We start from the raw sequence: 56303 nt of genomic DNA on the forward strand, positions 1-56303 counted from the left end.
CCTTGTCGGTGGTGCCGACCGTGACGGTGCTGCCGCCCTCGCCTTCGCCGTCGCCTCCGGTCGTGGAGGTGGAGCAGGCGGTGAGGACGAGTGCCGTCGCGCTGACGGCGGAGGCCAGCATGAGGCCGCGCGATTTCTTCATCGTGTTCCTTCGAACGAGTGATCCGCCACCGGGAGGCGCCTTGCCCCTCAATCGGGTCTCGACGAAGAGCCCGGAGTCCGGATGCTGATACGTGGGTTGCCTCACAGGGTAGACCTGTGTGTGAGTGAACACAAAGTGAACGCTCAACTGATGCACATCTGCGGGTGAGACGTGCGTCACTGGTACCGTCGCCGCATGCGTGAGATGCATATGCGTGAGATCTGGGGCGAGCAGTTCGCCGGAGCAGAGAAGTTCCTCGATTCCGCCACCTACGGCCTGCCCTCCCGACGACAGACGGATGCGCTTCGCACAGCGCTCGACGACTGGGAATCCGGCACACAGGACACGTCCGCCTTCGACGAGGCGGTCGATGCAGCACGTTCCGCCTTCGCCGAACTGGTGGGTGCGCCCACCGACTCCGTGACGATCGGTTCGACGACCTCGGCGCTGGTGGGGCTCATCGCGGCGGCGGTTCCGGACAGCGGTCGGGTCGCTGTCCAGCGTGGCGAGTTCACCAGTGTCACCGCACCATTCGCCACGCAGGCGGCCCGTGGAGTCACGGTCGAGCAGTTCGACCCGGGGACGCTGGAGGCTTCCGTGGAGGAAGCGGTTCAAGCATCCGCGAGGAGCCCGAAGAAGGCGTTCGACCTCGTCGCGGTGAGCCTCGTGCAGTCGGCCGACGGACGGGTGCTCGACACCGAGCGGCTGCGACGTGCGGTCGCCGGCACGCACACGCGCGTGGTCATCGACGTGACGCAGGCAGTCGGCTGGAAGACGATCGACCTAGGCTGGGCGGATGCGGTGGTGGCCTCCGGCTACAAGTGGCTGCTGGCGCCGCGCGGCACCGCGTGGATGGCACTGGCCGACTCACTCGCGAAGACCCTCATCCCCCACACTGCCGGGTGGTACTCCTCCGAGACCCCATGGGCGAACACGTACGAGCACCCGCCGCTGCTCGCAGCAGACGCCCGCCGGTTCGACGCCTCCCCCGCGTGGCACCCGATGCTGGGGTCGGGCATCTCCCTGCCGTGGCTGGCGTCGTTGGACATGCGGGAGGTCGAGGCGCACTGCGTGGGCCTGGCCAATCGCGTCCGGGAGGCGGCCGGGATGGAACCGGCCGATTCCGCGATCGCGGCGCTGGACGTCCCCGGAATCGAGGCCGCAGTCGCCGACGCCGGAATCCGCGCCGCCGTGCGCGCCGGCCGCGTCCGGGTCGGATTCCACCTGTACAACACGACCACCGACGCGGACGCCTTCATCGGGGCACTGCGCCGCGTGCGGTGAGACCGCCGCGGAACCCCACGCGAAAGGAGTGCTGACAACGTGGCAGGCACGATCGGAATCATCGGTGTAGGTGACATCGCGACAGCGATCGTCGAAGGTCTCGCCGGCGCCGAGGATCCTCCGGGATCGCTCGTCCTCTCACCACGCGGGCGGGACCACGTCGCTTCGCTGGTGCAGCGGTTCCCCGGCCTGGTCACCGTCGCCGAGGACAACCAGGCCGTCGCAGATGCGGCGGACACGGTCATCGTCGCCGTCCTGCCCGAGCAGATGGCGGAGGTGCTCGAGCCGCTCACCTTCCGCTCCTCGCACGTGGTGATCAGCGCCCTGGCGGGCGTCACCATCGCCGAGGTCCGGGCCGCCGTGGGCGTCGATGTCCCGGTCATCCGGGCCATCCCGATGCCGCCGGTCCGCAACCGGGCCGTCGCAACGGTGGTCACCCCGGAGCATCCGGCTGCGACGGAGATCTTCGACGTGCTCGGCGGGACGCTGCCGGTGGCGGACGAAGCAGCTCTGTCTGTGTTCTCATCCGTGACGGGAGCGGTGTCGGGCTACCTCCACTACCTCGCGGTCGTGTGCTCGTGGGCGGAGTCGAAGGGTGTGCCGCGGGACGACGCAGAGCGGTTCCTCCGCGGCCTCTTCGCAGGTCTCTCCCCCGCGATCACGGACACGGCCACCCCGATGGATCAGGTGGTCAGCGACCACGAGACTCCCGGTGGGCTCAATGCACAGCTGCGGAAGACGTTCTTCGACGTGGACGGCACGGCGTCGCTCGAGAAGGCGCTCGATGAGCTCCGCGCCCGTGTCACCGGATCCTGAGCCTCACGCGAGCGGTCAGCCGCGACCGAGCAGAGACGCCGCCGCGTCGTCTAGGTAGACGTCGACGTCGGCGTGCTCCTGCAGGGCGCTGGCCGGGATGTCCTCGGTGCACGATCCCTCGACCATCGCCCGGATGGCGGGGGCCTTGCCCTCACCGAACGCGAGGAGCAGCGCATGCCGGGATTCGAGGATCGTACCGATGCCCTGCGAGATCGCACGGATCGGCACGTCTGCTTCGCTGTCGAAGAAGCGGGAGTTCGCCTCGCGGGTGCTCGGCGTCAGGTCGACGACCCGTGTGCGCGAGGCGAAGGACGAACCTGGTTCGTTGAAGGCGATGTGGCCGTTCGGCCCCACGCCCAGGATCTGCAGGTCCACGCCGCCCAGGGCGAGGATGCGCTTCTCGAAGTCCGCTGCGGCGGCGTCCGGGTCATCGGCGTCGCCGGTCGGCAGAACCGCGGCGTCCGCGTCGATGCCCCACGGCTCCAGCACGTGCTCGGCGATGTAGTGGCGGTAGCTCTGCGGATGGCTGGCCGCCAGACCCACGTACTCGTCGAGGCAGGTGATCCGCAGACGGCTGAGGTCGAGTCCGTTCTGCACACGCGCGGTGATCTCTGCGTACAAGGGCTCCGGCGAGGATCCCGTGGCGATCCCCAGGACTGCGTCCGGGGTGTCGCGCACCAACTTTTCGATCGCGTCGGCTGCCTGTGCGATCAGGAACGTGGTGTCTTCGCCGGTGGTGATTCTCATGCGTGAAAGCGTACACACCGCGCGGCTTGCTCCGGAATTCATCGGACTGCTGGCCCCGTTGTGTCGGGCAGGTCACGTCCTCGCCCGGTGAAGGCGTCCATCGTGTCGTTCACGCCGAAGAGGTTCATGACGCGGTCGAACAGCTTCACCGGCAGCAGCCGCGCAGCGGGGATGACTCCCACCATGCGCGGCATCACGAGCTGCTGGCGCCCTTCAACGATCGCGGTGAGGATCCTGCCCGCGGCGTAGTCCTGGTCGAGGATCGGCAGCAGGCGCGGGACCTTCGTGCGCACGCCGGCGAACATCCCCGTGTCGATGTAGAACGGGCAGGCGACCAGCGAGTCGACGCCTGTCGCGTCCTTCGCGAGCTCCGCTCGAAGCGATTCCGCGAACCCGAACGCGGCGAACTTGCTGGCGGAGTAGTCGGTCTGCTTGGCGACCCCCACGAGCCCCGCTGCGCTCGACACGGTCATGACGGCCCCGTGCCGGCGCTCGATCATGCCTCCCAGGAACGCGCGGGTCGTCCAGTAGAGCGCCATGACATTCACGTCGAAGGTGCGCTCGATCTCCTCCTCCGTCGCATCCAGCAGTCTCTTGCCGGTCACGACCCCCGCGTTGTTCACCAGGATGTCGACGGGGCCCACGACCTCGGCAGCAGTCTTCACCGCCTCGCGATCGGTCACGTCGATCGCATAGGAATCAGCATGACCGCCGCGTGCTCGGATCTCATCGCGGACCGACTCGCCCGCGGAGGCGGAGAGGTCCCAGATGACGACGTGGGCGCCTTCGTCGGCCGCACGCAGCGAGAGCAGGCGTCCGATCCCGCTGCCGCCGCCGGTGACCAGGAAGGTGGCCCCGGGAAGAGGATGCCGCATGGAGAGTCCTTCGCGTCGTAGGTGAACCTGACTTGAGTGAACCGGTTTCAGTTGAACCGGCTGAGCACGCGGACCCCCGCGTGCATGATCGAAGCCCACCGTTCACGTGTCATCCCGGGTGGTCCGGACACGGGGACGAGGCGCTGCTGGGCGATGGTCTGCGACTCCGTGTATCCGAGGATGCCCTCTGTCCCGTGACGACGTCCCAGCCCGGAGTCCTTCACGCCGCCCATCGGAGCATCGTGAGAGGCCCACGTCGCCGCGTACCCCTCGTTGATATTCACACTCCCGGCCTGCAGGCGACGAGCGACCTGGGGGCCGCGGCTCTTCGACCAGACACTCGCGTTGAGCCCGTACGGGGTGTCATTCGCCGCAGCGATCGCTTCGTCGTCGCTGCTGACGCGGTAGAGGCTCACGACAGGTCCGAACGTCTCCCCACTGTGCGCCTCCATGCCAGCCTGCACATCAGTGAGCACGGTGGGCTCATAGAAATAGGGGCCGAGGTCCGGGCGGGCCCGTCCTCCCGCGAGGACGCGCGCACCCTGCGCAACTGCATCGTCGACGTGCCGGGTGACGGTCTCCAGCTGCTGTGCACTGATGAGCGACCCCATGTCCGCCTCCCAGGTCAGGCCCGCACGGACGTCCATCGCGCTCACGTGCTCGAGGAACCGATGCGTGAACGCGTCCCACTGGGAGTCGTGGACGTAGATGCGCTCCATGCTGATGCACAGCTGCCCGGAGTTCGAGAAGCACGCGGTCACCGCGCCGACGGCGGCCCGTTCGACATCCGCGTCTTCCAGCACGAGCAGCGGGTTCTTCCCACCCAGCTCTGCGGAGAATCCGATGAGCCGATCTGCGCAGCGGGTCGCGAGGGTCCGGCCCGTCGCCGTCGACCCTGTGAACACCATGTGGTCGGCGTGCTCGACGACCTCTCCCCCGACCTCGGGCCCGTCCCCCAGGACAATCTGGAGCAGACCGGGCGGCAGGCCCGCCTCCTCGAGCAGCGACAGCGCGTACAGCGCGGTGTGGGGTGTCTTGTCATCCGGCTTGAGGACCACTGCATTGCCCGCCAGCAGCGCGGGCAGGGAGTCCGTCACGGGAAGCGTGAACGGGTAGTTCCACGGCGTGATGACGCCGACGACCCCGTAGGGCACCCGCCGTTCGACCGTGCTGGTGAGGAGCGGGATCGCTCCAGATCGTCGACGGTCCTTCAGCGCTGCGGGGCCGCGGTGGGCCAGATACCCGGCCCACAGTGCCACGTCCGTCACCTCTTCGAACGCGCTGGCTCGGGACTTGCCGGTCTCCCGCTGGATCCAGGTGAGGAGTTCGGAGTTGTGGTCGAGCACCAGATCGCGGAAGCGCGTGAGGACAGCGACACGGTCACGCATCGGTGTGCGCTCCCAGCGCTCCTGCGCTCCACGGGCACGGTCGAACCCCGTTGCGACATCCTCTCGAGAGGACCGCGGGAGCGTGCCGATGGGTGTGCCGTCGAACGGGCAGCGCACGTCCACGGTGCCACCGTCACCTTCGGCGGTGACCAGTGCAGCGAGGTCGGGTTTCATCGCCAGCGAGCTCATGGCTACACGGTAGCGCGATCCGCGCGCCGGGCTGAGGCGTCCTCAGAGCTCCGGGCCTCCAGCGCGCCGCGAGGCGGAGTGTGACACAGGTCGCTAGTGTGGGGCCATGCGCTATCCGTATGAGGACATCGAGAACGTTCCTGACGACATCCGCGAGCAGATCCTCGCTGTGGCGGAGAAGACCGGGTTCGTCCCGAACGTCTTCCTGGGCCTGGCGCGGAGGCCGGCGGAGTTCCGCGCGTTCTTCGCGTACTACGACGCGCTCATGGAGAAGGAGACCGGCGGCCTCACGAAGGCGGACCGGGAGATGATCGTGACGACGACCTCGGCGGCCAACGGCTGTCTGTACTGCGTCGTCGCCCACGGCGCGGTGCTGCGGATCCTGTCGAAGGACCCGTACGTCGCAGATCAGGTCGCCGTCGACCATCGGCATGCGGACATCACCGACCGCCAGCGGGCGATGCTCGACTTCGCAATGAAGGTGACGGAAGAGCCGGCTGCCATCAGCGACGCGGACCACGAGGCTCTCGCGGCCCACGGGTTCGACGATGAGGACGCGTGGGACATCGCAGCGATCACCGCATTCTTCGGCCTGTCGAACCGGATGGCGCTGGTGGGCGGCATGCAGCCCAACCCCGAGTTCTACCTCATGGGCCGCGTGCCGCGGGAGAAGAAGGCGTAGGTCACCAGCGCAGACCGACACTGCTCACACCGATCGCCAAGGTCGTTCACATGAAACGATGAGGTAGGTAGACTACCGCAGTACCTCGCTTTGACAACGATCATGTCTGTGCAACGACGCAGCGACGAAAGGCACACCGGATGAGTCCCGTCCTCCTCATGGCGATCGGCCTCGCGATCCTGGCACTCGGGTACTTCGTGTACTCGAAGTACCTCGCGAATCGCGTGTATCAGCTGAACGACAGCTTCCGCACTCCCGCGCACGAACTGCGCGACGGGGTCGACTACGTTCCCACCAACAAGTTCGTCCTCTGGGGTCACCACTTCACCTCAGTCGCAGGCGCCGCCCCCATCGTGGGCCCGGCCGTCGCCCTCATCTGGGGTTGGGTCCCCGCATTCCTCTGGGTGACGATCGGCACGGTCTTCTTCGCAGGGATGCACGACTTCGGCGCCCTGTGGGCCTCCGTGCGGAACAAGGGACAGTCCATCGGCTCGCTGTCCGGCCGCTACATCGGCAAGCGCGGAGCGGGACTGTTCCTCATCGTCATCTTCATCCTCCTCCTCATGGTGATCGCCGCGTTCTCCGTGGTCATCACCAACCTCCTCATCTCCACCCCCTCCGCGGTCATCCCGACCTGGGGCGCGATCGGCGTCGCACTGCTGGTCGGCGTGGCGGTGTACCGCCTGCGCATGCCGCTGCTGCCCGTCACCATCGTGGGCGTCGTCGCCCTCTATGCGCTCATCGTGCTGGGCGACGCGGTGCCAGTCGTCATTCCAGAGAACTTCCTCGGCATGACGCCGACGGTCTTCTGGATCCTCATGCTGTTCATCTACGGCGCGTTCGCGTCGCTGCTGCCGGTGTGGGTGCTTCTGCAGCCGCGTGACTACATCAACGGCGTGCAGCTCTTCATCGGGCTCATCCTCCTCTACGGCGCTGTTGTCATCGGCATGTTCGTCTCCGACGGTGCGCACGAGATCGTGGCGCCCGCCTTCAACATGAATGTGCCGGACGGCACACCCAGCATCGTTCCGCTGCTGTTCGTCACGATCGCCTGCGGCGCGATCTCCGGCTTCCACGGCATGGTGTCCTCCGGCACCAGTTCGAAGCAGCTCGACAAGGAGACCGACTCGCGGTTCGTCGGCTACTTCGGTGCGGTGGGCGAAGGCCTGCTGGCACTCGGCACGATCATCGCGATCTCTGCGGGTCTGCGCACCGTCGCAGAGTGGGAAGAGCTCTACAGCGCCTTCGGTGACGCCGGCATCCAGTCGTTCGTCCAGGGCGGCGGCATGCTCATGGAGGCCGGTCTCGGCCTGCCTGCTTCGCTGAGCGCCACCGTCCTTGCGACGATGGCAGTGCTGTTCGCTGCGACATCGCTGGACACCGGGTTCCGCCTCATGCGGTTCGTCGTCCAGGAGATGGGCGAGCGCGTCAATCTCAAGGTCGGCAAGTACGCCGCGACCGGCGTCGTCCTGGTGCTCGGCATGGGCCTCACGTTCTCGCAGGGCCTGGGCGCTGAAGGCGGTCTGCGCATCTGGCCCCTCTTCGGCACGACCAATCAGCTGATGGCATCGCTCACGCTCATGATCCTGGCAGTCATGCTGATCCGGAAGCGGCGCAATCCGTGGCCGGCGCTCATCCCGCTGGCGCTCGTGTTCACCATGTCCTTCTGGGCGGCGATCGAGCAGCTCTTCAGCTTCGCCGCACCGGGAAGCCAGGACTGGCTGCTGTTCATCATCGACTGCGTCATCATCGTGAGCAGTGTGCTCGTGGCGATCGAAGGAATCAGAGCGATCATCCGTGCGACCAAGGAGCCGCCGGAGCACGCCGATGAAGACGAGAAGCTCGTCGCGGTGCGCGAAGAGGTCTGATCAGTGACCGACGGCACCGGTTCGAACGCGGCCCGGCCCTGGGCGATGGATCTCGCCCAGCGCTGGGCCGCGTTCCGTGACGGTCTGGAAGAGTTCTACAAGGGCCCGTACCGGCAGATGTTCGCCCGCGAGAAGCGCGATGAGGACGATTTCTTCACCCTCATCGTGCTGGGCGAGGCGCTGGGCGTCCCCGACCCTGCCGCCTACTACACGGCGGAGTTCCTCCCCAGCCTCTACCAGGACTTCCACGCATGGCACCGACGCATGGGCATGCCCGACTCACCTCTGGACCACATAGCATGCTGCTGACTGCGATCGGCGGACTCCGTGTCGTCTTCGTCGGAGGCAAGGGAGGGGTCGGCAAGACGACCGTCGCCTCGACTGTCGCCGTTGCCCGGGCACTCGAAGGCGCCCGAGTGCTCGTCGTCTCCACGGACCCCGCCCACAATCTGGGACACCTGTGGGATCGCGCGGTCGGCGATGAACCCGTGCGGCTGGCGACCTTCACAGAGGATGGGTCCGCCGGCGGCCTCGTCGATGGGATGGAGATCGACCCGCGAGCGACCCTGGATCGGCACCTCGCGTCCGTCGAGCGGACAATGCGACGGATGCTGCCTGAACGCATGCGTCCTCACGCCGAGCGTCACCTCGAGATGGCGCGCGAAGCTCCGGGCAGCTTCGAGGCCGCGGTCCTCGAACGAGTGGCCGACGCCGCCGCACTGGGCATGGACGAGTACGACCTGGTCGTCTTCGACACCGCGCCGTCCGGGCACACCCTCAGGCTCCTCTCGCTGCCGGGACAGCTCACCACGTGGACGGAATCGCTGCTGAAGAACCGTGATCGCTCCGAGCGGTACGCGTCAGCGATGCGCAGCATTGCGGGCACCTCCGGCGATGATCCTGCAACGGCGGCGGATGCAGAGCTGCGTCGCACCCTCATCCGGCGCAGGGACCGATTCGAGAACCTGCGCGCGGTCGTGACGGATCGTGCGCGCACGGGGTTCCTCATCGTCTTCACTCCGGAGCGGATGCCCGTGGCGGAGACGCTGGAGCTCGCCGATTCGCTGACGGATCTCCACGTCCCCCTCGCAGCGCTCGTCGCCAACCGCCGGTCGCCCGCGGACGCAGGTGAGCTGCTGAGCGCGCGCCGTGACGTCGAAGAGCCGCAGCTGCACCGGGTGAGGGCCGCGCTTCCCCACGTTCCGCTGACCGAGCTGCCGCTGGTCTCCGGCGAACTGGTGGGCCACGATGCGCTCGTCGACTTCGCCCGGAGCCTCACCTGATCAGCACCAGGGTCAGCGGCAGCGGCAGCCATAGCGATTGCGATAGCCCCGGCATCACCATCCGCGGAGCGGACGCTCCCAATTGCCGCACGGGTTCACCGCGCCCCGCCGCACACCCGCGCACGGGGGCATGACGTCCGGCGGACCGCCCTCGAGGCAGGTCGCCTCCCCCTGCGCGTCCTCGACCCACCGGTCCCTGGACCACAGCGCGAACGCCGGTTCGTAGGCGTTGAGGAAGATCTCGCAGTCGCAGCAGCATGCACCCAGCCGGGAGAGCCGTTTGACGATCGCGGTCGCGCGAGGCGCGGAGGCGTCCCGGTACTGCAGCGTGAAGCGGTGGGTGTTGTCGCAGCCGAAGCTGCGCAGCTGACGGTCGACGAAGCAGACGAGGCACTCCCCCATCTCTGGGGTCATGAGCGCCAGCGCTGCGTCCCGGACAATGCGTTCCGCCTCTGCGGATTTCGTGTTCGCTTTCATAACCGAACATTCGCATGAGCCACGGACACAACTCACCAGCCCGACCGATCACTCGCAACCAGTGATGCACAGCCGGCACCGCACAGCCGGCACCGCGCAGACCACGCCCCAACCCCCGCGGAATCCGCACGATCCAGCCCGCGCTCAGACAGGGCACGCGCGCCGGTCAGTCGGCTTCGGTACCGTCGAGGGTTGGCCAGCGAGCATCGCCCGCACGCTCGGGCGACCGCAGACGAACAGTCTTCAGTCAGGAGTACGCGTGCAGTTTCGAACGATGGGCATGGGAATCGGTGCGGTCGGCTTCGCACTGACGGTCGCGGCATGCGGCGGCTCCGGCGGCTCGGAGGCCGCCCCCGAAGGGCAGGAGACTCCCGCCGCGGAACAGGGGCAGGACCCCGCAGCCGGTGGCGCAGCGGCCGAAGGCGAGCAGCCCGCGGCACCGGAACCCGACCTCGAAGGCATTCCCGACGTCGTCGCAGACGTCAACGGCACGGAGATCACGAAGGACGAGTTCACCGGGGTCTACGAGAGCCAGTTCCAGCAGATGGCGATGCAGTCGCAGGCATCGGGCCAGGAAGTCGATCAGGACAAGCTGAAGAGCGACACGCTGGACAGCCTCATCGGCGTCGAGCTCCTCGAGCAGGAGGCCACCGACCGCGGCATCGAGGTCGACGATTCCCAGGTCGACGAGGCCCTCACGGAGACGGCCGAGACGAACCAGATGAGCGCCGACGACTTCCTCGCCGCCATGGAGCAGCAGGGCATGCCGGAGGAAGAGGTCCGCGAGCAGCTCACCTCGCAGGAGACCGTCGGCAAGCTCGTCGAGGACGAGAACGGCGGGTTCGAGGCGAGCGAGGAGGAGCTGCAGGAGGCCTACGACCAGGCGAAGTCGCAGCAGGAGCAGATGGCGCAGCAGCCCCAGCAGGGTCAGCAGGCCCAGCAGCCGCAGGAGATGCCCCCGTTCGAGGACATGAAGCCGCAGCTCGAGGATCAGGTGACGCAGCAGAAGGAGGCAGAGGCGACTGACGCCCTCGCCACAGAACTGCGCGAAGAAGCGGACGTGACCACCAATCTCTGAGGCATGACGGTCGGCCCGTGAACCGTGACCGTCGACCCCTGAACCGTGACCGTCAGCCCCTGACGCGCCGCACGCTGCTGACGACGAAGCCCACGGCCACCGCCAGCCACGCGCACACGGCGACGCCCAGGAAGACGGTGCCCACGGCCTCGAGCGCGGGGATGCGGTCGACCCGACCCAGCTGGAGCGACGCGACCGCGAACATCCCCAGCGGGAAGACCATCGACCACAGTGCGGGCGTGTAGCGCAGGGGCACCCGGTGGACGACGTGCCGCCAGATCCCGGCGCCCGCGAACATGGGGATGAGCCACGCGGCGAAGCACCAGAAGATGACGACCGTCGCACTGACGAGTGACCGCGAGGCATCGATCATCGGCGTCGACGGCATGTCTGCGATGCCGGCGCCTGCGACGACGGATATCGCCAGCGCTCCCATCGCGACCCAGTACGGCGCATCGAACTGCTCCGGAGTCACACCGTGGTGGACGAAGCGCAGCGTCACGAGCACGGCGATGCCGGCATAGAGCAGCGTGCCGACGGACCACGACATCACCGTGAGGATGCCGATGAGGTGCGAGTACTGCGGGACCAGCGGCAGGACTGCTGCGAGCGCGACGGCCACCGACTGCGAACCCACCGACCAGATGAACCACGTGCCGTTGGTGCGGGCGAGGATCGGCTCCCCATCGCGCGCCATGAGGACCTGCCACGGCAGCACGTATCCGAGCACCAGCCACACCGCGGCCGCCACGACCACCAGGCCCACGGACACCGGCGCGAACCGCGTCTCCAGCAGGCCGACCGACAGCACACCCGTGCCAGCCACGATCGTGAAGTAGCCGAATGTCTTCTCCGGGTCGCGCTGGTCCGCCTTCACCCGCTCGCGATGGCGGAACCAGCGCAGCGCGTAGAGCAGGGCCAGCACCACATATGCGACGAGCGCGATCACCAGGAGGATCGTCGCCGCCCATCCGACGCCCACGGTGTCCAGACCGATCGCCACGATGCCCGTCGCCATGACGAGCGCGAAGTACCCCGGCGACAGCCCCGCGAGGGCACGGTCGAATCGCTGCACGGGAGAGCTGATCGTGGTCGTCACCCTCCCATTGTGGCCGCATCCCGCTGCCGAGGTCCCGCGCGGGTCACCGCTCACGACCCCGGCGCCGCTGGCAGTCACCTCCGGCGACGCCTGCTGCGCGCGGGCGTCCTCGCCCAATCACCCCGGACGAACCGGACGAGTCGAATAAGGCCGATGACCGCGGCGGCGCCGTAGAAGAGCGCACCGATCGCGAACGCGGGGATCGTGAACCCGGGGGCGTAGCGCCATCCGCCGATCACCGGCACGCCGAGTGATTCGAGGAGGGCGCAGAACGCGCAGCCCACCGCAGTCGCACCGGCGGCGGCGACGAGGAGCACCCGACCGACCAACCGCTCCTCGCCGATGAGCTGCGCGATGCCGACCAGCAGGCATCCGCCGAAGAACAGCAGGCAGAGCAGACCGATCGGATGGCCCGGGCCGACCACGATGACAACCCCGGCCACGACGAACAGGGACGACACGACGATCAGCTTGATCGCGTCACGTCGCCGCTTGCGCACCACCTCGGCGAAGTACCTCTCGAACTCGGACACCGTCCCAGGGTATCCGCGCCCCCGTGCACACGACGGGTGTGACGGCCGTCGCCTCTCCTTGCAGTCAGTGCAATTATGCGCGTACTGTAATTCGCGCGATGACAACACACGAGACACCACCAGACATCAGCCTGCGCGAACGGAAGAAGCTGGAGACCCGACGCATGATCCGTCGGGTCGCCCTGGACCTCGCGATGGAGCACGGCCTCGAGGAGCTCACCGTCGAGGCGATCGCCCAGGCAGCGGAGATCTCGCCGCGCACGTTCTTCAACTACTTCTCCCACAAGGAGGACGCGCTGGTGACTGACGCCGCAGCAGCCGCGTCGGCACTGCATCCGGCGATCGTCGCGCGGCCCGCGGAGGAGTCTCCCCTCCACGCGATCCGGGCCGTGATCACGGAGCATGACCTCTTCTCCCTCATGAACACGGATCGCGATCGCACGCTCGCGCGGCAGAAGCTCGTGCAGCAGCATCCGACCCTCACCTCGCGCCAGCTGGGGCAGCACGCACTGATGGAGCAGGCGCTCAGAGACGCGGTCGCAGAGCGACTGGGCACGGACCCGGAATCGGATCTGCGCCCCGCGCTCGTCGCCGGTGTGGCGGGATCCGTCATGCGCATCGCAATACAGCGGTGGACCGCGAGCGACGACACGAAGCTGAGCGATCTGCTCGTGTCCGCATTCGACATGCTCGAGCAGGGTCTTCTCTCACACGCGCCCGTCGACGCGAGCGCCTCAGACGCAGCCTCGCAGGCAGGAGGGAACCCGCATGAGTGAGTCAGGCACAGCGGGAGCCGACGGCCAGTCGCCGGTCAATCGCAACATCGTCATGGGCGTCCTGCTGTCCGGCGCGTTCGTCATCATCCTCAACCAGACGCTCCTCAACACGGCGCTGCCCGCGTTCATGCTGGAATTCGGCATCACCGCCAGCGAAGCCCAGTGGGTGACCACGATCTTCATGCTGGTCAACGGCATCATGATCCCCGTCACCGCATTCCTCATCCAGAAGTTCACGACGCGCGGTCTGTTCCTCACCGCCATGGGCCTCTTCATCGCGGGAACGGTCATCTGTGCGTTCGCGCCCATCTATCCCGTGCTGCTGCTGGGACGCGTCGTCCAGGCCACGAGCGGCGGGCTCATCATCCCGCTCATGCAGACGATCCTGTTCGCGATCTTCCCGGTCCACAAGCGCGGGACCGCGATGGGCACGTTCGGCCTCGTCATCTCCTTCGCACCCGCGATCGGGCCGAGCCTCTCCGGCTGGATCGTCGACCACCTCCCGTGGCAGGTCCTGTTCTACATGATGCTGCCGATCGCCCTCGTCGCGACGGTGGTCGCGTACTTCATCCTCCGGAACGTCACCGAACGAACGCACCCGCGCCTGGACGTCCTGTCGATCATCCTGTCGTCGTTCGGATTCGGCGGGCTGCTGTTCGGCTTCGGCGGTGCCGGCGATGCCGGCTGGACCAGCGCCGAGGTCCTGGTCCCCCTGGCCATCGGAGCCGTCACCCTGGCCTGGTTCATCCTCCGCCAGCTGAAGCTCGACGAACCGCTCCTCGAGCTGCGTGTGCTGAAGTACCCGATGTTCACCCTCAACACGGTGCTCGGCATGTCCGTGTTCATCGCCATGATCGGCGGGATGCTCATCATCCCGATGTTCATGCAGAACATGAGCGACTTCACGGCGATGGAATCAGGTCTGGCTCTGCTTCCGGGCGCGGTGCTCATGGGACTCATGTCGCCGGTGACCGGCCGCATCTTCGACGCAGTCGGTGCCAAGTGGCTCGCAGTCATCGGCTTCACGCTGCTGACCGTGTCGACGTTCATGCTCGCCCTGCTCTCCGTCGACACCACGTTCTTCTACATCGCGGCGGTCAACACCGCGCGCATGCTGGGCACTGCGATGGTCATCATGCCGGTGACGACTGCGGCGCTGAACCAGCTCCCACAGCGGCTCATCCCCCACGGCACCGCGCTCAACAACACCATGCGGCAGGTCGCAGCGTCGGTGGGGACCGCAGTCCTCGTCACCGTCATGGTCGCCGCGGCACGGGACCCCGAGGTATACGGTCCCGCAGGCCCGATCCACGGCGCGAACGTGTCGTTCTTCGTCGCCGGGACGGTCTCGTTCCTGGGGATCATCGGCGCGTTCTTCATCAGGGACTCGCACGGACCCACGACGCGTGAGGCTCGCACCGACGCGGACGCCGGCTGACCCCACGGCTGGGGGCAGGTCGAGTGGGAACGCAGCACTCACCCTCCTCGAGGGAGAACGCCCCTCCCACCTCAGCTCGAGTGAGTGCAACCCGGCCCGATTCGTCCGAAACGGGCCGGGTTCCACTCAGTCAGCGGGGTCGTACTCAGCCGCGGGAGAGGGCGACGAGCTCATGGATGACAGCGGGCCAGACGAAGTGCGGCGGGAGCTCATGGCCCATCCCTGCCAGTTCGAGCACGCGTGCACGCGGAAGGAGCCGTGCGACGGCCCTGCCGTGCTCCAGTGGGAACAGCGGATCCGCCGTGCCGTGGATGACCAGCGCGCGCAGACCGGCGAGCCGCTCCAGATCCGGGTCGGCGAGCGGGACCTCGGCGGCATGGAAATGGTTGGACAGGCTCGCCCGGATGTCACGCGATCGATCCACGACACGGCCCGCCAGCGCGCGGACGTGCTCGTCGCTGAATGAATCCCCCGCGAACGGACGTGCCCCGTCGACGATGTGGGAGATGACTGCGTCGCGGTCCGTCCAATCGGGAGGAGTCTGCTCGACCGCGAGCGCTTCCTGCAGCCGGGCGGTCGGCTCGGGCAGTTCCTCACCCACCGCCTCGACCGGGGTCGTCGCGATGAGCGTCAGGGAGGCCACACGGTCGGGGTGCTCGAGTGCGACCCGCTGGACGATTCCGCCGCCCATCGACAGCCCGACGAGGTGCGCCCGCGCGAGGCCGAGGTGGTCAAGGATCGCGAGGACATCGGAGGCGAGGTCCGCTCCCGTGTACCCGGGGGCGCCGACCGGGTAGGACGTCGACTCACCCGTGTCGCGAGCGTCGTACCGGATCACGCGGCAGCCGCGGGCCGCGATCCGGCGGCAGAGCTCGTCCTCCCACCAGTCCATCGACCATGTCGCACCTCCCACAAGCACGATCGCAGGCGCAGCCTCATCACCGAAGGACTGCGCGCAGAGTCGAGCATCATCCGGAGTCGTGACGATGAATGTCGGTGCGTCGATCATGGACGCCTCCTTCCAGGTGTCCAGCGAATCACATCCTTGCCCCCGTGACGAGGGCTCCGCCCGTGCAGGAGTCCGCGTCGCGCACCTGCATCAATCGATGCGCACATGCCGCCCTGTGGGAACCCCTGCCGAGGTGTGGGAGCCTGGACGGATGGATGGCTCACCGACCGACCTCTCGCACACCGTCCACCGCATCGCCGCGGAGCACGGCCTCACCCTGGACCCCGCGACGATCGCAGTCAACGAGATGGGCCTCGATTTCCGCGTGGCCATCGCCCGCACCGTCACCGGAGACGACTGGGTCCTGCGCCTCCCCCGACGCCCCGATGTCCTCGACCGCGCCGAGGTGGAGGGCCACCTGCTGCGCATCGTCGCACCGCACGTCTCCCCCGCCGTGCCGGACTGGCGCATCCAGACCCCGGACCTCATCGCATATCCGCTCCTTCCCGGCGAGCCCGGCCTCACCCTCACGGAGCAGGGCGAGCCCCAGTGGCACACCGATATCTCCTCCGACGCGTATTCGGAGAGCCTGGGTGACTTCCTCAGCGAGCTGCACGGCATCGATCCCGCTGAAGTCACAGATTCCGGCATCGCGGTGAGGACGCCTACGCAGGTGCGCGAGAAGTGGCACGAGGACATCGCCCGCGTCACCGCGGAGTTCGACGTCGCGGATCACCTCATCGCGCGGTGGGACGCCTGGCTGCGCGAAGACAGCTACTGGCCGCCGTGGAGCGTCCTCACCCACGGGGAGGTCTATCCGGCCCACACCCTCGTCGTCGATGACGCGATCACCGCCGTGCTCGACTGGACCACCGCGGCGGTCGGCGATCCGGCGCAGGACTTCATGTTCTACCGGGTCGCCGCCTCACCGAACGCATTCGAGCAGATGCTGACGCAGTACGGCGCAGGCGGCGGCCACATCTGGCCGCGGCTCGCCGAACACTGCGCGGAGATGTTCTCCGCGAACGCCGTGGGGTACGGACTCTACGCGCTGGAGACGGGCGATCCGGCCCACCGCGAAGCCGCAGCCGCACAGCTGAACCCCGAGTCCTGAGACACGGAGACCAGCGCCGCGCCCTTCTCCACACCACATCCCACGATCGAGTGAGTGCAATCCGGCCCCACGATCGCCGATATGGACCAGGTTCCACTCACTCGATGACGCGGTGGCCGCCATAGCCGCGCCGCACCCGCGCCGCAGCCTCGCCAGCACCCGCGCCAGCACCCGCCGCCAGCAGCCGCGCTCGCTGCTCGCTCACAGGACCGTGACCGTCCCCTGGCTCCCGTCCAGACGGACGCGCTGCCCGTTCTCCAGCCTCTTCATCGCGTCTCGCACGCTCATGACGGCGGGGATGCCCAGTTCTCGCGCGGTGACCGCACCGTGCGACAGCGCGCCGCCGCTCTCCGTGATGACCCCGGCCGCCTGGTAGAACAGCGCCGTCCAGGCCGGATTCGTCGTGCGCGCCACGAGGATCGCACCGGCAGGGAAAAGCGGGAAGTCGTCGGGACTGTGGACGACGTACACCTCGGCCTCGGTCTGGCCCGGGCTGCCCGCAGTGCCCTGCAGATCTGCGTCGGTCGGGACCTCGGCGGTGTCGCTCTGACCGTAGACCCAGTCCGGATCGGACCGGGTCGCTGCGATGTAGACCGCCTTCTGCTGCTCGGCCTGCGGACGCAGGGCCGCCAGCGCCTCCGCGGAACCGTCCCGCACGGCCTTCTCCACATCGTCGACGTGCAGGAAGTAGACGTCGTCGCGGCTCTCCAGCGCCCCGTGCTCCACCAGCCGCGCCCCCAGTGCGCGCAGCGCGCGCCGCATCGGGAGGGTGAGCCGCGTGGTCTGGTAGTGCTCGAGGTCATCGAGCGCCGTGTACGTGCGCGCCAGGCGGATGACCTCTTGGAGGAAGTAGCGCAGGTCGTCGGGGACCGCGTCCAGGACGCGGCGCTCGACCTCGGCCTGCTGGGCGCGCAGCTGGTTGGGAGACGTCTGCGCCTCCTCCTCGCGATGGGCCAGGACGCGCAGCTGGTTGACGACGATGTGCGGCGCCTCGACCCAGGTGGGGTGGTAGGCGTCGAAGTCCAGCTCCCGGTGCCCGTGCCGCGCCAGGAACCCGTCGAGGTCCTTCATGAACCCGGGGAACTCCGCGCGCAGCTCTTCGATGCGGCCTTCGGCCGATGGCACGGCGTCCAGCCACTCGAGCAGTCCGGGCGTCGTCCGGATGGTGCGTGACAGCTCCCAGAGTTCGTCGTTCACCTGCCCAGTCTTCGTGTCGGTCTGCGCGAGCAGCTGATCGAAGACGCCCTGCGCCTGGTCTGCGGGCAACCCCACCTGCAGCAGCGTGAGCAGGCCCTTGTAGAGGGTGCTCTGTGTGAGCGAGATGGCGATGTTCGGCAGGAAGTAGTCGGTGCCCAGATCGCTGATCTGCAGCACGTGGTCCCACAGCTGCTCGAGGTCCTTGTCGTCCAACGGCTCGTGGTTCAGACGGCCGATGCCCAGCAGGTAGGTGTCGAGGTCGCGCATCCACTGCACCGGCAGGTCCTGCACCCACGCGTAGCGGCGGGCGATCTCCGGCAGCGCTTCGCGGATGGCATCGGCGTCGCGGAACATGGCCGCTGGGAAGCGGCCGCTGTAGAGCTCGACCGCTGTCTGGTTGCCGTAGATGTAGCTGTCGCGCATCGCGAACCACTTGTCTCCGAACGGCGGCAGCCCCATGAGCTGGAAGCTGTGATTGAGCGACTGGTGGAAACCAGCCTCGACGAGGTCCCACGTGAGCGGCGTGACCGGGTTCGGGTAGCGCTCCGCTGATTCGTCACGGGTCCAGCGGGCGGCCACGCGCGTGACCGGCCGGGACTGCAGGAGGAACAGCTCACCGTCGGTGATCGCCCATTCGATGTCCTGCGGGAAGCCGAAGTGCTCCTCCGCGCGCACTGCCAGCTGGGCGACGGCCGTGCGGTCGGCCTGTTCGATCGCTGCCCGGTCGGCGAGCGCGGCATCCACCGCGACCTCCTCCGTCCCACCATCGGCGACGACGACCAGCGCCCGGGGCTTGTGGGCGAGGCGGACCTCGCGCTCCTCCGCACCGTCACGGCTGAGCAGGTACTCGTCCACTTCCGCTTCGCCGCCGACCACTGTTTCGCCAAGGCCGTAGGAGGCGTTCACGAGCACCGTCGTGAGGTCGCCGCGCACGGGATCGATCGAGAACGCGACTCCTGCCGCCTCACGCGCGCTCACCTCCACCATGCGCTGGACGACGACCGCCATCGACGCCTGCAGGTGGTCGAGTCCCAACCGGTCCCGGTACTTCATCGCGTGCGCGTTCCACAGGGAGGCATAGCAGCGTCGGACCGCGAGGGCGATCGACTCCGCACCCCGCTCCCCCAGGAACGTGTCGTGCTGGCCGGCGAACGCGGCGCCCGGCAGGTCTTCCATCGTGCCCGATGACCGGACGGCGACCGCATAGTCGGACAGACCGTTCTGCTGCAGTGCCGCCTCGACGTCCCCGATCCAGCCCGGGTCGAAGTCCGTCGTCATCACGAGCTCTTGGATCGCGGCGGACGCGTCCTCCGTCGACGACTCCCGCACGATCTGCGTGATCTGCTTCCGCAGGGGTGCGAGGAACTGCTCGTATGCCTCAGCGGTGACGATGACGCCGGGCGGGACGGGGAGCTCGCGGGCGGACTTCGCCAGGCTTGCGCCCTTGCCACCGGACACGTCCAGGCGCGTGGCGTCGTCGTGCGCGAAAGCGATGATGCGGGACATGGAGTCTCCTCTGCGGGGCTGAGCGGTGGGGCACATCAGTGAGTCAGTCGGGCGGGTCAGGTGAGCTCGGTGTTCTGTGCGGCGTCGCGAGCGGCACTGTTCAGAAGGCCGGTGTCCATCGGTGCTGTGTCGGGCTGCCAGCGGCGAGCGCGGAGGATCAGGCGCCCGAGCACTGCACTGACCACACCCGCTCCCGCCACCGCCGCCGCAGTCGCTCCGGCACCGGCGAGGGTCATCCACACTCCGCCGACCACCACAAGGACGAGCCAGATCACCACCCCCGCGCTGCCGCCCAGGCTCCGGAAGAACGTCACGGTGTTCCGCGCATCGGCCTTCGTGCCTGCGAACCAACCCGCGAGGAGGACCGGCGCGAACAGCCAGTGGAGAGCGATCCCCAGTCGGCGGGGCCACGGCGACGGAGCCGCAGTCGCGGCAGAGGCCGGGCCCGAGGCCGTGACCGGCTCCGCGGAGACAGCCGAGCCGGCAGCCGGGCCCCCGTCGGCAACGGCGGTGCCGGCCATGCCCGGCACCGCCGCGGCCTGCTCGTCGAGGAATGACGCGGCGAACGACTCCCCTGCTCTCGCTCGATCGGTCGCCCGCCGCTGCACGATGTCGAAGGTCTGCGGATCCGGGCAGTGCACCGATACCGCATCGAGTGCCTCGGAGAGAATCGCGTGCGCGCGCTTCTCCCTCTCGATGCGTGGCCCGTCCGTGTCCGGCGGCAGGTCGACGTCGGGCCCGCACCACAGTTCCGCCATCGTGCCGAACCGCTCCGGCGCCAGATAGAACAGGCCCACGGGGATGACGTCGACGTCGACGCCCGCTTCCTGCAGGCGGCAGACGATCTTCGCAGCACCGCGCTGGTAGGCGCCGGCCGTGTGCTGCCATTCGCTGGTGCCTTCGGGGAAGATCACCAGATCACCGCCGGCCCTCAGATGATCAACGCCAGCGCTCACCGGGTCGTTCACACTCGAACGGTCCATCCCATAGCGTTCGACGTCGCGCTGCCGGATGACTGGAATGCCGGTGAAGAGCAGGCGGAGCGGGCCGCGCAGCAGCTGCATCGACACGAGGTACTGCGCATGGGGGAAGGCCGACTGGACCAGCGCACCGTCGATCGCCCCGTTGCGGTGACTCGAGACGATGAGTCGGGGGCGACGACGCGGCCCCGGGACTGCTCCGCCGCTCCGCACGCGGACGAAGGATGCGCGCCGCATGCACGTGAGGACCCACCGGTGCCACAGATCCAGAGCCGCGCTTCGCGGAGGCTTCCCCATGCCGATCAGTCTCGCATACGGCACACGGCACACCGGCGGACTTCATGGTGCTGATCTGCAACAGCAGTCAGCCCCGCCGCCCGGCTGTGGAACCCGGCGCGGACGGCACGGGTTCCGGTGCAGTCGGCGCGGAGCCCGCCGCCAGCGGCGGGGCATGGGAGCGGTGCTCTACAGTGATGTCGTGCTCAGACGCCTCGTATCCCGTGCCTTCTGGTTCCTCAGCCCCTGGAAGCTGTCGACGCAGCCGGCGCCCGACCGGCCGACGATCCTCATCGGTGCACCCCACACCTCGAACTGGGACTTCATCCTGATGCTGGGCATCGCCTGGCGACTGGGGATCGACGTGCGGTGGTTGGGGAAGAACAGCCTCTTCGCGGGCTGGCGCGGTCCGATCATGCGCGGCCTGGGCGGGATGCCGGTCGATCGCGCGAACCCGACCAGCGTGGTCACGGACGTGGTGCGGCAGGTGCATGCGGGCAAGGTGTTCGGCCTGGTCGTCACCCCGGACGGCACGCGGTCGGGGCACACGCACTGGAAGTCCGGCTTCTACCGCATCGCCCGGGAGACCGGCATGCCCGTCACCCTGGGATACGTCGACCGCCCCACGATGACGACGGGGCTGGGACCGACCATCGAGCTGACCGGTGACGTGAAGGCGGACATGGACCGGATCCGCGCGTTCTACTCGGACAAGTCCGGGTTCCACCCTGAGAAGCGCGTGGAACCGCGGCTGCGCGACGAATCGTCCGGGCTGGGCGAGTAAGCCGGTCACGGCGGACATGACCGGTCAGGGAACTCGTACTGTACTTACGGGTAACTTTCGTGAGTCGTCTCTCAAACCCGCGTCGAAAGCCGCTCAGCGCTAGCAAACAATGCAGTCGGCGCATACTGTGAATCGGGTCTGCGGTCTCACCAGCTGAACACGCTGCGTGACCGCATCACCACCATCAGACGTCGATTCTGCACCGGCGAGGACTGAGCCACCGCTCGCGCGCCGGAACGAGAGGAAGCAAGCCAGTGGCAGCAGCCGTAGAGGATCAGAGTCCCCCGCCGGGCCCCGACGCCCACACCGAGCCGGCCGGCAAGCGCTCACCCGTCAACTGGCCGGTCTTCATCGGCTCAGCCGTCATCATCGTCGCGTTCGTCCTGTGGGCGGCGCTCCTGCCGGGACAGGCGGAGACCGTGATCTTCGGCGCGATGGGCTGGATCGCGACGAACTTCGGCTGGTACTACGTGCTGACTGCCACCATCGTGGTGGTGTTCGTCCTCATCGTCGCGTTCTCCCGCGTGGGTCGCACGAAGATGGGGCCGGACCACTCCAAGCCGAAGTTCAACATGTTCACCTGGGCCGCGATGCTGTTCGCCGCCGGCATCGGCGTCGACCTCATGTTCTTCGGCATCTCCGGACCCGCCACGAACTTCCTCACGCCGCCTGACGTCGAAGCGATGTCCCCCGAAGCGGCCCGCTGGGCACCGATCTGGACGATCTTCCACTACGGCATCCCCGGCTGGGCGATGTACGCGCTCATGGGCATGGCCTTCGGCCTCTTCGCCTACCGCTACCACCTGCCGCTCAGCATCCGGTCCGCCCTCGCCCCGATCTTCGGCAAGCGGATCCACGGCCCCATCGGCCACTCGGTGGAGATCGCCGCGACGATCGGCACGATCTTCGGAATCTCCGTGTCGCTGGGCATCGGCGTCGTCTTCCTGAACTTCGGCCTGTCCTCGATGTTCGGCATCCCGACCTCGATCGGCATCCAGATCGCGATCATGGCACTGGCCGTCTTCATCACGATCCTGTCGACCGTCTCCGGCGTCGACAAGGGCATCCGTCGCCTGTCAGAGCTGAACGTGTTCCTCGCAGTCATCCTCATGCTGTGGGTGCTGTTCTCCGGCCAGACGGCCCACCTGCTCAACGCCCTGGTCCAGAACATCGGCGACTTCTTCTCCGGCTTCCCGTCGATGATGATGAACACCTTCGCGCACGAGACCGGTTCGCCGGACTACCCGGCGGATCAGTGGATGGCCGACTGGACGCTGTTCTTCTGGGCCTGGTGGATCGCCTGGGCGCCGTTCGTCAGCCTCTTCCTCGCCCGCATCTCCCGCGGACGCACGCTGCGCCAGTTCGTGATCGGCGTCCTGCTGATCCCCTTCGCCTTCATCCTGCTGTGGGTCTCGATCTTCGGCAATGCGGCCCTGACCTTCTTCAAGGCCGGGGACGAGGAGTTCATGAATCTGGCGGTGGAACTGCCCGAATCCGGGTTCTTCAACCTGCTGGAGCAGTACCCGGGCTCCCTGTTCACCGTGGGTCTCGCGGTCGTCACGGGCCTGTTCTTCTATGTCACCTCCGCGGACTCCGGTTCCCTGGTGATGGCGAACATGACGTCGAAGGCGTCCGTCAAGGACTCCGACGGCGCTCCGTGGCTGCGGATCGTCTGGGCGGTCATCACCGGCGCCCTGACCCTCTCCATGCTGTTCATCGACGGCGTCTACACGCTGCAGGCGGCGACCGTCGTGGTCGGCCTGCCGCTGTCGATCGTCGTCTACCTGGTGATGTTCAGCCTGTTCAAAGTGCTGAGGTCCGAGCGCCTGACCCTGGACTCCCAGATCGCGTCCATGCCGGATGTGCTCAACAGCCGGATCCGTGAGGGCGGCGAACGCGGCAGCTGGCGCCAGCGGCTCACGCGCCGGATGTCGTATGCCTCCGCACCGCAGATCACCCGCTACGTCAACAACGTCGCGGCACCGGCGGTCGAGGAGGTCGCCGCGGAGCTTCAGAAGCTCGGGGCAGACGTCCACTGCCATCGCGGCGAGCACTCCGACTACCCGATCCCCCACATCGACCTCACGGTCCACTTCCCGGAGCAGGAGGACTTCAAGTACCAGGCGTACCCCGTCGCCTACCCGGTGCCCAGCTTCGCCGCGAACCTCGCGGTCACGAAGGACGTCTACTTCCAGCTCGAGGTCTTCTCCGCGACCGGTTCCCGCGGACAGGACATCATGGGGTACACGAAGGACCAGGTCATCTCCGACGTGCTCGACGCCTATGACGCCCACGTCGCGTTCATGACGCTGACCGGGGACAAGGGAGCACCCGCCGCGCGGATGGACTCCGAAATCCCGGATCAGTGGTGGGACACAGACCAGGCGGTCGTCGACGAACTCGACACCGACGAATCCGCAGCAGCAACCCCAGCAGCAACCCCAGCAGCACCCGACGAATCCGCAGCACCTGCAGAAGGAGAATCGCGATGACGACATCCGACGCAACCACCCTGTACATCGACGGATCCTGGGTCGCCTCGTCCGACGGAGGCACCCGCACGGTGACCTGCCCGGCCGACGGCGCCGAGGTCGGGGTCGTCTCCGAGGCCACGCCTGAGGACGTCGAGCGAGCCATCGCGGCCGCGCGCCGCGCCTTCGACGACGGCGTCTGGGCCGACCGGCCCGCATCCGAGCGCGGCGACCTCCTGCTGCGCGTCGCAGACGGCATAACCGCGCGCAAGGACGACTTCGCCCGCGCAGAGGCCCTGGACACCGGCAAGCGGCTGGTCGAGGCCGAAGGCGACATGGACGACATCGCCTCAGCCTTCCGCTACTTCGGGAAGATCGCGGATCAGAATCCGGGTCGCCTGGTCGACGCGGGCGATTCGTCCGTGATCTCCCGCGTCGTCTACGAGCCCGTGGGCGTCTGCGGGATGATCACCCCGTGGAACTTCCCGCTACTGCAGGCGTCCTGGAAGGTCGCCCCCGCGCTGGCCGCCGGCAACTCGTTTATCCTCAAGCCTGCGGAACTCACCCCGCACACGTCGATGCTCCTCATGGAGGTGCTCGAAGCGGCAGGCCTGCCCGCTGGCGTGGCGAACCTGGTGCTGGGCGCCGGCGGCACCGTGGGGGCGCCCCTCTCCACTCACCCGGACATCGACCTGGTGTCCTTCACAGGCGGCGCCGTCACCGGTCGGAAGATCTCCGAATCCGCGGCCGCGACGGTGAAGAAGGTCGCCCTGGAGCTGGGCGGCAAGAACCCGAACGTCGTCTTCGCCGACGCCGATTTCGAGGCGGCGGTCGACAATGCGCTGACCGCCGCATTCCTGGATTCCGGGCTCGTGTGCTCGGCCGGCACGCGCCTGATCGTGCAGGACACGATCGCAGAGCGCTTCGTCGACGAGCTGGTCAGCCGTGCTGAGGGCATCGTCATGGGCGGCCCGTTCGACGAGAAGGCGGAGACCGGACCGCTCATCTCGCAGGAGCACCGCGACAAGGTCACCGACTACGTCACGCGCGGCGTCGAGGCCGGCGCGCGCCTGCGGGTCGGCGGTCACTGGGGCGGCGAGGAGCACGCGAACGGCTTCTTCTACGCCCCGACGGTCCTGGACCAGTGCACCCGCGACAACCCCGCCGTGATCGAGGAGGGCTTCGGTCCCGTCATCACCGTGGAGACCTTCTCCACTGAGGCGGAGGCGATCCAGACCGCCAACCACACCGAGTACGGGCTCGCAGGTGCCGTGTGGACCTCGGACGCGGGTGTCGCCAACCGCGTCTCGCGCAAGCTGCGCCACGGCACGATCTGGATCAACGACTACCACCCCTACCTGCCGCAGGCGGAGTGGGGCGGCTTCAAGCAGTCCGGGATCGGCCGTGAGCTCGGCCCGTCCGGCATGGGCGAGTACGTCGAGCCCAAGCACATCTACCAGAACACCGAGCCGGCCCCGGCCGACTGGTTCCCGCGCAAGGAAGGATGAGGAGCACAGATGATCGACGACATGACATCGGAGAATCCCGTTCGCGAATACGACTACGTGGTCATCGGTGGAGGATCGGCGGGCGCCGCGGTCGCCGCACGACTCAGTGAGGACACGGACGTCACGGTCGCGCTGCTGGAGGCCGGCCCCCACGACCAGGACCATGCCGAGGTCCTGGACCTCAAGCGCTGGCCGGAGCTGCTGGAGTCCGGGCTGGACTGGGACTACCCGATCGAGCCGCAGGAGAACGGCAACTCGTTCATGCGCCACGCGCGCGCCAAGGTGCTGGGCGGCTGCTCGTCGCACAACTCCTGCATCGCGTTCCACCCGCCGGCCGAGGACCTGGACCTGTGGGTCGAGCTGGGCGCGGAGGGCTGGGATGCGGAGAACATCCTCCCGCTCCTCAAGCGCCTGGAGACCAATGCGCGCGGCGGCGAGAAGCACGGGACCGCCGGCCCGGTGCACCTCATGGATGTGCCGCCCGAGGACCCGATCGGCGTCGCGGTGCTGGACGCCTGCGAGCAGGCCGGTATCCCCCGCGCCGTCTTCAACGACGGCGAGACCGTGGTGAACGGCGCCGGATTCTTCCAGATCAACCGGAAGGCCGACGGCACGCGCTCCTCCTCGTCGGTGTCCTACCTGCACCCGATCCAGGATGAGCGGAAGAACCTGGACATCCTCACCGGGCACTGGGTCATGCGCCTGCTGTTCGAGGGCGACCGCGCGGTGGGCGTCGAGTACGTCGACAACTCGTTCGACCGGTCGTCCGTGCTGCGGGCGACGCGTGAGATCGTGCTGAGCGCCGGTGCGATCGATACGCCGAAGCTGCTCATGCTCTCAGGCATCGGACCGGCCGACCACCTGCGCGAGTTCGGCATCGATGTCCGGGTCGACTCCCCCGGTGTGGGGTCGAACCTGCAGGATCACCCGGAAGCGGTGATCTCGTGGGAAACGAAGGAGCCGATGGTCCGCGACGCCACCCAGTGGTGGGAGATCGGCATCTTCGCAGCCACGCAGGACGGGCTGGATCTGCCGGACCTCATGATGCACTACGGCAGTGTGCCCTTCGATATGCACACGCGTCGCCAGGGCTACCCCACCTCGCCGGAGTCCTTCGCGCTGACCCCCAATGTCACGCACGCGAAGTCCCGCGGCACGGTGCGTCTGCGGTCGCTGGACTACCGCGACAAGCCGAAGGTCGACCCGCGGTACTTCACGGATGAGGAGGGCCACGACATGCGCGTGGCCGTCGCGGGCATCAAGAGGGCCCGCGAGATCATCGCCCAGCCGGCGATGGCCGACAAGGTCAGCCGCGAGCTGTTCCCGGGCGAGGACGTGCAGACCGATGAGCAGATCGCGGAGTACGTCTCGAAGACGCACAACACGGTCTACCACCCCGCCGGCTCCTGCCGGATGGGTGCGGTCGATGACGACATGTCGCCGCTGGATCCCCAGCTGCGGGTCAAGGGCGTGTCCGGACTGCGCGTGGTCGATGCCTCGGCCATGCCGCAGCTGCCGGCGGTGAACCCGAACATCACCGTGATGCTGATGGGCGAGCGCGCATCGGACCTCATCAAGGCCGACCGGTGAGCCTCAGCACGGAGGGGTGAGCCTCAGCACGGAACGCGGTGCGGCCGGGTGACCGACTGACCGGCTGCACGCAGACGAACGGCGGGGTGGGAGCAGATCTGCTCGCACCCCGCCGTTCGCGTGTCCGCTGCGCGTGCGCGCGCTCAGCCGTCGACGTCGTGCAGGTGGTGCTCGAGGTCGTGGACTAAGTACCGGCTGAGCGTCGCGACGGTGAAGGTGAAGCCGTCGCTGCGCTGGCCGGTGCGGTCCCAGTCGCCGTCGGTCACTCGGTCGAACACCGCCGCCGAGGCCCCAGTCCCCTGCTCGATCTCCCGCGCCACCTGCGCGGGGTCGGCTGCCCAGAACTCACCGCGCACGGCCTCGGCTTCGCCGTCGTAGTCCGCGAATGTGGGGTTCTGCGCGTCGAGCATCGCGGTGATGCGCTCTCCCAGAGCGATGGCGAGGTCTCGGGAGTGGCCCGCGTACTCGAGCGGTGACCACACGCCGTCGCGTGGTCGCACGGCTGCGTCGTCCCTCCTCAGCACGGCGTTCCACCGGGACGGCAGGGCGAGGAGTCGCTGCGCGGTTGTCGCGGGATCGTGCGGTGCGTAGCCGCACTGCTCGCATCCCTCGTCGATCACGAAGGTCCAGTCACGGGTGTCGGTCTCTGCGGGAGGCGGGGCGTGTTCAGTCATACCTCCCACTATGCCCCGCCACGTCGAGGCAGCTTGTCTCAGCTGTGCTCCGAGTCTGCGCTTCGCATGATGGTCTTCGTTGCCTGACCTGCACGTCACGCCATATTTCGTATGACAGCATGGCGAGCATGAGCGCGCAGAGCACCTCGACTATCGACCCACATCTCGGGGATCCGCAGCTGACTGCGTCTGTCGAATCCGTCAAGGACATCTTGGCGACCCTGCGCCCGAATATCCCGTCCTACCAGCGTCCGTACGCGTGGACTGCGAAGAACGTCACTGAGTTGGTCGACGACATCAGACGATTCCGCCCGTCGGGCCGATACCGAATCGGCACGTTCATCCTCAATCACTCGGCAGAGGACGATTCCGACCACTGTTCACGCCGTCCGCGTCCGAACATCGTCGACGGTCAGCAGCGCTATCTCAGCTTCGCCCTCATCGCTCATGCGCTGCTCTCTCGCGCGTCCGACCTGACGGACCGCTTCATCGAAGACCTCAGCACCGCAGTCGATGGCATCTCCATACCTCGGCGACGGGACGATCGAACCGGCCACAATCTGCGTGCCAACCACGACCATCTCCGTACGATCGTCAGCCGCTGGAGCCCGGACGAACTCAACGACTTCACGGAGTTCTTCCTCAATGACTGCGATGTCGTTGTCCTCAGAGTCCGCGACTTGGATGCAGCGTTCCAGATGTTCGACTCGCAGAATACTCGCGGCCGTCCTCTCTTCCCCACTGACCTCCTCAAGGCCCACCACTTGCGAGAGTTCAGCAGGACGGACCCCTCGCGGGGCTCCGTCCTGGAAGCGGTTCGCGAGTGGGAGCAGGTTCCTCCTGCAGAGATCAACCACGTGATCGCAGCGGTCCTGTTCCCGATCAAACAGTGGACCGTGAATCGGCCGATGCCCCGAGACGGCTTCAGCCCGCACGACGTGGACCTCTTCAAAGGCATACGCGAAGACGCACAGGGAAATGGTCGCTACCGGTGGGCGCACCCAGTGCTCCTGGCGAAGGCCGCAGTCGATCGCTTCCACTCCGACAACTCCACCCTGCTGCGTCACGGGGTCGTCGACGCGTTGGACTTCCCCTTCCAGATCACCCAACCAGTGATAGACGGCGAGATGTTCTTCAGGATGGTCAGTCACTACGTGAGTGAGGCTCGGCGCGCGGGGATCGCCGGCGACGCGTCGTCTCCCGGTGCAGAAGCCGGCGACGATCGTGACCCGCGACTCGCCGAGGTGCACGAGATGCTGGACGCGATGCCGCCAGGAACCGGATACCGCTACGTCCGTGAACTGTTCGACTGTCTGCTCATGGCCTACCTCGACCGCTTCGGATGGTACGACGTGGAACACGCGGCACTCTTCCTCGCACGGTATGCGTACCTTCTCAGAGTGCACTTGCAGAGGGTGTATCCCGCGTCCGTGGACATCCACGCCAGACGTGGCCACGACAGGATCCCCGACGCAGACGGAAACCTGTTCGCCGACATCGTCCATGCGCTCGATCCGCGTTCCATCCTGGACCGGCCGCTCCCCTCAGTCGACGAGGCTGGCTCGGAACCCCTCCGCCGGCTGTACGGGCTGATCCTGGATACCGCAGAGCGCGACGAGGAGACTCAGCGCGAGGGGATCCGATGACAGTCGATGCGATGTCCCGTGACCAGCCGAATGTCATGAGTGTGAAGGAGATCTTCGACCACCATCGATACAGGATCCCGCTGTATCAGCGTGCGTACTCCTGGACTGCGGCGGAGATCCACACACTGCTGGCAGACGTCCGCGATGCTCGTCTGGACGCTGCGACCCGTCGTGCACGCCGGGGGTCCCGCGACTACTACATCGGCTCGCTCGTCGTCGACGCGATGCATTCGGACGAAGGAACACTGCTCGAAGTGGTGGACGGTCAGCAACGACTCACGACGCTCTTCATCATCCTCTCTCTGACTGGACCGGGGACGGGCAACGAGGATCCGCAGTTCACCGGGGCGCTCACGTTCGAAGGACGCGACGCAGCAGCCGAGGACCTGCGTCGTCTAGCACGCGACGGAGCCGGCTCGATCAACCGACTGACGACACCTGGGATCAGACTCGCTGCCGAGCTCGTCGAACAAGCCGTCAGTCGCGGAGCCCACCTCGACCCGACCAACGCTGACCTCGTCGACAGCGTGGCGTTCTCGTCGGAGGATGCGACATATCTGCGGGAGCACGTGAAGATCCTGCAGACCGCACTTCCATCTGGCACCGACCTCAACCACTACTTCGAAGTCATGAATACCCGCGGCGAGCAGCTCGAGAAGCACGAGATCCTCAAGGCGAACATGATCAGAGCGCTTCCTCACACCATGGAACAAGCCGCGTTCTCCGCGATCTGGGACGCCTGTTCTGTGCTCGAGCGACACGTACAGACTCAGTTCTCGCCGACTCAGAAACCAGAAGGGGCGACCTCCGAGAGAACTATGCTCTTCGGCTCGGGTTGGAACACCTTCCGACCGGAGTCAGCTGACGAGCTATTCGACCATGTACAAGCGATGCTCGCTGGTGACGATACGTCGACGTCGAACGAACCACTGCCCACACCTCACGGGTCAGAGCAGCGCATTCTCCTAGCAGATGTGCTGACTGCCTCTGACAGCCAGGAGGACTCGCGGGCAGGAGGTGATCCCGATCAGGAATCCGGTTCGTACGGTTCCATCATCGATTTTCCGAACCTGCTGCTGCACGTCTTGAGAATCCAGAGGAGAGAGACCTTCACCTGGGAGGATCCTCGCGACGGAGCAGAACTTCGAGTACGACTCGAGGACAAGTATCTGCTCAGCGAATTCGACCGTTCCATGCTCGCGTCGCGTCATCTCGATGACGCGTCCCGACGTGCCGAAGTACGGGAGTTCGCCTACCTTCTGCTGAAGACCCGGTACCTTCTGGACACCTACGTCATCCGCACGCAACTGACGGCAGGGGGTGACGACGAGGAGAACTGGGTGCTTCACCGGGCACTGAGATACCCGGCGCCGCCGGCGAAAACCGCGCAGCTCAGTGCGCGGGCCACGTTCAGAACAGGACAGTCGACGGGTTCGGATGAGAACACGAATCGCGACCAGGTCCACCGGCAGGTGCTCATGCTGCAAGCGATGTTCCAGGTCAGCGATACCCGTCGCGCCTCGAAGTACTTCCTCTTCCAGATCCTCGAATGGCTCCATCAGCAGGAGGCTCCCTCAGCTGTCGATGGCGAGAGTTTCGTGAAGAAGCTGGAGACCATGGCACGGAGCCGCCTCCGGGCGCTGGATTTCACAGCCGTGATGAATGACGGCACACACGTGCCGAACTTCCTCTTCAATGTCCTCGACTACGAGCTCTGGAGGCTCGCCGAAGTCGCTGACGGCTCAGAGCTCACGCACGTGCTGCCCCACCCGAATCTCGTGGCTGGCCTGACGGAGGCGTCGCCGACGTTCCGTTTCCGCTACCGAACGTCCGTGGAACACTACTATCCTGTTCAGCCGTCCTCGGAACAAGGTCACCGCCGGCTGGATCCGTCCGACGGGAACCACTTCGGAAACCTCTGCCTCATGTCCCGGTCTGAGAACGCACGCCGGAACAATCTCATGCCGATCGCCAAGGCCAGAGAATTTCAGCCCGCTCGCCAGAGCCTGAAGTTCCAGCTCATGTCCGCCCTCGCTCTGGAGGCCCACGACTGGGCTGAGGAACAGATCCACGCGCACGGTTCAGCGATGCTCCGGGTGATGCAGAATGCTGCCGACACCCCGGTCGCCGTATGCTGATGTCACACGCGAAAGGGCGACACCGTGGACGCACCGATCGACACTGCTCAGACTGCACGCTCGTCTCGCACGACCTGCCTCATCGTCGGCGCAGGCCCGGCGGGACTGGTCCTGGGCCTCCTGCTGGCACGGGCCGGGATCGACGTCACCGTGCTGGAGAAGCACCAGGACTTCCTGCGGGACTTCCGGGGCGACACGGTGCATCCCAGCACTCTGGAGCTGCTCGACGACCTGGGACTCTTCGAGCGCTTCGACGCACTCCCCCAGTCCCACCTGCACCGCGTGCGGCTGCCGGGGGCAGACGATGAGGACGTGCCCCTCGTGGACTTCACCCGTCTGCCGGTGCGGCATCCGTACATCGCGATGGTCCCGCAGTGGGACCTGCTCGACCTCATCGCCGAGGCCGCAGACCTCGAACCGTCGTTCACCCTCCTGACCGAGCACGAGGTCACGGGCGTCGTGCGGGACGGCGACCGAGTCGTCGGCGTCGACTACTCGACACCAGACGGCGCCGGCACCGTGCGCGCCGATCTCACCATCGCCTGCGACGGGCGGTGGTCGGTCATCCGCCAGGACGTCGGACTCCCCACGAAGGAATTCCCCGTCGATTTCGATGTCTGGTGGTACCGCGTTCCCACCCGCAGCCGCATCGGCGGCTCGCTCCTGCCCCGCATGCACACGGGGCGCGTACTCATCGCGATCCCGCGCGAGAGATACCTCCAGATCGCGCGGCTGGGCCGCAAGGGCACCGACGCCGCGCTGCGCGCTCGAGGTCTCGACGCGCTGAGAGCGGAGACGGCCGACCTCCTTCCCGAAGTCGCGGACGACGTCGACTCCATCTCCTCACTGGACGACGTCAAGCATCTGAGCGTCCGCATCGATCGACTGCGCCGCTGGTACGCGGCGGGCGTTCTGTGCATCGGCGACGCGGCGCACGCGATGTCCCCAGTCGGCGGCATCGGCATCAACCTCGCGGTGCAGGACGCCGTGGCCACAGCCCGCTTCCTCTCACCGTCGCTCACGGATCGCACCGCACCCGTGGAGGACCGCGTCCTTGCTCGCGTGCAGCGCAGGCGAGCGCTCCCGACGGCGCTCACCCAGGGCGTGCAGAGACTCGTGCAGGGGCTCATCATCGCGCCGGCGCTCAACGGCTCTGTGGTCCAGCCGCCTCAGCTCATCGGGAGGATCCTGCGAAGGCTGCCTGGCCTGTCGGTGGTCCCCGCCTACATCGTCGGTGTGGGCTTCCGCCCGGAGAAGGCGCCTGCGTGGGCTCGGCGTCGCAGCGATCGGTCGCCGTCGTCAGTCGCATAGTGTGGTGTGATGCTCCTGCTCATGAGGCACCGCGCATGACCGTCCCGCATCTGGCTGTGTGGCCGCCCGATCCTTCGACGCGGCTGCACCGCTCCGAGGTGTCTGCGGTCATCGGCAGTGGTGATGAGACCTGGAAGAGGGCGGCTGCCGACCTGCTGCGTTGGAAGGTCAAGACCCGCAGCGGCTTCCGCGTCGACGACGACCAGCCGGTGACGCCCGGCACCGAACTCATCGTCACAGCACGCGTCCTCGGCATCACCGTCAGGGAGCCGATCCGGGTCGAGCACGTCGTCGAGTCCGAGGATCGAGTCGGATTCTCCTACCGGACACTCCCCGGCCACCCCGTCTCAGGAGAAGAGGCATTCATCGTCCACCGCGAGGGCGAGGACGTCATCCTCACGATCCGCTCCCTGACCGGTCCCTCTCCGCGGCTGCCCTGGCGTCCGCTCTTCCCTCTCCTGCTGCTCGCGCAGCGGGTCGTGCGGCGCAGGTACCTCCGTTCGCTGACCGCCTCGTGAGTGCGCCCCCGAAACATTCCAGGAGCCGCCGAGCCCGCGAGGGGTAGGCACCGTCGCCGGCTCTCCGTACACTCATCTGTGTGACGAAGCTCACGGCCTCGACGGCGGAGAGTCTGGTGGCATCCTCGACCAGGCTCGCGCGGGAGCGTGCCGCCGACCTGAGCGTGGCCGACCTGGCCGATCACGCCGGGTACAGCCCCTTCCACTTCGCGCGCCTCTTCGCACGTCACGTCGGCATCGGTCCCGGACAGTACCTCACGGCTCTGCGGATCGATCGTGCGAAGCAGCTGCTGCTCACGGAGACCGAATCGGTGATCGATGTCGCGACAGCAGTCGGGTTCGACTCCCTCTCCAGCTTCAGCCGGCGCTTCCGCTCCACGGTCGGCGTCCCGCCCGCGCAGCTGCGGCGCCTCGCCGACCGCATCAGCGACAAGCCCCCGCGCCCCTTCAGCCTGCTCTCCCCCGGTACCGGAAGCGTGCGGGTCACGATCGAACTCCCCACCGACTTCAGTCCGCGGGGCGACGCCGCTATCTGGGTGGGGTGGTACCCGCACCCAGCGCCCATCGGCCTGCCGCTCTCCGGGGCCCTGATCTCCAGGGTTCCGGAGATCAGCCTGCCCCTGTGCGCCGGGGCACCCTTCCTGCTGGGGTTCGCTGTACCCGCACACGCCGATCCGATGGCCCAGCTGGTGCCGCCGGATCCGATGGTCGCTGTGCACCCGGCCCCACTCACCGCATCAGCGGACATCACCCTGCGCTTCGAAGCCTCGCAGACCGAACGCCCCATGCCCCTCCTGACCGCGCTGCCCAGCCTGTGCACGCGGTGACGAGCGGATCGGACGGGCACAGCGAGCGGCAACCAGGACCTCGGCGGCGGTTGCGCAGTTTCGGACAAAGACTGATCACGCCGTCCCTCTAGCGTGGGATCACCACCCGGGCTACCCGCCCTCGACTACAGGAGGAATCATGACCGCGACCACCGGAACCAGCGCATGGATCGACGTCAGCGCACACGACTTCGCCGCATCGAAGGAGTTCTACACCGGACTGTTCGGCTGGACGTTCGATCAGCTGGGCGATGAGTTCAACAGCTACAACCTCATCCGCAACGGCGACGCCCTGGTGGGCGGCGCGATGGACGTCACCGGCATGACCTGCCCCCTCGGCAACCCGATCCCCTCGGAGTGGAGCGTCTACCTCACGGTCGACGACCTCGATGCCCGTCTGCAGAAGGCCGAGCAGCACGGCGCGATCATCGCGATGGGAGCAGACCAGGTGGGCGATTCCGGCCGCATGGCGATGCTCATCGACCCGACCGGGGCGACCATCTGCATGTGGGAGCCCAAGGACCTCGACGGCTTTGACTTCACCGGACAGCCCGGCTCACCCGTCTGGTTCGAGCTCATGACCCACAAGTTCGATGAGGCGAGCGCGTTCTACACCGCCGTGTTCGACGCGGATCTCGTGTCGATGACCGAGCAGATGGACGATGACAGCTTCCGCTACGTCACCAACGGGCCTGGTGAGACCGCCAGCTGGGGACTGGGTGATGCCACCGGAGTGATGCCCGAGGACGCGGCCGGCTGGCGCGTCTACCTGGGAGTCGAAGCCGCTGACTCAGCTGTGGAGAAGGTCGCGGAGCTGGGCGGGAGGCTGCTTGACGGCCCAGTGGACTCACCGTTCGGCCGGATCGCCACGATCGCGGACCCGGAGGGTGCGACCTTCCAGATCTGCGCGATGAGCGAAGCGGTGGCAGAGGGCTGAGACCACGATGAAGGTCACGATTCGCACCTTGGCCGAGTGTCCCGACCTCCTGCCCGCGCTGCTCGCCATGGAGAACCCCCGGCCCGAGTTCATCAGGCGCGATCCGTTCGGCGAGCTCTACTACGACCCTGCCGTCCTGACGCAGTTCGCGGACCACATCCTCCTTGCCCGATCCCCCGATGGCGAACTTGTGGCGAAAGCGCATGCGATTCCGTTCCGTCTGGAAGACGGTCCGCTCCCCGACGACGGGTGGGACGGCGCGATCCGACGGGAGATTCTGACGAAGCTCGCCGGTGCTGTCCCCGACTCCCTCGCAGCTCTGGAGATCTTCGTCAGATCGGCCTCTCAGGGCTTGGGACTGTCCCGGCAGATGCTCGAGGCCCTGAGCCTCAACGCTCTGAGGCTCGGATTCCGTGAGCTCGTCGTTCCAGTGCGCCCCAACGGCAAGACTGATATTCACGAGCCCATGTCGTCGTACGCCATGCGCACTCGCGCCGACGGGCTTCCTGTCGACCCCTGGCTGCGCGTACACGTCCGAGCCGGTGGGAGGATTGAGAGCGTGGCTGCACGATCCATGGTGGTCGCAGGCACTCTGTCCGAGTGGCGGACGTGGACAGGCCTTCCCAGGGATTCCCCCGGACCGGTCGAGGTTCCTCAAGCTCTCAGCCCTGTGATCTGCAGCCCGGAACAGGGCACAGCCGTCTACACCGAACCCAATGTCTGGGTGCGACACAGCACCGGGGCGTGAACCATCACCCGGCGGTGGCATGCTCACGCAGCCACGCCACGACATCGCTGGGAAGCCGACTGTCCATGAAGAGACCCGTGTGCCCGCGATCCGGGTATGTGACCACTGTGGCATCCCAATCCATGCGGCAGTCTGCTGAACGACGGGGAGGGGAAGAATCGATCCGCCTCGCCGGCGACGAGCACCACCGAGCAGCTGATCCCGGCCAGTATCTCCCACGCATCGAAGGCGGCTTCCGCTTTCGCCTCGACGATGAGATCCGAGTCGGGAGTCTCGGTCTTCGCCAGGATCGCACCGATCGCGGCTCCTGCCGCGCCGCGGAACCGCGCGAACGCCTGACCGGCCACAATGCCCTCCAGCAGAACGGCGCCCGCTTCGGCATACTCTCCCACTGGCGCGCTGGACGCAGACACGTATCCTGAAGCTCAGACGAACCCGCCAATCGCGAATTCGACCGGCGAAGGGTCTCACAGCAGATGACGCACGCACCCTGGGCATTCACCTCAGTGTCAACGTGGCAGCAACCGGAACCGGAGCACTCGCACCCACGGCGGAGTGCGGAACTTCAACGTATCGCCGCACGGCTCTCCTCACAGCGGGGAGACCGTCTGCGGGTGGCCGTCGATGGCTTCACCGGAGCAGGGAAAACCACCTTCGCCAATGAACTGGCAGCAGCCTTCAGACGTGCGGGCCGCAGCACCGCTCGAGCCAGCCTCGACGATTTCAAACATCCATGGTCTCACTCGCGTGAGCACGGCTACGACCGTCTCAGCGGTCAGGGGTACTACCGCAACGCATACAGCCTCACTGATGCCCAAGAACTCCTCCTCCGCCCGGCCGGCCACGACGGCAGTGGATGCGTGGCACTGTGCGCACACGATCCGCTCACAGGAATCGACCATCGCCACGACCGTGTGCAGCTGCTTGACGATACGGTCCTCATCGTCGACTCAGCCTTCGCAGCGCGGCCGGAACTGGCTGGGTTCTGGGACGCCCACGTCTGGCTCGCGGTGCCGCCTGAGCTTGCTCTGGACCGCGGAGTCCAGCGCGACGCGCCCCGTGAAGGACAGGATGAGGCCCTGCGGCTGCACCGCGACCGGTACGGTGCTGCGACCGCGCAGTACTTGTCCGAGGTGGACGCGCCCAGCACCGCCGACCTCGTGGTCGACAACAGCGATCTCGATCGTGCCGATGTCCTGGTCGACAGACTGCAGCCGTCGCAGGATCACTGAGCGGCGATGATCCCTGGTCGCTTCGGCAGGAGTGATGCCATGTGAGCGCAAGAGATCACGGCTGTTTGGCCCTTCGGTAGTCTTGATGGCATGGCACTGCATCCCAGCCTCGAGCCCATCGCCGCGCTGATCGGCACCTGGCGCGGTCCTGGCCGGGGCGAGTACCCCACGATCACGTCCTTCGAATACACAGAAGAAGTCACGTTCACGGACGTGGGCAAGCCCTTCCTCCACTACGTGCAGCGGACCACGTCGCCGGAAGGTGCGCCGATGCACACTGAGACGGGGTTCCTGCGGGTATCGGCGGAGGGTGTCGTCGAGTTCGTCCTCGCTCAACCCACTGGTCAGACCGAGTTGGCGGAGGGTCTGCTGGTGACCGCCCCTGACGGCTTCAGCTGCGAACTGCACTCCCGTGTCGTGAACTCTGGAAGCGCGAAGCAGGTCGACGCGACCATTCGCCGCCTGGAGCTGACCGACGGCACGCTCACGACGACCTTCGCTATGGCTGCGGTCGGCGTTCCGATGACGCACCACCTCAGCTCCGAGCTGCGCCACGTCGGGTGAGCCGAATCGAGACCTGTACGCGTGGATGATCTGCATGTGACGTCGGGGCCTGGCGCGCCCCGAGGCCTCGTGGTTCCGGCGACCGAACTAGTCGAGCAGTTCTCGCGGTCGTCTGGGCCCGGCGGCCAGCACGTCAACACGGCGGACTCGAAGGTGCAGCTCAGCATCGACCTGGGGATGACGACTGCATTGGACGAGCAGCAGCGGATACGCGTTCTGGAGCACCTGGCTGCGAGGCTGGTGGGCGGTTCGGGCACCGTACTCACGATCAGTGCAGAAGAGCACCGCTCTCAGTGGCGAAACCGGGCAACAGCGCGACAGAGGCTCGCGGAACTGCTGCGCGAGGCGGTGGCGCCGCCGGTCGTCCGACGAGCCACCAAGCCGACGCGCGGATCGAAGCGACGTCGCCTGAAGGCCAAGCGGATCCGGGCGGAGAAGAAACAGAACCGGAAGCGTCCGGGGGCGGTGTAGCGGGCTCGAGAGGGAGTCCTGTATGACCATTTTCACGAGAACGATTCTCTCGATACTCGGAAGTAACCATTTTCCAACCGGTACGCTTGCCGTATTGGCGGGGCTCCATTGGGGGAGCTCTGCCCTATCTATGAGGAGTCAGTGTGACTGAAGCCCCCACTCGCACCGCCAGCACTCGTTCCCGGAAGATCAAGGCGCTCCTGGCCGGAGGCCTCGTCCTCGGCGTCGGCGCAGCCGTCACCCTCGCCGCCTGGACTGATCAGGAATGGGCAGAAGGCATCTTCGGCGCAGGTTCGTTCAACATCGAAGGCAGCACTTCGGGTGAAGAGGGAAGCTTCAGAGATAACAACCCTGACGGCACCGGTCCCGCTTCCCTGGAATTCGAGCTCCCCACGAGCACCAACCTGTACCCCGGAGCCGAAGTCGCCGCACCGTTCGTCGTGCGCCTCGATGCCGAGACGACCTACAACGCGAGCCTTGAGCTCACCGAGGCATCGGCAACCGGCGACAACTCGGAGGCTCTGACCTACGGGATCGTGCGGGTCCCCTCGGCTGCGGATTGCACCGCTGACGCCTCGGGTACAGAAATCGTGGAGGCGGGCACAGCACTATCGTCGGCTCCTGACATGGACGCGATCACTCTGGAAGCCGGGGAGGGCACGGCGGGCGATCCGGTCACTCTGTGCTTCCAGGTGACCGCGGACGAAAACCTTCAGCAGAACCAGTCGACCACTGCCAACTGGCAGTTCGTCGGCACGTCCGTCGAGTAATCCTCCGCCCGGTGACCGCACCCAGGCACGCCTGTGTACCCCCGCTCGTCCGTGAGCGGGGGTACACAGGCGACGGTCTGCTCCGAGTGCTGACAACCGCACGATGGCGGAACCGATGAGCCGCCGGCAGCGGCGGCCCGTCAGTCGCATGATCGGCGACTGGCTGCTCAACCTCCTGGCCGTCGCCGGCAGCGTGTGCATCGTGCTGGTGATCCTGGGGGTCGTCTTCAACGTCTCGATCATGATGTTCCGGACGGGTTCGATGAGCCCCACCATCACGGCCGGGTCGATCGCGCTGGTCCGGGAGATCCCCGCCACCGAGTTGGACGAGGGTGACGTGGTCACCGTCGATCGCGGCGAGGAGACCCTTCCGGTCACCCACCGTGTCGTGAGGATCCTCGACTCCGACTCCACATCAGGAGTGGTGACATTCGAGATGCGCGGCGACGCCAACGAATCCAACGACCCGAAGCCGTACGCGGAATCCACCGTCAGCCGCGTCATGTTCTCCGTCCCCGGAGTCGCGCCGGTCATCCAATGGTTCAGCAATCCGTATGTGTTGGGCGGACTCACGCTGGGGGCCACGACACTGGTCCTCTGGGCATTCTGGCCGCGCAGAGGCGACGACGGAAGCGAGCCGGAGTCGACGGACGCGGAGACGGAGACGAAGGACGGTGCGCATCCGGCACCGCCGGCCCCCTCCCCACGCACGACAGCGCGACATTCCATCGCGGGCCCAGCGGTCATCCTGCTGGCGGCGTCGCTTACTGCGCAGGCCTCCGATACTTCGGGTGCGGACACGAGCACTGCAACGGAGACGCGCACTGCACACGGAGATCACCTCCGCATGGCGGCCTCCGGAGATGCGGACCAGATGAGGAACCTCAGTCCGGGTCACTCAGCAACATGGACCGTGGACGTCTGGGCGGAAGCCCCCGAACCCGGTGATATCAGCCTGGACATCGGCGCCGACGGCACCCTGGCTGACGTGCACGATGCCATGACGGTCACTATTACGATGTGCTCGCAACGGGCGGCTGAAGCGGACTGCGACAACGGGGTCACCACCCTCATCGCGGACACGAGCCTCTCCGAGCTCCGAGACGACGGCACACAGCGTCGAGAACTAGCGACCATGACCACCGAGGAGGAACGGCGGCTGTTCGTCACCGCTACCCTCTCCGAGTCGGCAGCAGATCTGGGTGTTGTGGGAGACTCCGGAACTGTGCGCATCACAGCCACAGGCGCCGGGGATGAACTCTCGCTCGGGCCTGACGACCCCGATGATCCTGACCGCGACCAGGATGACGACGGCACGCTGCCCCGGACCGGCATCGAGGGCTGGCAGTGGCTCCTGCTTGCGGGCGGCCTCCTCGTGGCGGTCGGTGCCACGCTGGTCTCCCGTCGACGTGACGAGGTCCCTCGATGACCCGCCGAACCCGTCGCGTACGGCAGGCAGCCGTCGGACGACCGAACCCCCAGAGGCTGAGACGCTGCGCTGTCGCAGTGTGTTCGACCGCGCTCGTCCTCGCGTTCGTACTCTCCGGCGGGCTCGGAACAGTTCGCAGCACCCTCGCCAGTTGGACCGATCAGGAACACGCAACTGCGACGTTCGAAGCGGCCACGATCGGCTCTGTACAGAATTTGGAGTGCTTTGACAGTGGGTCTCTGATTGGTTTACTTGGTCGTCAGGTAAGAATCACGTGGGAAAGACCGTTGGGGCTCGAGGACGTCCCCCTCGAGTACGTTATCCATTGGCAGGAGAACGGTCTGCCGTCTAGAGATGAAATAGTCGAGACCGAGAAGACGGAGTACACGTACTCCGCTGCTACTGGCGTGACAGTATTGACAACTTCTGTTGACTTGGACGTCTATGCCAGGGTGAAACAGTCCGAGTGGGAAGGTGAAAGCTCACGCGTCGACGTCTCCAACCTCGGATTGCTAGGGATCAGCGTTTTAATGCGGTGTGCCTGACTCACACGTCACCACTCGGCGTCCGGTCAGATCGACCTAAGCCCGACCCCGCGACGCATATGAAATATGTCTCTTTGCTCCGTAGGCTACGTTCTACGACTTCGACTCTGCGTGAGTTGGCGTAGGGCTCCAGATGCAAGATTCAAGACCGAAAGTTGCGCCGTCGAGCCCCACCCACATGGACCCACCTCGATGGCGGTATCGTTCCTGGCTGGCGGCATAGCGGAAACGATCGAGACGGGAGGTCCGTGTGGACACCCTCTCCGTGATCGTCCCCTTCTTCGCAGTGATCCTGCTCGGCTTCCTCGCCGCACGATTCCGCATCGTCCCGATGGACTCCGTCCCCGGCCTCAACGCCTTCGTTCTCTACATCGCGCTGCCGGCGATGCTCTTCCAGTTCGGCGCGAACACACCTGTGGCACAGCTCCTCAACCCCACGACGATCCTCGTCTGGCTGGTCTCCGGCCTCGTGGTCCTGGGACTGGCCGTTGCGATCGGACTCGGTCAGCGGCGCAGTTGGCTCGATGCATCCTTCGGCGGCCTCATCGCCGTCCTCCCGAACTCCGGCTTCATGGGACTGCCGCTCATCGCCGCACTGCGCGGCGATCAGGCATCGGGCCCGATCGTCACGACGCTGCTCGTCGACATCGTCATCATGCAGTCGATCGCCCTGGCGATATCCCAGCAGGGCAACGAGGGACACATGGCCGCGAGGGTGAAGACGTCATTCATCCGCGTCGTGGCCAACCCGATGCCGTGGGCGATCATCCTCGGCGCCCTGTGGGGAACGACCGGACAGTCTCTGTTCGGTCCTCTCGATCATGTCGTCACCCTGCTGGCGACCGCAGCGACTCCCGTCGCGCTCTTCACGATCGGCGCCGTACTCGCACGGAAGAACACCGATAGCAGCGCTCACGACTCGACGAGGCGCGGAGTCCTCACGGCCGACGTCAGCGTACTGACGGCCCTGAAGCTGCTGCTCCATCCCACCCTGGTGTGGTCACTGGGCAGTCTTGCGATCCTCACCGGCCTGCCGCTCCAGCACGACGATCTGCTCGTCCTCACGCTGGTCGCCGCACTGCCGTCCGCCGCGAACGCCGCGATGCTCGCTGAACGGCTGGGGGCAGACAGCAGTCGGATCGCCGCCGTGATCCTCCTGTCGACAGTGCTCGGGTTCGCGACGTTCTCCGTCGCAGCCATCATTCTGTAGCGCCGCGCAGCCAGTAGAGCATCCGGTAGACGAGCTGGGAGGCTCCCGGCATGAACCCGGCCCCGTGGTGATAGGACGCGTCCATCGTGCTGACGACGACCTCGGCGGGGAATGTCCCCGCGTCGTAGTACATGAGCGTGTTCGCGTGCCCCGGGATCGCACGGTACGGCGTGCCCCAGGGATCGTCCGGACCGTCGATCACCACCGGGTCCGTCGACTCTTCGAGCCGCACCAGCGGCACCGCCGAATCAGGGTGGCTCAGCACTCCGTGATAGTGCCAGTGCACCGCGTCATCACGGAGAAACTGCCAGAAGAAGTGATCCTGGTTCACGGACCGACGGCCGACGTCCTCGCCGATGCGCCACGCCCAGAAGTTCGTGCCGCGCAGCGTCTCCTCGGTCCCCGGCAGCCACTCCCCCACGGAATTCTCGCCGTCGACGTACATCCGTGCACCGTCCGTGGAGAGGAACTCGACCAGGATCGGTGCGATCCGGCTCAGGACTCCGGGATGCAACCGCGCGGCGACGTAGACGGCGTCGAATCCGTCCAGGCCGCCAGGCTCCAGGTCAGGGGCGTACACATCGGTGATGTCCATCGCGCGGATCGCAGGATCACGCAGATCTGCAAGGTGGAAGAAGCTGCCGGTGTGGACGAAGGCGACGCGGGTCATCCGGCCACCTCCGCTGCTGCGAGAGCACCTTCGAGGTAGGCGATCGTGCGCTCCCCCAGGTCGACAGCGGAGGACCCAGACCGCGCGAAGGAACCCAGCTCGTTGCCCAAGTGCATCACCACTTCCCCCGCTCCCAACGGGTAGGCGACGTCGACGGGCAGGAACCCCTGCCCGATCCCCGTGATGGTGACGGCATCGACGGGCAGATCGACCAGATATGCGTGCGCGTAGAAGCCAGCGACTCCGATGCGCTCCAACTCCTCGAACGAATGCTCCCCGGGCACCCCCGTGCGCAGCAGCAGGTCACGGCGATCGACGCCGCTCCAGATCGGATGCGACTGCATCTCCGTGAGCCAGAGGTCACGCGTCGAGTGGAAGTCGAGCTTCCGATGCTTCGGCATGCCCTCGACGAATCGCTCCATGGGGTGGCCGTTGACGAGCAGTCGCCCACCGGCGCGCACCCACGCGGAGATCCGCTCCGAACGAGCAGCGAGGAACCGCTGGTCGCAGCCGCTGCTGACCATGATTCCGGTGAACGCATCCAGATCGAGAGCGTCGAAGTCGTACACGTCGCGGACGCACAGCCGGGACGATTCGTCCTCCGGCAGCACGGGACGTTGGACCAGGTGGAGAGCGCGGGGCATCGGCGTCCATTTCTGTAGGGGATGGAGCAAGAAGGTTAGGCTTACCTGCACGCAAGAGTCTTGCGTCAGCCGACTCCCCCGTCAAGTCGGGGAACAGGCCGAAGTGCGGACCAGAGTTGCGTGCCGACATAAGGTGAGGCTAACTTCAGTGAGGCGCGGCAAAGATTGTCCGTCGCAAGATGCTTCCGCGTCTCACACACCTTCATCCGAAAGAGGATCCATGCCTTTGCGCCCGAAGATCGAGGTGCCCTCCGTCAGTGCAGCTCTCATCCTGACGATCGCCCTCAGTGGATGCTCCGGAGGAACCGACGGCGACAACGGCTCCACCGCCGACCTCGCCGGCCCCGCGACCGCCGAGCAGCTCACCATCGCACTCGATGCGGACACCGGGCCCATCAACCTCTTCGCCGGAGCCAGCGATCAGCTCGTCGAACTCGTCTACGACAAGCTCCTCTCCCCCTCGCCCTATGTCGACGAACCGCAGCCGTGGCTCGCCTCGGAAGTGCGACAGCTCGAACCGGACGTCTGGGAAGCAGATCTGCGCACAGACGTCACCTGGCAGGACGGGGAACCCTTCACCCCCGACGACGTGGTCTTCTCGTTCCAGTACATGCACAACGCCCCCACCGGCCGCTACACGCACCACGTGAATGACACCCCCAACGTCGACGACGTCGTCGCAGTCGACGAGGACACGGTCCGGTTCGAGTGCGTCGATGCCTGCCCGTCGCTGGCACGCGTGACGCTGGCCGATCTGCCGATCGTCGCGGAGCACATGTGGAAGGACATCGACCCCGCAGAGGCGAAGACCATCCAGGACCTGCCCATCGGCACGGGCCCGTACCAGCTGACCGACTACAGCCCCACCGAGGGCTACACCTTCACCGCGAACGACGAGTACTTCGCGGGCACCCCCACCGTCGACCAGATCACCATGCCGGTGATCACCGACCAGTCGGCTACCTTCACCGCGCTGCAGTCGGGTGAGATCGATGCCACGACGCGCACGCTCAGCCCTGAGCTGGTCGACCAGTTCGCATCGTCGAACACGCTCGACTCGCTGACCACACAGGCGCTGAGCTTCCCCGAGATCAAGATGAACTTCCTCGACGGTCCCCTCAACGAATCGGATTTCCGCCTCGCACTGTCGAACGCGGTGAACAAGGAGCAGATGCTCGACGTCGTCGCACTCGGTCAGGGCCGCGCCGCGACCCAGGGATACCCGCACCCGGATGCCCCGTTCGCGAACCCCGACAATTCCACGCCCACCGATCCGGACTCCTCGCAGCAGCTGCTCGACGACCTCGGGTACGTCGACACCGATGAGGACGGGATCCGAGAGATCGACGGCGAACCCATCGTCCTCAGCACCCTCGTCGACTCCGGCTTGCCGCAGGACGTGCGCGCCGCGGAACTGGCGAAGGAGGACCTCGCACACGTGGGCATAGGCCTGGAGATCGAGGGGTTGGATGCCGCATCGCTGGAAGAGAAGTCCGCGGAGAAGGCCTATGACCTGCTGATCGGTGAGATCGGCGCCCACGGTGTCAGCGATCCGGACCAGTTCATCATGTCCCACCGATCCGGCTACCTGTGGTCCCCGGATGAGGAGTGGGCGGAATGGGACGAGACCTACGAGGAGTGGCTCGCCCAGACCACCCACGAGGACCGCATCGAGGTCATGCAGGATCTGCAGACCGTCCACAACGGCGCCCCGACCACGGTTCCGCTGTTCTACCCCGAAGAGCACTGGGCCGTGTCGCAGAACTTTGGCGGATGGAACGAGAGCCCGGGCTACGGCATCGTCCACAAGTGGTCGTTCCTCCCCGAAGACGTCGTCGAGCCCGCCCACACGGGAGCGGAGAAGGTCATCACCGAACTCACCGACTCCCCGGAGAACACCGACGTCACCGAACCTCCGGCCTCGGAAGACCACCAGCACTGATGAGGCAGGCAGGACGATCATGGCTCCCACGCCTGGGGCAGTACGCCCTGGTGCTGTGGGTGGCTGTGACCCTCAACTTCGCGATCCCGCGACTGGCACCGGGCAACCCCGCACTCATCATGCACACGGGCGAGGGCGATCCCACCCCGGAGGAGCTCGCGGAGCTCGGCGAGATCTACGGGCTGAACGAACCCGTCCTCGTCCAGTACGGACGCTTCTGGCTGGACCTGCTGCGCGGTGACCTCGGCCTCTCGACCGACCACAACAGGCCCGTGACGGACGTGCTGCTCGAACGCCTCCCCTGGTCGCTCGTCCTCGTCGGCCTCGGCCTCATCGGTGCGATCATCATCGGCACGCTGATCGGCGCCTGGTCCGCCTGGCGTCGAGAGGCCGGTCGCCCCTCGCAGGACAAGGGGACGCTCGTCGGCGTGCTCGCCATCGATTCGATGCCCGGGTTCTGGGTCGGCATGCTCCTCATCGCGGTCTTCTCCGCCCAGCTGGGCTGGTTCCCGTCCTACGCATCGGCTCAGATGCCCGAGGGCACTCTGGCCGGCATCGCGGAATCGGGACGCCGTCTGGCCATGCCGCTGGCGACGATGATCATCACCTCGTTCGGCACGTACTACATGCTCGCGCGGGCCTCGATGACCACTGTGCTGGGCGAGCCGTTCATCCGGCTCGCCCGAGCCAAGGGCCTGCCCGAACGCACCGTGGCGATACGACACGCACTGCGCACGGCACTCCTGCCCATCGCCACCAACGCCGCGATCGCCGCCGGTTCGCTCGTGTCCGGAGCTGTCGTCGTGGAGACCGTCTTCAGCTATCCGGGACTGGGCAAGGTCATCGCCGATGCAGTCGCCGTCCGCGACTATCCCCTCCTCCAAGGAGCGTTCCTCCTGGCCACACTCGGTGTGATCGCGGCGAACATCCTCGTCGATCTGCTCTACCCCCTGTTGGACCCCCGCGTCCGGCACTCCCGGGAGGAACTGCCCGTATGAGTCGCACACTCGCTCTCTGGCGCTCACTGCCGCTCACCAGTCGTCTGGGCTTCACCATCGTCGCCGCCCTCATTCTCCTCGCGCTCTTCGGCCCGCTGCTGGCCCCGTACGATCCGATCGAACGCGTCACCACCCCGTTCGCGCCACCGTCGAGCGCCCATCTGCTGGGCGCCGACGACGTCGGACACGACCTGCTGAGCGTGCTCATCCTGGGCGCACGACCGTCACTCCTTGTCGCGCTGCTCGCCGCCGTAGCCGCCACCTGCGTCGGGATGCTCGTCGGGATCAGCGCCGGATACCTCAGAGGCGCCGTCGACACCGTGCTCATGCGCATCGTCGACGTCGTGCTGGCTCTGCCGGTGGTCCCCCTGACCCTGGTGGTCGGTGTGCTCGCCGGCCCCGGTCTCTTCACCCAGACCCTCGTCATCTCCATCGCGCTGTGGGCGCCGATGGCACGAGAGCTGCGCGCCCAGGTGCTCAGCGTGCGCGAACGCGACCACATCCACGCCCTGCGCGCGATGGGTGCGGGCCACGGCTACATGCTCACCCGCCACATCGTGCCGGCCGTGGGCACACTCGTCGTCCCCCAGCTCGTGCTGGCCGTGAAGAGCGCCGTCATGCTCGAGGCCACCCTGGCCTTCCTGGGCCTCGGGGATGTGAGCTCGATGAGCTGGGGCATGATGCTCAGCATCGCGAACGAGCGCAGTGCGTTCCTCACCGATGCCTGGCTGTGGTGGGTCGTGCCGCCCGGCGCGCTCATCGGTCTCACGGTGCTCGGCTTCGCACTCGCCGGTGGTGCGGTCGAACGCACCGCAGCCGGACGAACGGTCCGCCCGACGCGCCGCCGGAAGCCGGCCCCGGCCTCGGCGGCGTCGACCGCGCTGGCACAGACTGCGCCCGAGGCCCCTCTCCTCGAGGTCGATCAGCTCACCGTCCGCTATGGAGACGGCGAGGCCGCCACCGGTGGGTGCACCGGCGTGGACCTGGTCCTGCCGCGCGGCAGGGTTCTGGGACTCGTCGGGGAATCGGGATCCGGCAAGTCGACCGTCGCCGCCGCACTCGTGGGGCTCATGGCTCCCGCTGCGCAGGTCGCCGAGGGTGGCATCCGGATGGACGGCACAGACCTGCTCGTGCTGGGTCCGCGCGAACGGCGCGGCCTGCTCGGCTCCCGGATCGGGCTGGTCCCCCAGGAGGCGCAGTCCGCGCTCAATCCCGTGCACCGTGCCGGCGACCAGATCGCCGAGGCCGTGCTCACCCACCAGGACCTCACCCGTGAGCAGGCCCGGGCCCGTGCGCAGGAGCTGCTGGATCTGGTGGGGCTGCCCGCGCACGCCTTCCGCTCGTACCCGCACCAGCTCTCCGGGGGCCAGCGGCAGCGCGTCGTCATCGCCACAGCGCTTGCCAACGATCCCGATCTGCTCGTCGCCGATGAACCGACCAGCGGGCTCGACGTGCTCGTCCAACAGGACATCCTCGACCTGCTCTCGAGCCTGCGCGAGCGATTGGGACTCACGATGGTGATTGTGACGCACGACCTGCCGGTCATCGCGCACATCGCGGACGACATCGCGGTGATGCAGGCCGGATTCGTGGTCGAGCAGGGCGAGACGCTCAGAGTGCTCGCCAGTCCCGATGATCCCTATACCCAACGGCTGGTGGGCTCACTGCCCGACATGGCCGAATTCGAGGAGGTCCGCTGATGAACAGCCGGATGCACAGCACTGCCATACCGCCGCGCCCCGTCCTGGAGGTCGCAGATCTGACGGTCCGCTATGGGTCGCGGACAGTCGTCCACGAGACCGATCTGATCCTGCGTGCCGGTGAGACCGTGGCCCTGGTCGGGGACTCCGGTGCCGGGAAGTCAACCGTTGCCAAGGCGATCGCAGGACTGGCGATGCCGGAGGCCGGCAGCGTGCGTCTCGACGTGCCCCGCACCGGCCACGAGGGTGCCGGTGGGCTGGATCTGCTGACAGCCTCGGCGGCGGATCGTCGTACTGCACGGCGTGCAGTACACCTGGTGATGCAGGATCCGTACGCGTCCCTGCCGCCGCATCTGCGAGTGCTGGGGATCGTCGCCGAACCGCTGGTGATCCACCGCATCGGGCGTAGAGGTGAACGTGGCGAAGCGGCACGGGAAGCACTGCGTTCGGTCGGACTCGATCCGGAGCAGTACGGTCGCAGGCTGCCGCACGAGCTGTCCGGCGGCGAGCGCCAGCGCGTGGCATTCGCCCGGGCGATCATCACGCGGCCGGCAGTGATCCTCGCCGATGAGCCCACCGGCATGCTCGACGCGACACTGCGCGCCGAAGTCTCCGATCTCATGGGGGCGCTGAGTCGTGAGCACGGCACGGCGATCCTGCACATCACCCACGATCTGGCGCTGGCGGCGCGCACGTGCGACCGTATCGTCGTGATGGCGAACGGACGTATCGTCGAGCAGGGGCGTACGCGGGAGGTCCTGCGGAGTCCTCAGCACGAGACGACGCGGCAGCTGCTCGCAGCTGCACTGCGGGGAGCGCGGACGGTGGGGTCAGCTAGGCGTGTGTCGGAAGCGACGGCGGCGTAGGAAGAAGCCTGCCTGAGCGACTGCGCTCAGCGAGGCCTACCGGAAGAGGCGACGAACGAGCCGGTGCATCGCGCGCTGGCCCGCACGCTTGCCCATCGCTTCCGGTCCTCGTCGTGCGGCGTTCGCGTCGCCGCGCAATCGTCGCAGGCGTAGGAGAAAGTTCAGCATGTCGGCCTCCATGTAGTCAGTGCAGCGACGCTCTCCAGTCTAGGAGCCAGCGCAGGTGGCTCACCACCCTGCGGGACGGTCGGGCACCTTCTTCTCCGTCATCGCACCACGGATGAGGGCACGGACCTACGTCGACGGCTCGCCTTCGGGACGACATCGTCCTGACTTCAGAACGATGTCGTCCCGAAGCTCGGCGAATCCGATGTCGCCACCGGCGAGCCGGGTCACCGCTGCCCAGCTGAGCGAGCGATAGCCGGTAGCTTCTACCGCGGCAACGGGCAGGACAGCGAATCGCCACTGGTCCACGTCGAGGGGGTCATAGCTTTCGTGTGTCTCAGACGTCTGCACGGCAAACACATAGAGGTCTGCGTTGTAGCTCCGCTCAGGAGCGTAATCGACTGCATCGGCGGTCCATGAGCGGGAGCTGAGCCCACCGAAGCGCAGATCTGACGGCTTCTTCTGCACCCACATCTGCATCCGACCCGACGACTTCACCTCGATGCGGATTCCTTCCCAGACCACGTCGTGGTCATCCCATTCGATTCGGACTGGACGCTCGAGTCCAACGGCTTTCGCCACAAGGAACTCCGCGAACCAACCCCGCGCGGTATTCACCTGCAGGTTCGGCAGGGCGAACCGCCAGAAGTCATGCACGTTCGTGCCGGGGATGCCCTCGATTGCTTCATCACCTTCGAGAGGTGCTCTATCTATGGGTTCAATGAGAGACATCGAGCTCCTTCGAATGTGGGATCCATCGGCACCGCGACTTCAGGTATAGATCAGGCTGGGCTCGTTCTAGTCGGGCGCGATCACGCTGCGGCGAATACGCCCAGCCGATTTCCACTCGGGTCCGTGAACTCGAACCGCCGTCCGCCCGGGAACTCATAGGGCCCTGCCACGACTGCGCCTCCAGCATTCTTCACCGCTTCCACAGTGCCGTCCAGGTCATCGGAGAAGAGCAGGACGAGTGGGCCGCTGCTGCTGGGTGGCGCGCTGTGGTTCAAACCACCGACCTCGCCAGCGCCGTCAGGTGACTTGATCCCGCTGTATGCCGGACCGTAGTCGTTGAAGCTCCATCCGAAGGCCGATTCGTAGAAGGCACGGGTGGCGGCGAGGTCCGTGACGCCGAACTCGATGTAGCTGAGGGTGTGATGCTGCGGGTCCGGCACGGTGCACCTCCGGTTGCTGGAGCTCTCTCTGTGCAGTATCGCTCTGGACCACCGGCCCCGACAAGACCACACACCCCACCCGTTCACAAGTGCGCTTGTTGCGCGCAGGTCCGTAGAGTGAGGACATGGAGTTCCTCGAGCGCAGTGCAGAGATCGCCGATCCGCTGGTCCCCTACCTCGACGTCGACCGCTCACAGCCACGACACGAGTGCTGGGTGACAGGGCACATGGTTGCCGGATTGGACGGCACAGCCGCCATCAACGGACGAGTCGGAGCCCTGTCGACCGCACCCGATCAGGCTCTGTTCCGCCGCATGCGCCAGATCGCCGATGTGGTGATGGTGGGTGCGGAGACAGTGCGACGAGAGGGCTACGCGCCGATCCGCCTCGACGAGGACGCTCAGGCACAGCGGCGCGCTCGCGGTCAGTCGGCGACACCGCCCGTCGCGGTGGTCAGCAGGAGCCTGAACCTCGACTGGTCGGGGAGGGTGTTCGCCGATGCACCGGCTGACGCCAGGACACTGATCATCACCTGCGAGACGGCCGACCCGAGCCGCCTCGCCGCAGCAGAGCAGGCAGCGACCGTCATCATCGCCGGCCATGACAGTGTCGAACCCGCAGCTGCCATGCGTGCGCTGGCGGACCTCGGCCACGGCACAATCTTGTGCGAGGGAGGTCCCCGGTGGCTCGGCGAACTCGTCGCAGCGGACCGTCTCGACGAACTGTGCCTGTCCGTCTCACCGCTGATGGGCGGCGACCCACTGCCCGTGAGCATCGCTCCGCCCGGTGCCGGCCTCGCCCAGTTCGAGCTGAAGAGCACCATGATCGAGGACCACACCCTCTTCCTCCGGTACGAAGCGGCGACATCGGACGACTCTCATGCCTAAGAGCGCGTTCGCACACCTGGTGTCATCCGCGGATCCCGCCCTGATCGTGGTCACGACGGTGGCGGAGGACGAACAGGCAGGCTGTCTGGTCGGGTTCCACACACAGTCCAGCATGGCTGCGGAGCAGTACTGCTTCTGGCTGTCCAAGGCGAACCACACCTACCGGGTGAGCCTGCGGTCCGCGCTCTTCGGCCTCCATTTCCTCACCCACGTTGACCTGGCCATGGCGGAGCACTTCGGCACACGCTCCGGTGAGGACACCGCGACGTTCTCTGGAATCGATCTCGACCCGGACGACAGCGCTGTCCCTCTGATCAGAGCCCTGCCGAATCGGATGGTGGTCGAACGGATCGCGATGCTCGATGACGGCGGCGACCACGTCGGCATCACCGCGAGGGTGGTATCCGCAGAGGCGAGCGGGCCGTTCATTCCCCTGCGCACGTCAGACGTGAGCCACCTCGTCCCGGGTCACGGCAGCGGCGAACGGGCGATACACCCCTGAGTACGTCCTCAGTACCCCGTGTACCGTCCCGGCCTGTGGTTCAGAACGAGCACAATGTTCAGCATTGCAGCACCCAGTGCGGAGATGAGCACGTTGGACGCGGGCACCACGAACAGCGAACCGATCACCACACACAGGTCCAGAACCATCTGGACGTACCCAGCTCTCCAGCCGAACTGCTCCTGTGCGATGAGTGCAACGATGTTGAACCCGCCCAGCGACGAACCGTGGCGGAACAGGACCAGCAGCCCAGTGCCTGCCATGAGGTTCCCGACGATCGCGACATAGATTCCGCTGAGCGGGTCATCGGCGAGCGCGGGCAGCGGCAGGAAGTGCGGGTGCAGGTACGCGATACCGGATACTGCGCCGATCGACGCCGCGGACTTCAGGGAGAACACCCAGCCCTTCCGTCGGACTGCCAGGAGGAAGAACGGCAGGTTCACAACGACGAACAGAAGCCCGAATCCCCAGTTGGTCCCCAGCGACAGCAGCAGAGACAGACCTGCGGTTCCACCAGTCACCAGCGCGGCCGCCTCGAGGAGGTACAGGCCGAAGGACACGAGGATCACGCCGGTCGCCATGCCGAACACGTCCTCCCAGACGGAGTGCGGTGAGGCGGGGACGTCGGTGAGTGGGCTGCTGGTAGTCATTCCCCCAGTGTGCTGGATCGCCGGGCCAACAGTTCGACGACCGCGTCGTGGAGTCGACGATCGGCCGTTCCGAGTCCATCGAGGACTTCCGGCAGCGTCACTGGTGTCTGGAGGAGCTCCTTCGAATCCAGCCGCAGCACGAAGACACGCGAGTAGTCAGCGATCCCCGGTTCCATCGTGTGCGTCCAACCTGGAAGCCGTTCATTGACGAACCACGCGGTCGGACCGAAGGCCAGCTGGACATGCGGCGCCGGCGAATCTACACCGACATGGTGGACAGTGAAATCAACCGCCCACTGATAGAGCCCTCTATACGGCACGAGTGATGGGCCCACGTGGTCGTCTCCGAAAGTACTCGTGAGCTGCCTATTCAAGATCTCGTTGCTGAATGATCGGAGCCGTCCCTTGATCCGTTGGAGGAGCTCACTGCCTTCGACATATCGCTGTCTGCCCTGCGCGGCGAGATCACTGGCGAACGCCTCTGCCACCTGGTCCTGGCTCCGCCAGCCGTACCGTTCCGCCTCGCCGGAATCACACATCGCTGTGACGAATCCGAGTACATCGCGATCACTCACACGTCTCTCCTCACTCACGAACTTCCGGTGCATCTGCGCGATGAACGAATGCGCGTCGGGGTTCTCGCTGCGGTACACCGTGTCGCCGTCGACACTGCTGTGCAGACGATCGATGAGCGCTCCGTACGTCACCACGATCGACTGCTGCCAGCCGTCCGACAGCCGGGATCGGTCCTCGTCACGGCACAGCATCACCACGCCTCCCCGGCGTGCGTCCCGCTGGCCGAACGCCAGGTACCTCTCATAGCCGTGCTGATGCCCGTCCGACGTGAAGTAGTTCTCGACGACGAGTGCGGCGGTCTCACCGGTGAGCACGATGTCGGCTATGTCGATGTCGTCCGGGCCGATTCCGGTGTTGACCTCCTGCCGCACCCGGTAGGTCTCACGGGGGAACGGCGCTCCCCCGGGCTGCGCAGCATTCACCTCGTCGATGAAGCTTCGCAGGAAGCGATCGCCGAGACCGTGCGTTCCACCGACGTCCAGCAGCCAGGCGAATACATTGGACAGCTGCTTCTCGTGAGTCCCGTGGTGCATGACGTCGAAGATGTTGAAGTCGTGCTCCAACGACCGGCTGAGGCCTACCGCCTCCTGGCAGTCGGCGATCTGAGGACCGCCAGAGCAACCGCACCGACGAGCACCGCAAGCAGACCGATGATGACCACCAGGAGAGCCGGCCAGAACATGCCGTGCACCTGGAACTCCTTCGAGTCGACGGACGTGCCGACGAGCAGGTCGTCGGCCGCGCACTCGGCGGTGTAGTCGGCGTCCGGCGCGCTTCCGTTCATGAGCGTCAGGATGGGCACGTAGGGCACGCCGTCGACGTCGATCGGCGCATCGATGCGAGGAGTGTCGAAGACATACAGATCCGGGCCGTCGAACTCACAGTCGCCGGGCCAGCCCTGCGGAGCACTGATCTCGTCGAGCAGCCCGCCCCCGTCGTCGAATATTCCAGGCCCGCGTTCGATGTCCGCTGCCTCAGGAGCGTAGAGATAGAACGTGCGCCCCGGCTCCAGACCTGTGAGGAGCTCGTCGGAATCCTCGACAGCGACGAGGTCGTCCGGGGTGCCGGCGACGATCCGTCCCGTGTTCATACCGAGGATGACCACGACCACCATGCAGACGACGCCGATGATCGCCCCAGCGATGCAGATGAATTGCCATGTCCTCGTCTTCGGATCCCTGCTCATCGCCACACCACAGAGGATACAGAGCTCCTGTCACGACGTCTGATCTGGTCCCCGCTGGCCGGGTCCCCGCTGGCTGGGTCCCCGCCGGCAGGGTCCCCGCCGGCAGGGTCCCCGCCGGCCGGGTCCCCGCTGGTCGGGCCTCAGCGCCTCGATGATGCGGCGCGCGCCCTGGTCCCCGACCTCGGTCGGGAGGAGGGCGAACACGTGCAGCTGCCCCTCCGCTTCGTGCAGGGTGACCTGCACGCCTGCGGCCTGCGCCTTCTCGCCCAGCACGTGCGCGTCAGGGTTCAGCACATCGTGCGTGCCGGAGAGGATCGTGAGGGGCCCGACCCCGGCCATGTCGCCGAACAGCGGGCTCACTGCCGGGTCCTCGAGAGAGTCGTCTCCGCGCCACGCCTCTGCCAGCACCCGTCCACCCGGCCGGCCCAGCCACGGGTCGCCCGGCTGCACCTCGTCGATCAGGGGGTTGCTCCATGTCAGGTCCAGGGCGGGCGACAGGAGCACCGTGGACGGCAGGACTCGTCCGTCGTCGCGGAGCGCCAGCACCGCGGACAGCACGATCTGACCGCCGGACGAGTCGCCGGCCATGCGCACGGCGCACCCGGAGCCCTCTTCACGCCGCACCAGGTCGACGACGCCGTCCCGCACGTCGCGCGCTGTGCCGAGCGGGACCAGCGGGTGGATGGGCACGACCACGCGCTGGCCCGTCTCGCGGGCGATCCGAGCGATCAGCTTCCAGTGCGGACCGGTGATCTCATTGACCCACCCGCCGCCGTGCACGTACACGACGACGGAGGACGACGCCGCCTCAGGCCGCGCGCTGCCGACCGGCCGCACATCGTAGACGGGCCACTCGGTGGGGTCGGAGAGCCGGCGGTCGACCCGGACGCCCTCCAGCCGTGCCGGCGGACCGTACTGCACCGGTCGCAGGAACCGCTCGCGGATGCGGTCGTGGGCTCCCTGCTCCGTCACGAAGGGCCGGTTGGCGTTCCGGGCCCTCAGCACCAGTGGGATGAGCGCCTCCGGCAGAGTGACGCGCATGCGTTCCCCTCTTTCAGCCGACCAGTCGTCGACAGACTATCGGCCGTCGCCCGCTCACCGTTCCGCGTATCGTTCCGCGTATGGGAACCGCACCTGCCGCCACACCGTTCGACCGGGTCATCGTTCTGCACGGGTTCCGCGCATCGCCGCAGCACCACTGGTTCCCGTGGGTCGCTAAGACGGTCGCCGGCGCCGAGGTCGTCGCACTGCCCGACTCCGCCTCCCCCGATGCCGAGGCGTGGGTCGGGGCCGCCGTGAACGCGATCGGAGCGCTCGGTCCCCAGGTCGCGGTCGTCGCCCACAGCCTCGGCTGCGTCACCGCAGTGCGCGCCGTCGAACGGCTCGCCGCAGTCACGGCGGGCGGCTCGTTGGGTGCGTTCGTCGCGGTCTCCCCCTTCGCCCAGCCGCTCACGCGCACCGGCGACGAGGGCCTCGACGCGTTCGCCGCGGACGGCCTCGGCCCGTTCCTCGCAGGAGCGGATCTACCGGGAGCCGGCCCGCACCTCGGCGCCGTCACTGTCATCCGCTCGGATGACGATCCCCTCGTCGCACCGCATCTGTCCGACGCGTTCGCCCGGAATCTGCAGGCGCGAACCGTGGTGGTGCCGGGAGCTCGTCACTTCCTCGCCGCGCACGGCGTCACGGCACTGCCGGAGGTCGTGGACGCACTGACGAACTGAGCGGATGCGAAGCACGCAGGCGGAGTCAGCGATCGGTTTCCCGGTGATCACGCCGGTGTTCTGAGCTCGCATCCGCAAGGACGGTGAGCTCCTGGATCCGAGGCATCCAGTGCGCCGCCCGCACAGCCGTGAGCTGCTTGAAGTGGGGAGACGTCACCTCGTCCAGAGCCCGGATGTAATCAGGCACGATCTCACGCGGCAGCCGCAGCCCCATCGTCAGGTGGGGAGTCCAGCTGCGACCGCGGCTTTCGGGGTTCAGCGCACTGATCTCGCGGGCGGCGCTCTCCATCGCGTCCGTGGTCTCGAGCAGCCATGCGACGGTCCGCTTGCGCTTCGTTCCGAAGACCACGGTGCCCACCCGCCGGAACGGAGACGGGATCACCGACGGGAGCAGGTCAGCAGCGCGTCGAACAGCGTCGGCGGCCATGATCGGCGAGTACGTGATCGTGATGTGCGGCGTCTGCTGCTGGGGAGGGAAGCCCCGTTCCGCGAGGCGCGCGAACACCTCGCGCACCTGCTGCTCCTCAGCCGGCGGAAGGCGCAGCAAGATGTTG

Annotated in this window: 56 protein-coding genes (2 of these 56 cut by a window edge); 34 read left to right on the forward strand and 22 right to left on the reverse strand. The window is 66.9% G+C overall.

The genetic code is table 11. From position 1 onward, the window contains the following. Window positions 1–142, reverse strand: partial view of an ABC transporter substrate-binding protein gene (locus FM105_RS02980; protein ID WP_087004575.1) — the start only. 1493 nt of this gene lie to the left of the window's left edge; the window shows 142 of its 1635 coding nt (coding positions 1–142); it begins with the start codon at window positions 140–142; its stop codon lies off the left edge, out of view. A 195-nt stretch (window positions 143–337) separates the two neighbouring features. Here FM105_RS02980 and FM105_RS02985 point away from each other — a divergent pair, with 195 nt between their 5' ends. Both FM105_RS02985 and FM105_RS02990 read left to right on the forward strand, forming a co-directional pair. Continuing rightward, entirely contained in the window at window positions 338–1426 is a 1089-nt protein-coding gene (locus tag FM105_RS02985) for an aminotransferase class V-fold PLP-dependent enzyme (protein ID WP_218777897.1), read from the forward strand. A 39-nt stretch (window positions 1427–1465) separates the two neighbouring features. Beyond that, on the forward strand, window positions 1466–2242 hold the full coding sequence (locus FM105_RS02990; protein WP_087004582.1) for an NAD(P)-binding domain-containing protein: 777 nt from the start codon (window positions 1466–1468) through the stop codon (window positions 2240–2242). A gap of 15 nt (window positions 2243–2257) precedes the next feature. On the opposite strand, the gene FM105_RS02995 is transcribed toward FM105_RS02990, so the two are convergent. Genes FM105_RS02995 through FM105_RS03005 form a run of 3 tightly spaced genes read right to left on the reverse strand, consistent with a single transcriptional unit; the run spans window position 2258 to window position 5441 of the window. Further along, window positions 2258–2989 carry a glucosamine-6-phosphate deaminase gene (locus FM105_RS02995; RefSeq protein WP_087004585.1) on the reverse strand — a complete coding sequence of 244 codons (732 nt, stop codon included), beginning with the start codon at window positions 2987–2989 and terminating at the stop codon, window positions 2258–2260. A gap of 38 nt (window positions 2990–3027) precedes the next feature. Next, window positions 3028–3864, reverse strand: a complete 837-nt coding sequence (locus tag FM105_RS03000; protein WP_087004588.1) for an SDR family oxidoreductase — start codon at window positions 3862–3864, stop codon at window positions 3028–3030. A gap of 47 nt (window positions 3865–3911) precedes the next feature. Next, window positions 3912–5441 carry a succinic semialdehyde dehydrogenase gene (locus FM105_RS03005; protein ID WP_087004591.1) on the reverse strand — a complete coding sequence of 510 codons (1530 nt, stop codon included), beginning with the start codon at window positions 5439–5441 and terminating at the stop codon, window positions 3912–3914. Window positions 5442–5547: 106 nt separating this feature from the next. Between FM105_RS03005 and FM105_RS03010 the strand changes: the two genes are divergently transcribed. The 4 genes from FM105_RS03010 (at window position 5548) to FM105_RS03025 (ending at window position 9274) form a co-directional block, all read left to right on the forward strand. Then, window positions 5548–6123, forward strand: a complete 576-nt coding sequence (locus FM105_RS03010; RefSeq protein WP_087004594.1) for a peroxidase-related enzyme — start codon at window positions 5548–5550, stop codon at window positions 6121–6123. A gap of 140 nt (window positions 6124–6263) precedes the next feature. Continuing rightward, on the forward strand, window positions 6264–7991 hold the full coding sequence (locus tag FM105_RS03015; RefSeq protein WP_087004597.1) for a carbon starvation CstA family protein: 1728 nt from the start codon (window positions 6264–6266) through the stop codon (window positions 7989–7991). 45 nt (window positions 7992–8036) lie between these two features. Then, entirely contained in the window at window positions 8037–8300 is a 264-nt protein-coding gene (locus tag FM105_RS03020; protein WP_087004931.1) for a cory-CC-star protein, read from the forward strand. Next, window positions 8291–9274 (forward strand): ArsA family ATPase, encoded by a 984-nt coding sequence (locus tag FM105_RS03025; protein ID WP_087004600.1) that lies wholly within the window; start codon window positions 8291–8293, stop codon window positions 9272–9274. The genes FM105_RS03020 and FM105_RS03025 overlap by 10 nt, the downstream gene beginning before the upstream one ends. A gap of 54 nt (window positions 9275–9328) precedes the next feature. On the opposite strand, the gene FM105_RS03030 is transcribed toward FM105_RS03025, so the two are convergent. After that, window positions 9329–9751 carry a DUF2695 domain-containing protein gene (locus tag FM105_RS03030; RefSeq protein ID WP_087004603.1) on the reverse strand — a complete coding sequence of 141 codons (423 nt, stop codon included), beginning with the start codon at window positions 9749–9751 and terminating at the stop codon, window positions 9329–9331. 259 nt (window positions 9752–10010) lie between these two features. Between FM105_RS03030 and FM105_RS03035 the strand changes: the two genes are divergently transcribed. Next, window positions 10011–10829, forward strand: a complete 819-nt coding sequence (locus tag FM105_RS03035; protein ID WP_256970189.1) for a SurA N-terminal domain-containing protein — start codon at window positions 10011–10013, stop codon at window positions 10827–10829. Between the two features lie 52 nt (window positions 10830–10881). On the opposite strand, the gene FM105_RS03040 is transcribed toward FM105_RS03035, so the two are convergent. After that, window positions 10882–11928 (reverse strand): tellurite resistance/C4-dicarboxylate transporter family protein, encoded by a 1047-nt coding sequence (locus FM105_RS03040; RefSeq protein WP_256970190.1) that lies wholly within the window; start codon window positions 11926–11928, stop codon window positions 10882–10884. Window positions 11929–12002: 74 nt separating this feature from the next. Then, window positions 12003–12461, reverse strand: a complete 459-nt coding sequence (locus FM105_RS03045) for a hypothetical protein (RefSeq protein WP_087004610.1) — start codon at window positions 12459–12461, stop codon at window positions 12003–12005. 98 nt (window positions 12462–12559) lie between these two features. Here FM105_RS03045 and FM105_RS03050 point away from each other — a divergent pair, with 98 nt between their 5' ends. Together FM105_RS03050 and FM105_RS03055 are read left to right on the forward strand one after the other, a co-directional pair. Beyond that, on the forward strand, window positions 12560–13237 hold the full coding sequence (locus FM105_RS03050) for an acyl-CoA-like ligand-binding transcription factor (protein WP_087004613.1): 678 nt from the start codon (window positions 12560–12562) through the stop codon (window positions 13235–13237). Further along, window positions 13230–14675 carry an MDR family MFS transporter gene (locus FM105_RS03055; protein ID WP_087004614.1) on the forward strand — a complete coding sequence of 482 codons (1446 nt, stop codon included), beginning with the start codon at window positions 13230–13232 and terminating at the stop codon, window positions 14673–14675. The genes FM105_RS03050 and FM105_RS03055 overlap by 8 nt, the downstream gene beginning before the upstream one ends. A gap of 145 nt (window positions 14676–14820) precedes the next feature. On the opposite strand, the gene FM105_RS03060 is transcribed toward FM105_RS03055, so the two are convergent. Beyond that, window positions 14821–15684 (reverse strand): alpha/beta fold hydrolase, encoded by an 864-nt coding sequence (locus FM105_RS03060; protein WP_087004617.1) that lies wholly within the window; start codon window positions 15682–15684, stop codon window positions 14821–14823. Window positions 15685–15835: 151 nt separating this feature from the next. On the opposite strand from FM105_RS03060, the gene FM105_RS03065 reads away from it, so the two are divergent. Then, window positions 15836–16738, forward strand: a complete 903-nt coding sequence (locus tag FM105_RS03065; protein WP_087004620.1) for a macrolide 2'-phosphotransferase — start codon at window positions 15836–15838, stop codon at window positions 16736–16738. A gap of 201 nt (window positions 16739–16939) precedes the next feature. Here the strand turns inward: FM105_RS03065 and FM105_RS03070 are convergent, their stop codons facing one another. Further along, window positions 16940–19441 carry a PEP/pyruvate-binding domain-containing protein gene (locus tag FM105_RS03070; RefSeq protein WP_087004623.1) on the reverse strand — a complete coding sequence of 834 codons (2502 nt, stop codon included), beginning with the start codon at window positions 19439–19441 and terminating at the stop codon, window positions 16940–16942. 56 nt (window positions 19442–19497) lie between these two features. Then, window positions 19498–20718 (reverse strand): 1-acyl-sn-glycerol-3-phosphate acyltransferase, encoded by a 1221-nt coding sequence (locus FM105_RS03075; protein WP_087004626.1) that lies wholly within the window; start codon window positions 20716–20718, stop codon window positions 19498–19500. A 181-nt stretch (window positions 20719–20899) separates the two neighbouring features. On the opposite strand from FM105_RS03075, the gene FM105_RS03080 reads away from it, so the two are divergent. The 4 genes from FM105_RS03080 to FM105_RS03095 all read left to right on the forward strand — a co-directional run bounded on the left by FM105_RS03080 (window position 20900) and on the right by FM105_RS03095 (window position 27050). Then, window positions 20900–21481, forward strand: a complete 582-nt coding sequence (locus tag FM105_RS03080) for a 1-acyl-sn-glycerol-3-phosphate acyltransferase (protein WP_087004937.1) — start codon at window positions 20900–20902, stop codon at window positions 21479–21481. A 254-nt stretch (window positions 21482–21735) separates the two neighbouring features. Then, a complete protein-coding gene (betT, locus tag FM105_RS03085) occupies window positions 21736–23973 on the forward strand; it encodes a choline BCCT transporter BetT (protein WP_179207042.1) in 2238 nt (745 codons plus the stop codon). Beyond that, window positions 23970–25460: an aldehyde dehydrogenase family protein gene (locus FM105_RS03090; protein ID WP_087004633.1), complete on the forward strand. Its 1491-nt coding sequence runs from the start codon at window positions 23970–23972 to the stop codon at window positions 25458–25460. Before betT ends, FM105_RS03090 begins: the two co-directional genes overlap by 4 nt. Before the next feature lie 21 nt (window positions 25461–25481). After that, a complete protein-coding gene (locus FM105_RS03095; protein ID WP_218777905.1) occupies window positions 25482–27050 on the forward strand; it encodes a GMC family oxidoreductase N-terminal domain-containing protein in 1569 nt (522 codons plus the stop codon). Window positions 27051–27193: 143 nt separating this feature from the next. On the opposite strand, the gene FM105_RS03100 is transcribed toward FM105_RS03095, so the two are convergent. Further along, window positions 27194–27724, reverse strand: a complete 531-nt coding sequence (locus FM105_RS03100) for a DinB family protein (protein ID WP_087004639.1) — start codon at window positions 27722–27724, stop codon at window positions 27194–27196. Window positions 27725–27852: 128 nt separating this feature from the next. Here FM105_RS03100 and FM105_RS15080 point away from each other — a divergent pair, with 128 nt between their 5' ends. From FM105_RS15080 to FM105_RS03135, 7 genes are all read left to right on the forward strand, one after another. Then, window positions 27853–29370: a DUF262 domain-containing protein gene (locus tag FM105_RS15080; protein WP_179207043.1), complete on the forward strand. Its 1518-nt coding sequence runs from the start codon at window positions 27853–27855 to the stop codon at window positions 29368–29370. Window positions 29371–29405: 35 nt separating this feature from the next. Then, window positions 29406–31508, forward strand: coding sequence for a DUF262 domain-containing HNH endonuclease family protein (locus FM105_RS03110; protein ID WP_256970205.1), 2103 nt, complete (start codon window positions 29406–29408; stop codon window positions 31506–31508). 24 nt (window positions 31509–31532) lie between these two features. Then, the gene (locus tag FM105_RS03115; RefSeq protein WP_256970193.1) at window positions 31533–32819 is read left to right on the forward strand and encodes an FAD-dependent oxidoreductase; all 1287 of its coding nucleotides are present in this window, start codon (window positions 31533–31535) and stop codon (window positions 32817–32819) included. Window positions 32820–32854: 35 nt separating this feature from the next. After that, window positions 32855–33337: a DUF1990 family protein gene (locus FM105_RS03120; RefSeq protein ID WP_087004646.1), complete on the forward strand. Its 483-nt coding sequence runs from the start codon at window positions 32855–32857 to the stop codon at window positions 33335–33337. 80 nt (window positions 33338–33417) lie between these two features. Continuing rightward, window positions 33418–34164 (forward strand): helix-turn-helix transcriptional regulator, encoded by a 747-nt coding sequence (locus tag FM105_RS03125; protein ID WP_087004649.1) that lies wholly within the window; start codon window positions 33418–33420, stop codon window positions 34162–34164. 139 nt (window positions 34165–34303) lie between these two features. Further along, complete coding sequence (locus FM105_RS03130) at window positions 34304–35101, forward strand: VOC family protein (protein WP_087004652.1); 798 nt, start codon at window positions 34304–34306, stop codon at window positions 35099–35101. A gap of 28 nt (window positions 35102–35129) precedes the next feature. Next, on the forward strand, window positions 35130–35849 hold the full coding sequence (locus FM105_RS03135) for an N-acetyltransferase (RefSeq protein ID WP_256970194.1): 720 nt from the start codon (window positions 35130–35132) through the stop codon (window positions 35847–35849). A 23-nt stretch (window positions 35850–35872) separates the two neighbouring features. Here the strand turns inward: FM105_RS03135 and FM105_RS03140 are convergent, their stop codons facing one another. Both FM105_RS03140 and FM105_RS14770 read right to left on the reverse strand, forming a co-directional pair. Beyond that, the gene (locus FM105_RS03140; RefSeq protein ID WP_143275806.1) at window positions 35873–36262 is read right to left on the reverse strand and encodes a hypothetical protein; all 390 of its coding nucleotides are present in this window, start codon (window positions 36260–36262) and stop codon (window positions 35873–35875) included. 177 nt (window positions 36263–36439) lie between these two features. Then, window positions 36440–36580: a hypothetical protein gene (locus tag FM105_RS14770; protein WP_218777898.1), complete on the reverse strand. Its 141-nt coding sequence runs from the start codon at window positions 36578–36580 to the stop codon at window positions 36440–36442. Between the two features lie 183 nt (window positions 36581–36763). On the opposite strand from FM105_RS14770, the gene FM105_RS14775 reads away from it, so the two are divergent. From FM105_RS14775 to FM105_RS03175, 6 genes are all read left to right on the forward strand, one after another. Continuing rightward, on the forward strand, window positions 36764–37081 hold the full coding sequence (locus FM105_RS14775; RefSeq protein WP_218777899.1) for a hypothetical protein: 318 nt from the start codon (window positions 36764–36766) through the stop codon (window positions 37079–37081). Window positions 37082–37171: 90 nt separating this feature from the next. After that, window positions 37172–37645 carry an FABP family protein gene (locus FM105_RS03150; protein ID WP_087004662.1) on the forward strand — a complete coding sequence of 158 codons (474 nt, stop codon included), beginning with the start codon at window positions 37172–37174 and terminating at the stop codon, window positions 37643–37645. Between the two features lie 21 nt (window positions 37646–37666). After that, complete coding sequence (arfB, locus tag FM105_RS03155) at window positions 37667–38116, forward strand: alternative ribosome rescue aminoacyl-tRNA hydrolase ArfB (protein WP_087004665.1); 450 nt, start codon at window positions 37667–37669, stop codon at window positions 38114–38116. A gap of 143 nt (window positions 38117–38259) precedes the next feature. After that, window positions 38260–38886 carry a SipW-dependent-type signal peptide-containing protein gene (locus FM105_RS03160; RefSeq protein ID WP_087004668.1) on the forward strand — a complete coding sequence of 209 codons (627 nt, stop codon included), beginning with the start codon at window positions 38260–38262 and terminating at the stop codon, window positions 38884–38886. Window positions 38887–38989: 103 nt separating this feature from the next. Beyond that, a complete protein-coding gene (locus FM105_RS03165) occupies window positions 38990–40315 on the forward strand; it encodes a signal peptidase I (protein WP_087004671.1) in 1326 nt (441 codons plus the stop codon). Between the two features lie 795 nt (window positions 40316–41110). Beyond that, the gene (locus FM105_RS03175; protein WP_256970195.1) at window positions 41111–42070 is read left to right on the forward strand and encodes an AEC family transporter; all 960 of its coding nucleotides are present in this window, start codon (window positions 41111–41113) and stop codon (window positions 42068–42070) included. Here FM105_RS03175 and FM105_RS03180 read toward each other — a convergent pair. Further along, the gene (locus FM105_RS03180) at window positions 42060–42740 is read right to left on the reverse strand and encodes a hypothetical protein (RefSeq protein WP_087004677.1); all 681 of its coding nucleotides are present in this window, start codon (window positions 42738–42740) and stop codon (window positions 42060–42062) included. The two genes, FM105_RS03175 and FM105_RS03180, sit on opposite strands and share 11 nt — an antisense overlap. Next, complete coding sequence (locus FM105_RS03185) at window positions 42737–43384, reverse strand: hypothetical protein (protein ID WP_087004680.1); 648 nt, start codon at window positions 43382–43384, stop codon at window positions 42737–42739. The genes FM105_RS03180 and FM105_RS03185 overlap by 4 nt, the downstream gene beginning before the upstream one ends. Before the next feature lie 220 nt (window positions 43385–43604). Between FM105_RS03185 and FM105_RS03190 the strand changes: the two genes are divergently transcribed. Genes FM105_RS03190 through FM105_RS03205 form a run of 4 tightly spaced genes read left to right on the forward strand, consistent with a single transcriptional unit; the run spans window position 43605 to window position 48890 of the window. After that, a complete protein-coding gene (locus FM105_RS03190; RefSeq protein ID WP_143275807.1) occupies window positions 43605–45326 on the forward strand; it encodes an ABC transporter substrate-binding protein in 1722 nt (573 codons plus the stop codon). Continuing rightward, window positions 45326–46324, forward strand: coding sequence for an ABC transporter permease (locus FM105_RS03195; protein WP_087004685.1), 999 nt, complete (start codon window positions 45326–45328; stop codon window positions 46322–46324). The genes FM105_RS03190 and FM105_RS03195 overlap by 1 nt, the downstream gene beginning before the upstream one ends. Then, window positions 46321–48024, forward strand: a complete 1704-nt coding sequence (locus FM105_RS03200; protein WP_087004688.1) for a dipeptide/oligopeptide/nickel ABC transporter permease/ATP-binding protein — start codon at window positions 46321–46323, stop codon at window positions 48022–48024. The genes FM105_RS03195 and FM105_RS03200 overlap by 4 nt, the downstream gene beginning before the upstream one ends. Further along, entirely contained in the window at window positions 48024–48890 is an 867-nt protein-coding gene (locus tag FM105_RS03205; protein ID WP_087004691.1) for an ABC transporter ATP-binding protein, read from the forward strand. Before FM105_RS03200 ends, FM105_RS03205 begins: the two co-directional genes overlap by 1 nt. Before the next feature lie 294 nt (window positions 48891–49184). Here FM105_RS03205 and FM105_RS03210 read toward each other — a convergent pair whose 3' ends face one another. Together FM105_RS03210 and FM105_RS03215 are read right to left on the reverse strand one after the other, a co-directional pair. Next, the gene (locus FM105_RS03210) at window positions 49185–49787 is read right to left on the reverse strand and encodes a hypothetical protein (protein ID WP_087004694.1); all 603 of its coding nucleotides are present in this window, start codon (window positions 49785–49787) and stop codon (window positions 49185–49187) included. Between the two features lie 80 nt (window positions 49788–49867). Further along, the gene (locus FM105_RS03215; RefSeq protein ID WP_087004697.1) at window positions 49868–50227 is read right to left on the reverse strand and encodes a VOC family protein; all 360 of its coding nucleotides are present in this window, start codon (window positions 50225–50227) and stop codon (window positions 49868–49870) included. 125 nt (window positions 50228–50352) lie between these two features. On the opposite strand from FM105_RS03215, the gene FM105_RS03220 reads away from it, so the two are divergent. Together FM105_RS03220 and FM105_RS03225 are read left to right on the forward strand one after the other, a co-directional pair. Next, window positions 50353–51114: a pyrimidine reductase family protein gene (locus FM105_RS03220; protein WP_087004699.1), complete on the forward strand. Its 762-nt coding sequence runs from the start codon at window positions 50353–50355 to the stop codon at window positions 51112–51114. After that, complete coding sequence (locus FM105_RS03225; RefSeq protein ID WP_087004702.1) at window positions 51107–51616, forward strand: flavin reductase family protein; 510 nt, start codon at window positions 51107–51109, stop codon at window positions 51614–51616. Before FM105_RS03220 ends, FM105_RS03225 begins: the two co-directional genes overlap by 8 nt. 8 nt (window positions 51617–51624) lie before the next feature. Here the strand turns inward: FM105_RS03225 and FM105_RS03230 are convergent, their stop codons facing one another. Genes FM105_RS03230 through FM105_RS03245 form a run of 4 tightly spaced genes read right to left on the reverse strand, consistent with a single transcriptional unit; the run spans window position 51625 to window position 55069 of the window. Continuing rightward, window positions 51625–52266, reverse strand: coding sequence for a YitT family protein (locus tag FM105_RS03230; protein WP_087004705.1), 642 nt, complete (start codon window positions 52264–52266; stop codon window positions 51625–51627). Then, window positions 52263–53405, reverse strand: a complete 1143-nt coding sequence (locus FM105_RS03235; RefSeq protein ID WP_087004708.1) for a PD-(D/E)XK nuclease family protein — start codon at window positions 53403–53405, stop codon at window positions 52263–52265. Before FM105_RS03235 ends, FM105_RS03230 begins: the two co-directional genes overlap by 4 nt. A 14-nt stretch (window positions 53406–53419) precedes the next feature. Further along, entirely contained in the window at window positions 53420–54028 is a 609-nt protein-coding gene (locus FM105_RS03240) for a hypothetical protein (RefSeq protein ID WP_087004711.1), read from the reverse strand. Between the two features lie 30 nt (window positions 54029–54058). Continuing rightward, window positions 54059–55069 carry an alpha/beta hydrolase fold domain-containing protein gene (locus FM105_RS03245; RefSeq protein WP_087004714.1) on the reverse strand — a complete coding sequence of 337 codons (1011 nt, stop codon included), beginning with the start codon at window positions 55067–55069 and terminating at the stop codon, window positions 54059–54061. A gap of 80 nt (window positions 55070–55149) precedes the next feature. Between FM105_RS03245 and FM105_RS03250 the strand changes: the two genes are divergently transcribed. Beyond that, window positions 55150–55749: an RBBP9/YdeN family alpha/beta hydrolase gene (locus tag FM105_RS03250; RefSeq protein ID WP_087004717.1), complete on the forward strand. Its 600-nt coding sequence runs from the start codon at window positions 55150–55152 to the stop codon at window positions 55747–55749. Between the two features lie 25 nt (window positions 55750–55774). On the opposite strand, the gene FM105_RS03255 is transcribed toward FM105_RS03250, so the two are convergent. Continuing rightward, window positions 55775–56303 carry the 3' portion of a 2'-5' RNA ligase family protein gene (locus FM105_RS03255; protein ID WP_087004720.1) on the reverse strand. Its footprint extends 14 nt past the window's final position, so only the last 529 of its 543 coding nucleotides appear in the window; its start codon lies beyond the right edge, outside the window — the gene reads right to left on this strand; it ends in the stop codon at window positions 55775–55777.

It is taken from the genome of Brevibacterium yomogidense (assembly GCF_900163715.1).
Classification (GTDB): domain Bacteria; phylum Actinomycetota; class Actinomycetes; order Actinomycetales; family Brevibacteriaceae; genus Brevibacterium; species Brevibacterium yomogidense_A.

What these genes read in the sequence shown, in the direction of transcription:
- FM105_RS03165 (WP_087004671.1), top strand. Translation starts at nt 38,990, where the DNA reads ATGGCGGAACCGATGAGCCGCCGGCAGCGGCGGCCCGTCAGTCGCATG.
- FM105_RS03120 (WP_087004646.1), top strand. Translation starts at nt 32,855, where the DNA reads ATGACCGTCCCGCATCTGGCTGTGTGGCCGCCCGATCCTTCGACGCGG.
- FM105_RS03060 (WP_087004617.1), bottom strand. Translation starts at nt 15,684, where the DNA reads ATGATCGACGCACCGACATTCATCGTCACGACTCCGGATGATGCTCGA.
- FM105_RS15080 (WP_179207043.1), top strand. Translation starts at nt 27,853, where the DNA reads ATGAGCGCGCAGAGCACCTCGACTATCGACCCACATCTCGGGGATCCG.
- FM105_RS02995 (WP_087004585.1), bottom strand. Translation starts at nt 2,989, where the DNA reads ATGAGAATCACCACCGGCGAAGACACCACGTTCCTGATCGCACAGGCA.
- FM105_RS03195 (WP_087004685.1), top strand. Translation starts at nt 45,326, where the DNA reads ATGAGGCAGGCAGGACGATCATGGCTCCCACGCCTGGGGCAGTACGCC.
- FM105_RS03110 (WP_256970205.1), top strand. Translation starts at nt 29,406, where the DNA reads ATGAGTGTGAAGGAGATCTTCGACCACCATCGATACAGGATCCCGCTG.
- FM105_RS03185 (WP_087004680.1), bottom strand. Translation starts at nt 43,384, where the DNA reads ATGCCCCGCGCTCTCCACCTGGTCCAACGTCCCGTGCTGCCGGAGGAC.
- FM105_RS03130 (WP_087004652.1), top strand. Translation starts at nt 34,304, where the DNA reads ATGACCGCGACCACCGGAACCAGCGCATGGATCGACGTCAGCGCACAC.
- FM105_RS03250 (WP_087004717.1), top strand. Translation starts at nt 55,150, where the DNA reads ATGGGAACCGCACCTGCCGCCACACCGTTCGACCGGGTCATCGTTCTG.
- FM105_RS03205 (WP_087004691.1), top strand. Translation starts at nt 48,024, where the DNA reads ATGAACAGCCGGATGCACAGCACTGCCATACCGCCGCGCCCCGTCCTG.
- FM105_RS03005 (WP_087004591.1), bottom strand. Translation starts at nt 5,441, where the DNA reads ATGAGCTCGCTGGCGATGAAACCCGACCTCGCTGCACTGGTCACCGCC.
- FM105_RS03200 (WP_087004688.1), top strand. Translation starts at nt 46,321, where the DNA reads ATGAGTCGCACACTCGCTCTCTGGCGCTCACTGCCGCTCACCAGTCGT.
- FM105_RS14770 (WP_218777898.1), bottom strand. Translation starts at nt 36,580, where the DNA reads ATGTTTGAAATCGTCGAGGCTGGCTCGAGCGGTGCTGCGGCCCGCACG.
- FM105_RS03220 (WP_087004699.1), top strand. Translation starts at nt 50,353, where the DNA reads ATGGAGTTCCTCGAGCGCAGTGCAGAGATCGCCGATCCGCTGGTCCCC.
- FM105_RS03050 (WP_087004613.1), top strand. Translation starts at nt 12,560, where the DNA reads ATGACAACACACGAGACACCACCAGACATCAGCCTGCGCGAACGGAAG.
- FM105_RS03030 (WP_087004603.1), bottom strand. Translation starts at nt 9,751, where the DNA reads ATGAAAGCGAACACGAAATCCGCAGAGGCGGAACGCATTGTCCGGGAC.
- FM105_RS03010 (WP_087004594.1), top strand. Translation starts at nt 5,548, where the DNA reads ATGCGCTATCCGTATGAGGACATCGAGAACGTTCCTGACGACATCCGC.
- FM105_RS03180 (WP_087004677.1), bottom strand. Translation starts at nt 42,740, where the DNA reads ATGACCCGCGTCGCCTTCGTCCACACCGGCAGCTTCTTCCACCTTGCA.
- FM105_RS03210 (WP_087004694.1), bottom strand. Translation starts at nt 49,787, where the DNA reads ATGTCTCTCATTGAACCCATAGATAGAGCACCTCTCGAAGGTGATGAA.
- FM105_RS03025 (WP_087004600.1), top strand. Translation starts at nt 8,291, where the DNA reads ATGCTGCTGACTGCGATCGGCGGACTCCGTGTCGTCTTCGTCGGAGGC.
- FM105_RS03190 (WP_143275807.1), top strand. Translation starts at nt 43,605, where the DNA reads ATGCCTTTGCGCCCGAAGATCGAGGTGCCCTCCGTCAGTGCAGCTCTC.
- FM105_RS03240 (WP_087004711.1), bottom strand. Translation starts at nt 54,028, where the DNA reads ATGAGCAGGGATCCGAAGACGAGGACATGGCAATTCATCTGCATCGCT.
- FM105_RS03245 (WP_087004714.1), bottom strand. Translation starts at nt 55,069, where the DNA reads ATGCGCGTCACTCTGCCGGAGGCGCTCATCCCACTGGTGCTGAGGGCC.
- FM105_RS03095 (WP_218777905.1), top strand. Translation starts at nt 25,482, where the DNA reads ATGACATCGGAGAATCCCGTTCGCGAATACGACTACGTGGTCATCGGT.
- FM105_RS03150 (WP_087004662.1), top strand. Translation starts at nt 37,172, where the DNA reads ATGGCACTGCATCCCAGCCTCGAGCCCATCGCCGCGCTGATCGGCACC.
- FM105_RS03055 (WP_087004614.1), top strand. Translation starts at nt 13,230, where the DNA reads ATGAGTGAGTCAGGCACAGCGGGAGCCGACGGCCAGTCGCCGGTCAAT.
- FM105_RS03100 (WP_087004639.1), bottom strand. Translation starts at nt 27,724, where the DNA reads ATGACTGAACACGCCCCGCCTCCCGCAGAGACCGACACCCGTGACTGG.
- FM105_RS03000 (WP_087004588.1), bottom strand. Translation starts at nt 3,864, where the DNA reads ATGCGGCATCCTCTTCCCGGGGCCACCTTCCTGGTCACCGGCGGCGGC.
- FM105_RS03015 (WP_087004597.1), top strand. Translation starts at nt 6,264, where the DNA reads ATGAGTCCCGTCCTCCTCATGGCGATCGGCCTCGCGATCCTGGCACTC.
- FM105_RS03090 (WP_087004633.1), top strand. Translation starts at nt 23,970, where the DNA reads ATGACGACATCCGACGCAACCACCCTGTACATCGACGGATCCTGGGTC.
- FM105_RS03065 (WP_087004620.1), top strand. Translation starts at nt 15,836, where the DNA reads ATGGATGGCTCACCGACCGACCTCTCGCACACCGTCCACCGCATCGCC.
- FM105_RS03070 (WP_087004623.1), bottom strand. Translation starts at nt 19,441, where the DNA reads ATGTCCCGCATCATCGCTTTCGCGCACGACGACGCCACGCGCCTGGAC.
- FM105_RS03230 (WP_087004705.1), bottom strand. Translation starts at nt 52,266, where the DNA reads ATGACTACCAGCAGCCCACTCACCGACGTCCCCGCCTCACCGCACTCC.
- FM105_RS02985 (WP_218777897.1), top strand. Translation starts at nt 338, where the DNA reads ATGCGTGAGATGCATATGCGTGAGATCTGGGGCGAGCAGTTCGCCGGA.
- FM105_RS03075 (WP_087004626.1), bottom strand. Translation starts at nt 20,718, where the DNA reads ATGGGGAAGCCTCCGCGAAGCGCGGCTCTGGATCTGTGGCACCGGTGG.
- FM105_RS03020 (WP_087004931.1), top strand. Translation starts at nt 8,037, where the DNA reads ATGGATCTCGCCCAGCGCTGGGCCGCGTTCCGTGACGGTCTGGAAGAG.
- FM105_RS03225 (WP_087004702.1), top strand. Translation starts at nt 51,107, where the DNA reads ATGCCTAAGAGCGCGTTCGCACACCTGGTGTCATCCGCGGATCCCGCC.